General features: G+C 71.9%; 58 protein-coding genes, 1 tRNA gene and 1 pseudogene (2 of these 60 only partly in view). 25 read left to right on the top strand and 35 right to left on the bottom strand.

Annotated features, from left to right (window positions below; genetic code table 11):
• The 5 genes and pseudogenes from H1W00_RS17020 to H1W00_RS06805 all read right to left on the bottom strand — a co-directional run.
• Positions 1–4, bottom strand: the 5' portion of a protein-coding gene (locus tag H1W00_RS17020) for a phospholipid scramblase-related protein (RefSeq protein ID WP_338072846.1). 1,010 nt of this gene lie to the left of the window's left edge; the window shows 4 of its 1,014 coding nt (coding positions 1–4); its start codon is at positions 2–4; the stop codon falls past the left edge of the window.
• Between the two features lie 3 nt (positions 5–7).
• Positions 8–247 (bottom strand): annotated as a pseudogene (locus tag H1W00_RS17155) (DUF2510 domain-containing protein); the annotation flags it as partial.
• Between the two features lie 142 nt (positions 248–389).
• Positions 390–932, bottom strand: a complete 543-nt coding sequence (locus tag H1W00_RS06815) for a GNAT family N-acetyltransferase (protein WP_338072845.1) — start codon at positions 930–932, stop codon at positions 390–392.
• Positions 933–942: 10 nt separating this feature from the next.
• Positions 943–1,386, bottom strand: a complete 444-nt coding sequence (locus H1W00_RS06810; RefSeq protein ID WP_206679980.1) for an ASCH domain-containing protein — start codon at positions 1,384–1,386, stop codon at positions 943–945.
• Entirely contained in the window at positions 1,383–1,601 is a 219-nt protein-coding gene (locus H1W00_RS06805) for a hypothetical protein (protein ID WP_181754847.1), read from the bottom strand. The genes H1W00_RS06810 and H1W00_RS06805 overlap by 4 nt, the downstream gene beginning before the upstream one ends.
• 247 nt (positions 1,602–1,848) lie before the next feature.
• On the opposite strand from H1W00_RS06805, the gene H1W00_RS06800 reads away from it, so the two are divergent.
• Genes H1W00_RS06800 through H1W00_RS06790 form a run of 3 tightly spaced genes read left to right on the top strand, consistent with a single transcriptional unit; the run spans position 1,849 to position 4,762 of the window.
• Complete coding sequence (locus H1W00_RS06800) at positions 1,849–2,295, top strand: SRPBCC family protein (RefSeq protein ID WP_181754845.1); 447 nt, start codon at positions 1,849–1,851, stop codon at positions 2,293–2,295.
• Positions 2,292–3,149 carry an SDR family NAD(P)-dependent oxidoreductase gene (locus H1W00_RS06795; RefSeq protein WP_181754843.1) on the top strand — a complete coding sequence of 286 codons (858 nt, stop codon included), beginning with the start codon at positions 2,292–2,294 and terminating at the stop codon, positions 3,147–3,149. The genes H1W00_RS06800 and H1W00_RS06795 overlap by 4 nt, the downstream gene beginning before the upstream one ends.
• Positions 3,146–4,762 carry a phytoene desaturase family protein gene (locus tag H1W00_RS06790; protein WP_181754841.1) on the top strand — a complete coding sequence of 539 codons (1,617 nt, stop codon included), beginning with the start codon at positions 3,146–3,148 and terminating at the stop codon, positions 4,760–4,762. Before H1W00_RS06795 ends, H1W00_RS06790 begins: the two co-directional genes overlap by 4 nt.
• Positions 4,763–4,769: 7 nt before the next feature.
• Here the strand turns inward: H1W00_RS06790 and mca are convergent, their stop codons facing one another.
• Complete coding sequence (mca, locus tag H1W00_RS06785) at positions 4,770–5,621, bottom strand: mycothiol conjugate amidase Mca (RefSeq protein WP_181756195.1); 852 nt, start codon at positions 5,619–5,621, stop codon at positions 4,770–4,772.
• A gap of 74 nt (positions 5,622–5,695) precedes the next feature.
• Here mca and H1W00_RS06780 point away from each other — a divergent pair, with 74 nt between their 5' ends.
• Positions 5,696–6,079, top strand: coding sequence for a DUF4307 domain-containing protein (locus H1W00_RS06780; RefSeq protein ID WP_181754839.1), 384 nt, complete (start codon positions 5,696–5,698; stop codon positions 6,077–6,079).
• Positions 6,080–6,144: 65 nt separating this feature from the next.
• A complete protein-coding gene (greA, locus tag H1W00_RS06775; protein ID WP_181754837.1) occupies positions 6,145–6,636 on the top strand; it encodes a transcription elongation factor GreA in 492 nt (163 codons plus the stop codon).
• Between the two features lie 88 nt (positions 6,637–6,724).
• Here the strand turns inward: greA and ilvA are convergent, their stop codons facing one another.
• A complete protein-coding gene (gene ilvA, locus H1W00_RS06770; protein WP_181754836.1) occupies positions 6,725–7,915 on the bottom strand; it encodes a threonine ammonia-lyase in 1,191 nt (396 codons plus the stop codon).
• Positions 7,916–7,924: 9 nt separating this feature from the next.
• On the bottom strand, positions 7,925–9,061 hold the full coding sequence (locus H1W00_RS06765; protein ID WP_181754833.1) for an AI-2E family transporter: 1,137 nt from the start codon (positions 9,059–9,061) through the stop codon (positions 7,925–7,927).
• 61 nt (positions 9,062–9,122) lie between these two features.
• Between H1W00_RS06765 and msrA the strand changes: the two genes are divergently transcribed.
• Positions 9,123–9,758, top strand: a complete 636-nt coding sequence (gene msrA, locus H1W00_RS06760; protein ID WP_181754830.1) for a peptide-methionine (S)-S-oxide reductase MsrA — start codon at positions 9,123–9,125, stop codon at positions 9,756–9,758.
• A gap of 4 nt (positions 9,759–9,762) precedes the next feature.
• A complete protein-coding gene (locus H1W00_RS06755; RefSeq protein WP_181754828.1) occupies positions 9,763–10,311 on the top strand; it encodes a mismatch-specific DNA-glycosylase in 549 nt (182 codons plus the stop codon).
• Positions 10,312–10,321: 10 nt separating this feature from the next.
• On the opposite strand, the gene H1W00_RS16805 is transcribed toward H1W00_RS06755, so the two are convergent.
• Positions 10,322–11,665, bottom strand: coding sequence for a phage tail protein (locus H1W00_RS16805; protein ID WP_181754826.1), 1,344 nt, complete (start codon positions 11,663–11,665; stop codon positions 10,322–10,324).
• Positions 11,666–11,835: 170 nt separating this feature from the next.
• Here H1W00_RS16805 and H1W00_RS06745 point away from each other — a divergent pair, with 170 nt between their 5' ends.
• Positions 11,836–12,258, top strand: coding sequence for a VOC family protein (locus tag H1W00_RS06745; protein ID WP_181754824.1), 423 nt, complete (start codon positions 11,836–11,838; stop codon positions 12,256–12,258).
• An 11-nt stretch (positions 12,259–12,269) separates the two neighbouring features.
• Here the strand turns inward: H1W00_RS06745 and H1W00_RS06740 are convergent, their stop codons facing one another.
• From H1W00_RS06740 to H1W00_RS06725, 4 genes are read right to left on the bottom strand one after another with little or no spacing between them, the layout of a single operon-like run.
• Positions 12,270–13,754: a cytochrome P450 gene (locus H1W00_RS06740; protein ID WP_181754822.1), complete on the bottom strand. Its 1,485-nt coding sequence runs from the start codon at positions 13,752–13,754 to the stop codon at positions 12,270–12,272.
• Positions 13,755–13,759: 5 nt separating this feature from the next.
• Entirely contained in the window at positions 13,760–14,578 is an 819-nt protein-coding gene (locus H1W00_RS06735) for an SDR family NAD(P)-dependent oxidoreductase (protein WP_181754814.1), read from the bottom strand.
• A 38-nt stretch (positions 14,579–14,616) separates the two neighbouring features.
• Positions 14,617–15,525: a pirin family protein gene (locus tag H1W00_RS06730; protein ID WP_206679979.1), complete on the bottom strand. Its 909-nt coding sequence runs from the start codon at positions 15,523–15,525 to the stop codon at positions 14,617–14,619.
• The gene (locus H1W00_RS06725; RefSeq protein WP_181754812.1) at positions 15,522–16,205 is read right to left on the bottom strand and encodes a tyrosine-protein phosphatase; all 684 of its coding nucleotides are present in this window, start codon (positions 16,203–16,205) and stop codon (positions 15,522–15,524) included. The genes H1W00_RS06730 and H1W00_RS06725 overlap by 4 nt, the downstream gene beginning before the upstream one ends.
• 56 nt (positions 16,206–16,261) lie before the next feature.
• Here H1W00_RS06725 and H1W00_RS06720 point away from each other — a divergent pair, with 56 nt between their 5' ends.
• Positions 16,262–17,173, top strand: coding sequence for a GDSL-type esterase/lipase family protein (locus H1W00_RS06720; protein WP_181754810.1), 912 nt, complete (start codon positions 16,262–16,264; stop codon positions 17,171–17,173).
• 66 nt (positions 17,174–17,239) lie between these two features.
• Here H1W00_RS06720 and H1W00_RS06715 read toward each other — a convergent pair whose 3' ends face one another.
• The 4 genes from H1W00_RS06715 to H1W00_RS06700 all read right to left on the bottom strand — a co-directional run bounded on the left by H1W00_RS06715 (position 17,240) and on the right by H1W00_RS06700 (position 20,127).
• Complete coding sequence (locus tag H1W00_RS06715) at positions 17,240–18,091, bottom strand: Bax inhibitor-1/YccA family protein (protein ID WP_181754808.1); 852 nt, start codon at positions 18,089–18,091, stop codon at positions 17,240–17,242.
• Positions 18,092–18,172: 81 nt separating this feature from the next.
• Positions 18,173–19,222, bottom strand: coding sequence for a hypothetical protein (locus H1W00_RS06710; protein ID WP_181754806.1), 1,050 nt, complete (start codon positions 19,220–19,222; stop codon positions 18,173–18,175).
• Complete coding sequence (locus H1W00_RS06705) at positions 19,219–19,545, bottom strand: PadR family transcriptional regulator (protein WP_078698918.1); 327 nt, start codon at positions 19,543–19,545, stop codon at positions 19,219–19,221. Before H1W00_RS06705 ends, H1W00_RS06710 begins: the two co-directional genes overlap by 4 nt.
• 75 nt (positions 19,546–19,620) lie before the next feature.
• Positions 19,621–20,127 (bottom strand): DinB family protein, encoded by a 507-nt coding sequence (locus H1W00_RS06700; protein ID WP_181754804.1) that lies wholly within the window; start codon positions 20,125–20,127, stop codon positions 19,621–19,623.
• Between the two features lie 35 nt (positions 20,128–20,162).
• Between H1W00_RS06700 and trmB the strand changes: the two genes are divergently transcribed.
• Positions 20,163–20,906: a tRNA (guanosine(46)-N7)-methyltransferase TrmB gene (gene trmB / locus H1W00_RS06695; RefSeq protein ID WP_181754802.1), complete on the top strand. Its 744-nt coding sequence runs from the start codon at positions 20,163–20,165 to the stop codon at positions 20,904–20,906.
• A complete protein-coding gene (locus H1W00_RS06690) occupies positions 20,903–21,352 on the top strand; it encodes a hypothetical protein (protein WP_181754800.1) in 450 nt (149 codons plus the stop codon). Before trmB ends, H1W00_RS06690 begins: the two co-directional genes overlap by 4 nt.
• Positions 21,353–21,354: 2 nt before the next feature.
• On the opposite strand, the gene H1W00_RS06685 is transcribed toward H1W00_RS06690, so the two are convergent.
• From H1W00_RS06685 to eno, 6 genes are all read right to left on the bottom strand, one after another.
• Positions 21,355–21,427 (bottom strand) — tRNA-Leu (locus tag H1W00_RS06685).
• Between the two features lie 10 nt (positions 21,428–21,437).
• Complete coding sequence (locus tag H1W00_RS06680) at positions 21,438–22,355, bottom strand: NAD(P)-dependent oxidoreductase (RefSeq protein ID WP_181754798.1); 918 nt, start codon at positions 22,353–22,355, stop codon at positions 21,438–21,440.
• The gene (locus H1W00_RS06675) at positions 22,355–23,278 is read right to left on the bottom strand and encodes a Ppx/GppA phosphatase family protein (RefSeq protein ID WP_181754796.1); all 924 of its coding nucleotides are present in this window, start codon (positions 23,276–23,278) and stop codon (positions 22,355–22,357) included. Before H1W00_RS06675 ends, H1W00_RS06680 begins: the two co-directional genes overlap by 1 nt.
• A 56-nt stretch (positions 23,279–23,334) precedes the next feature.
• Entirely contained in the window at positions 23,335–23,829 is a 495-nt protein-coding gene (locus tag H1W00_RS06670; protein WP_181754795.1) for a DUF501 domain-containing protein, read from the bottom strand.
• Entirely contained in the window at positions 23,826–24,377 is a 552-nt protein-coding gene (locus H1W00_RS06665) for an FtsB family cell division protein (protein ID WP_181754792.1), read from the bottom strand. Before H1W00_RS06665 ends, H1W00_RS06670 begins: the two co-directional genes overlap by 4 nt.
• A gap of 3 nt (positions 24,378–24,380) precedes the next feature.
• Positions 24,381–25,655: a phosphopyruvate hydratase gene (gene eno, locus H1W00_RS06660; protein ID WP_181754790.1), complete on the bottom strand. Its 1,275-nt coding sequence runs from the start codon at positions 25,653–25,655 to the stop codon at positions 24,381–24,383.
• A gap of 195 nt (positions 25,656–25,850) precedes the next feature.
• Between eno and H1W00_RS06655 the strand changes: the two genes are divergently transcribed.
• Entirely contained in the window at positions 25,851–27,353 is a 1,503-nt protein-coding gene (locus H1W00_RS06655; RefSeq protein ID WP_181754788.1) for a purine-cytosine permease family protein, read from the top strand.
• Positions 27,350–27,868, top strand: coding sequence for an isochorismatase family protein (locus H1W00_RS16485; RefSeq protein WP_181754787.1), 519 nt, complete (start codon positions 27,350–27,352; stop codon positions 27,866–27,868). The genes H1W00_RS06655 and H1W00_RS16485 overlap by 4 nt, the downstream gene beginning before the upstream one ends.
• Positions 27,869–27,975: 107 nt before the next feature.
• Here H1W00_RS16485 and H1W00_RS06645 read toward each other — a convergent pair whose 3' ends face one another.
• The 6 genes from H1W00_RS06645 to H1W00_RS06620 form a co-directional block, all read right to left on the bottom strand.
• Positions 27,976–28,545 carry a MazG nucleotide pyrophosphohydrolase domain-containing protein gene (locus tag H1W00_RS06645; RefSeq protein WP_181754785.1) on the bottom strand — a complete coding sequence of 190 codons (570 nt, stop codon included), beginning with the start codon at positions 28,543–28,545 and terminating at the stop codon, positions 27,976–27,978.
• A gap of 1 nt (position 28,546) precedes the next feature.
• A complete protein-coding gene (locus H1W00_RS06640) occupies positions 28,547–29,170 on the bottom strand; it encodes a SurA N-terminal domain-containing protein (protein ID WP_181754783.1) in 624 nt (207 codons plus the stop codon).
• 25 nt (positions 29,171–29,195) lie between these two features.
• Positions 29,196–30,215, bottom strand: coding sequence for an LCP family glycopolymer transferase (locus H1W00_RS06635; protein ID WP_181754781.1), 1,020 nt, complete (start codon positions 30,213–30,215; stop codon positions 29,196–29,198).
• A 71-nt stretch (positions 30,216–30,286) separates the two neighbouring features.
• Positions 30,287–33,766 (bottom strand): transcription-repair coupling factor, encoded by a 3,480-nt coding sequence (gene mfd / locus H1W00_RS06630; protein ID WP_181754779.1) that lies wholly within the window; start codon positions 33,764–33,766, stop codon positions 30,287–30,289.
• A 50-nt stretch (positions 33,767–33,816) separates the two neighbouring features.
• Positions 33,817–34,203 (bottom strand): holo-ACP synthase, encoded by a 387-nt coding sequence (gene acpS / locus H1W00_RS06625; RefSeq protein WP_181754777.1) that lies wholly within the window; start codon positions 34,201–34,203, stop codon positions 33,817–33,819.
• Entirely contained in the window at positions 34,200–35,039 is an 840-nt protein-coding gene (locus H1W00_RS06620; protein WP_181754775.1) for an SGNH/GDSL hydrolase family protein, read from the bottom strand. The genes acpS and H1W00_RS06620 overlap by 4 nt, the downstream gene beginning before the upstream one ends.
• Before the next feature lie 202 nt (positions 35,040–35,241).
• On the opposite strand from H1W00_RS06620, the gene H1W00_RS06615 reads away from it, so the two are divergent.
• Genes H1W00_RS06615 through nadE form a run of 3 tightly spaced genes read left to right on the top strand, consistent with a single transcriptional unit; the run spans position 35,242 to position 38,411 of the window.
• On the top strand, positions 35,242–35,490 hold the full coding sequence (locus H1W00_RS06615; RefSeq protein WP_181754773.1) for an acyl carrier protein: 249 nt from the start codon (positions 35,242–35,244) through the stop codon (positions 35,488–35,490).
• 18 nt (positions 35,491–35,508) lie between these two features.
• Positions 35,509–37,449: an asparagine synthase (glutamine-hydrolyzing) gene (gene asnB / locus H1W00_RS06610; protein ID WP_181754771.1), complete on the top strand. Its 1,941-nt coding sequence runs from the start codon at positions 35,509–35,511 to the stop codon at positions 37,447–37,449.
• A complete protein-coding gene (nadE, locus tag H1W00_RS06605; RefSeq protein WP_181754770.1) occupies positions 37,446–38,411 on the top strand; it encodes an NAD(+) synthase in 966 nt (321 codons plus the stop codon). The genes asnB and nadE overlap by 4 nt, the downstream gene beginning before the upstream one ends.
• 3 nt (positions 38,412–38,414) lie before the next feature.
• Here nadE and H1W00_RS06600 read toward each other — a convergent pair whose 3' ends face one another.
• Both H1W00_RS06600 and H1W00_RS06595 read right to left on the bottom strand, forming a co-directional pair.
• Positions 38,415–39,818 carry a class I adenylate-forming enzyme family protein gene (locus H1W00_RS06600; RefSeq protein ID WP_181754768.1) on the bottom strand — a complete coding sequence of 468 codons (1,404 nt, stop codon included), beginning with the start codon at positions 39,816–39,818 and terminating at the stop codon, positions 38,415–38,417.
• On the bottom strand, positions 39,815–40,420 hold the full coding sequence (locus H1W00_RS06595) for a serine O-acetyltransferase (RefSeq protein WP_181754766.1): 606 nt from the start codon (positions 40,418–40,420) through the stop codon (positions 39,815–39,817). The genes H1W00_RS06600 and H1W00_RS06595 overlap by 4 nt, the downstream gene beginning before the upstream one ends.
• A 112-nt stretch (positions 40,421–40,532) precedes the next feature.
• Here H1W00_RS06595 and H1W00_RS06590 point away from each other — a divergent pair, with 112 nt between their 5' ends.
• Together H1W00_RS06590 and H1W00_RS06585 are read left to right on the top strand one after the other, a co-directional pair.
• Complete coding sequence (locus H1W00_RS06590) at positions 40,533–41,846, top strand: glycosyltransferase family 4 protein (protein WP_181754764.1); 1,314 nt, start codon at positions 40,533–40,535, stop codon at positions 41,844–41,846.
• A 195-nt stretch (positions 41,847–42,041) separates the two neighbouring features.
• Positions 42,042–43,580, top strand: coding sequence for a DUF4082 domain-containing protein (locus tag H1W00_RS06585; RefSeq protein WP_181754762.1), 1,539 nt, complete (start codon positions 42,042–42,044; stop codon positions 43,578–43,580).
• Between the two features lie 84 nt (positions 43,581–43,664).
• On the opposite strand, the gene H1W00_RS06580 is transcribed toward H1W00_RS06585, so the two are convergent.
• Entirely contained in the window at positions 43,665–44,348 is a 684-nt protein-coding gene (locus H1W00_RS06580) for a hypothetical protein (protein WP_181754760.1), read from the bottom strand.
• Between the two features lie 199 nt (positions 44,349–44,547).
• Between H1W00_RS06580 and H1W00_RS16800 the strand changes: the two genes are divergently transcribed.
• Entirely contained in the window at positions 44,548–45,384 is an 837-nt protein-coding gene (locus H1W00_RS16800; protein WP_181754759.1) for a YveK family protein, read from the top strand.
• Positions 45,381–46,751, top strand: coding sequence for an O-antigen ligase family protein (locus H1W00_RS06570; protein ID WP_181754757.1), 1,371 nt, complete (start codon positions 45,381–45,383; stop codon positions 46,749–46,751). Before H1W00_RS16800 ends, H1W00_RS06570 begins: the two co-directional genes overlap by 4 nt.
• Positions 46,752–46,755: 4 nt before the next feature.
• On the opposite strand, the gene H1W00_RS06565 is transcribed toward H1W00_RS06570, so the two are convergent.
• Positions 46,756–48,024: a hypothetical protein gene (locus H1W00_RS06565; protein WP_181754755.1), complete on the bottom strand. Its 1,269-nt coding sequence runs from the start codon at positions 48,022–48,024 to the stop codon at positions 46,756–46,758.
• Between the two features lie 140 nt (positions 48,025–48,164).
• Here H1W00_RS06565 and H1W00_RS06560 point away from each other — a divergent pair, with 140 nt between their 5' ends.
• On the top strand, positions 48,165–49,367 hold the full coding sequence (locus H1W00_RS06560) for a glycosyltransferase (RefSeq protein WP_206679978.1): 1,203 nt from the start codon (positions 48,165–48,167) through the stop codon (positions 49,365–49,367).
• A gap of 2 nt (positions 49,368–49,369) precedes the next feature.
• On the opposite strand, the gene H1W00_RS06555 is transcribed toward H1W00_RS06560, so the two are convergent.
• Positions 49,370–50,881, bottom strand: coding sequence for a lipopolysaccharide biosynthesis protein (locus H1W00_RS06555; RefSeq protein WP_181754751.1), 1,512 nt, complete (start codon positions 50,879–50,881; stop codon positions 49,370–49,372).
• Positions 50,882–51,032: 151 nt separating this feature from the next.
• Between H1W00_RS06555 and H1W00_RS06550 the strand changes: the two genes are divergently transcribed.
• From H1W00_RS06550 to H1W00_RS06535, 4 genes are read left to right on the top strand one after another with little or no spacing between them, the layout of a single operon-like run.
• Entirely contained in the window at positions 51,033–51,569 is a 537-nt protein-coding gene (locus tag H1W00_RS06550) for an acyltransferase (protein ID WP_181754749.1), read from the top strand.
• Positions 51,566–52,489 carry a glycosyltransferase gene (locus tag H1W00_RS06545; RefSeq protein ID WP_181754747.1) on the top strand — a complete coding sequence of 308 codons (924 nt, stop codon included), beginning with the start codon at positions 51,566–51,568 and terminating at the stop codon, positions 52,487–52,489. Before H1W00_RS06550 ends, H1W00_RS06545 begins: the two co-directional genes overlap by 4 nt.
• Positions 52,486–53,331, top strand: coding sequence for a glycosyltransferase (locus H1W00_RS06540; protein ID WP_181754745.1), 846 nt, complete (start codon positions 52,486–52,488; stop codon positions 53,329–53,331). Before H1W00_RS06545 ends, H1W00_RS06540 begins: the two co-directional genes overlap by 4 nt.
• Positions 53,331–54,767, top strand: coding sequence for a DUF4082 domain-containing protein (locus H1W00_RS06535; RefSeq protein ID WP_181754743.1), 1,437 nt, complete (start codon positions 53,331–53,333; stop codon positions 54,765–54,767). Before H1W00_RS06540 ends, H1W00_RS06535 begins: the two co-directional genes overlap by 1 nt.
• On the opposite strand, the gene H1W00_RS06530 is transcribed toward H1W00_RS06535, so the two are convergent.
• Positions 54,751–55,074, bottom strand: partial view of a glycosyltransferase family 2 protein gene (locus H1W00_RS06530; protein ID WP_181754741.1) — the final stretch only. The gene runs 741 nt beyond the window's last position; only the last 324 of its 1,065 coding nucleotides appear in the window; its start codon lies beyond the right edge, outside the window — the gene reads right to left on this strand; the stop codon is at positions 54,751–54,753. The genes H1W00_RS06535 and H1W00_RS06530 overlap by 17 nt on opposite strands.

Here is a 55,074-nt window from a genome sequence, read left to right as displayed (position 1 = left end):
CCACGTGGGGGCTCCAACTCTCACCGTCCCAGTATCGGAGTTCGTGTCGGCCGCTCGGGTCGGGATACCAACCGGCCATCGATCGGGACGACGAACTGGACGTAGCGTGCTCGCCTTCGAATGGTGACTCAAACGACTGCCTTCCTTGGGACGCGACATCACCGGTCCACCGCGCACCGTCCCAGTAACGCAACTCATGTCGCGTGAACGGGTCGGGATACCAACCAGCGGGAGATAGCGCGGACACTTTGTGAGGCTAACAGCGACGGGGTCCGCGCCGGCTCGATCAACTCCAGTACGCGACCCCCCCTGACTCCTTGACCGGAGAAGGCTTCTTCTTGCTGGGATCAGTTGTGCTGGACGAGAGCAGGACTACCGAGTCGGCCGCTCTACCGGGCGAGGCGGTAGAGCACGTGCCGGCGCAGGTGACTGTCGACCGGCAGGGCCGGGTGGTCGAAGTCGTCGGCCTCGTCGCGGGTCATGCCGAGGCGCTCCATGACCGCCCGCGAGCGCAGGTTCCCAGTAGCCGTGAACGAGACGATCTCTACCAGCCCCAGCATGTAGAAGCCGTGGCGCACGGCGGCGGTGGCGGCCTCGGTGGCCCAGCCGTGGCCCCAGGCCCAGCGGGCGAAGCGCCAGCCGACCTCGACCGGAGGCGTGCCCCGCAGCAGTGAGCGGACCTCGGGCGGCACCGGGTTCAGTCCGGCGATCCCGGCGAAGCGGCCGTCGGGCGCCTCCACGACCCACAGGCCCCAGCCCTGGTGGGCCATGCGGGTCTCGATGCGGTCGGCGAGGGCGTCGCTGCCCGCGCGGTCGAGCGTGGACGGGAAGTGCTCCATGACCTCGGGGTCGGCGTTGAGCTCGGCGAACGGCTCGCGGTCGGCGGGCGTCCACGGGCGCAACGTCAGGCGCTCGGTCGTCAGCTCGGTCACGGCGCCCCGATCAGTCAGCCAGCGCGGGCGGCCAGACGACGGTGAACCGCTCGAACACGGTGGGCAGCGCGTCGAAGTCGGTCACGTGCGGCAGGCGGCGGCGGAAGTAGCCGCGGTGGGCGTCGAGCCACCAGTCGCGGGTGCGGTCGCCCTCGCCCTCGTCCCAGGCGAACGCGTCGTCCACGGAGTCGAGCCGTCCGATGCGTATCTCGGTGGTGCGGATGACGGCCACGGCCTCGCCGCGACCGTCGAGCAGCACCCAGTGCGCTCCGTCCGGTGGCACGCCCTCCTCGACGGGTCCGGCGGTGGCGCGCTTCGTCCCCTCCAGCACCAGGCGCCCGAGGCGGTCGGCCATCTCGGGGGTGTCGCCGAACGGCTCGACCTCCGGACTCTCGCCGGCGAACTCGGGGAACGCCTCGACGAACTCGTGCCAGAGGCGGGGCAGGTCGGTCACGGCGCCGGCGGGTCGTCCTCAGGACGGCGGGCGTCGGTGTCCTCGCCCTCCCACGGCTCGCGAGCCTTCCGCGCCATCTTGGTGAACGACCACAGCAGCAGGCCGATCACGATGAACAGCCCGAGCGTGTAGAGGCCGGCCAGCCAGCCGATCGACTGGTTGCCCTTGGGGTCGATCTCCTGGGTGGCGAGCACCGCGAGATCCAGCATAGTCACCGGATCAGCCTAGTCCTGCTCGTGACCGCACCACTGGTCGGCCGGGATCGCCGCACGGACCTGGTCGACGTGCTCGCCGCATCCTCGCCACGTCGTCTTGCCGCACTGCCTGCACGGGACCGGAGAGCACATGGGCTCGCATCCTCACTGTCGAAAACTGTAGTCACCACGCAGCGTAGGCGATTCCGGCAACCACGCGGCCACCGCGGCGGGGTGTGCGGCGCGCGTCGGTGGGTACCTGCGAGGCATGAGTACCAACACCCGACTCGTCGAGACCACGCCCGAGCGCGTCTGGGAGGTCCTCTCGGACGGCTGGCTCTACCCGCTCTGGGTCGTCGGCGCCTCACGCATGCGCGACGTCGACAGCCACTGGCCCCAGGTCGGCGCGAAGCTGCACCACTCGGTGGGCGTCTGGCCGGCCCTCATCGACGACAGCACCAGCGTGGTCGAGGCCGACCCCGGTCGCCGGATCAAGCTGCACGCCCGCGGCTGGCCCGCCGGAGCGGCCGAGGTGGTCATCACGCTCTCGCCCCAGGGCGCCGGCACGCTCGTCACGATCGAGGAGGAGCCGGTCAGCGGCCCGGCCACGCTGATCCCGCAGCCGGTGCGCGGCCTGTCCCTGCGCTGGCGCAACTCCGAGTCGCTGCGGCGTCTCGCGTTCATCGCCGAGCGGCGCGAGCTGCCGACTTCATGACCCCTCGCGTCTCCCTCGTCACCGGGGCGTCGAGCGGGATCGGGCTGGCCGTGGTCCGCCGCCTGGCCGCGCGCGGCGACCACCTGACCCTCGTGGCCCGCGGCGTTGAGGCGCTGGAGCGGACCGCCGAGGAGGCGCGGGCCGCGGGCGCCGCCTCGGTGCACATCGCGCCGACGGACGTCGGGGACGACGACGCGGTCGCGGAGTGCGTGCGCGGGACGCTGGCCCGGCACGGACGGATCGACGACGTGGTGTGCAGCGCCGGCGTGGTCTCCTACGGCCGCACCGAGGAGGTCCCGCCCGAGGTGTTCGAGGGCGTCCTGCGCACCAACGTCCTCGGCGTCGTGAACGTCGTCCGCCACGTGCTGCCGCCGATGCGCGCCCGCGGCTTGGGCTCCATCGTCGTGGTGAGCTCGGTCGTGGGGCACCTGACCGTCCCCACGATGACCCCCTACGTCATGAGCAAGTGGGCCGTACGGGCCCTGTGCCGCCAGCTGCAGGTCGAGAACCGCGACGTCGGCGTCAGCGTCTCGTGCGTCTCCCCCGGCGGCGTGGACACGCCGATCTACCCCCACGCCGCGAACTACACGGGGAACGCGGGGACACCGCCGCCTCCGGTGCTGTCGCCCGACGCCGTCGCCCGTGTGATCGTGCGACGCCTCGAGCGCCCGCGGCGCAACACGCAGGTCCCGATGCTGAACCACGTCCTGCGGCTCGGCTTCGTCGCCACACCGCGCGTCTACGATCGACTCATCGGTCCGCTCTTCGCCCGGCTGGCGACCGACGCCGACCGCACCGTCCGGGCCACGGCAGGCAACGTCCTGTCCTCGCTGCAGAAGGTGGACCACCGATGAGCACCCACGACGCGATCGTCATCGGCGCCGGGCCGAACGGCCTGGTCGCCGCCAACCACCTCATCGACGCCGGCTGGTCGGTGCTGGTGCTGGAGGAGCAGGACACGGTCGGCGGCGCGGTACGCAGCGACTCGGCCGTGCAGCCGGGATTCGTGCACGACACGTTCAGCACCTTCTACCCCCTCGCGGCGGCGTCGCGCACCATCCAGGGGTTCCACCTCGAGGAGCACGGCCTGGTCTGGCGCCACGCGCCTGCGGTGCTGGGCCACCCGTTTCCCGACGGCAGCTGGGCCCTGCTGCACCGTGACCGCGCGATCACCGCAGCCCTCATGGAGCAGCAGCAGCCCGGCGACGGCGACGCATGGCTCGAGCTGTGCGCCGCGTGGGACACGATCGGCGACGCCCTCATCACCTCGTTGCTGACTCCCTTCCCGCCGGTGCGCGGAGGCCTGAGCACGGCCGCGAAGCTGCCACGGGTCGGCGGCATGGACTTCGTGAAGACGCTGCTGAGCCCCGTGATCGACCTGGCCGACGCCCGCTTCCGCGGCCCCTCCCCCGCCCTCCTGCTGGCCGGGAACTCCGGACACGCCGACATCCCGCTGGACGCCCCCGGCTCCGGGCTGATGGGCCTCATGCTGACGATGCTGGGGCAGACCGTGGGATTCCCCGTGCCGGAGGGCGGCGCCGGGATGCTGACGCAGGCGATGGCGCGCCGGCTCGAGTCGCTGGGTGGACGCATCGAGACGTCGACCCGCGTCGCCCACATCGACGTCGCCGGCGGCCGGGCCACCGGGGTGCGCACGGCCGACGGGGAGCACCACACCGCCACCCGCGCCGTGATCGCCGACGTGATCGTCACGCAGCTCTACGGCGACCTCCTCGACCCCGCCGACGTGCCTGCCCGCGTGCACCGACGGATCAAGGACTTCCGGCTCGATCCCGGCACGGTCAAGGTGGACTGGGCCCTCGACGGGCCGATCCCGTGGGCCACGCCGCCCCTGTACGCACCGGGCACCTTCCACGTCGCCGACTCGCGCTTCGAGATGAACCAGGCGCTCCAGCAGGTCCACGCCGGGCGCGTGCCGGCGCACCCGTTCCTGCTGGCCGGCCAGATGACCACGACCGATCCCACCCGCTCACCGGCGGGCACCGAGTCCGTCTGGGCCTACACGCACGTGCCGCAGAAGACCGTGGCCGACGCGGGAGACGGCTCCATCCGCGGCACGTGGGACCACGACGACGTCGAGCGGTTCGCCGACCGCATGCAGGCCCGGATCGAGGCGCTGGCGCCCGGCTTCGGATCCCGCATCCTGAAGCGCCGCGTGCTGGGTCCGCGCGAGCTCGAGGCCCGCGACGCGAACCTCGTCGGTGGGGCGATCAACGGCGGGACGGCGCAGCTGCACCAGCAGCTGGTCTTCCGGCCCACCCCCGGCCTGGGCCGCGCCGAGACGCCGATCGGCGGTCTCTACCTCGGCTCCGCGTCGGCCCACCCCGGCGGAGGCGTGCACGGCGCTCCGGGGATGAACGCGGCGCGCGCCGCACTCGCCCACGGACGCGTGGACGCGGCGCTCGCACCACTGCGCGGCCTCGGACGCCGGGCCCTGCGCCGCTGAGCGTGGGTCAGCGCAGTCCGGCGAAGAGGTCGTCCTCGGGAACCTGCGAGTCGACGAACGACGTGACGAGCTCGTAGTCCTCGGTGGGCCACGCCTCGGCCTGCACCTCGCGCGGCACCGCGAACCAGAACCCGTTCGGGTCGATCTGGGTGGCGTGAGCGATCAGCGCGCGATCGCGCACGTCGAAGTACTCGGCGCAGGGCACGCGCGTGGTCATCCGCTTCTCGCGCTCGGGGTCGAGCTCGCGCTCCTGCAGCCAGTCCTTGTAGGGCGACTCGAGGCCGTGGCGCTCCATCGCGGAGTTGATCGCCTCGATCCGCGACCGCGACCAGCCGTGGTGGTAGTAGAGCTTCTTGACCTGCCACGGCTCGCCCAGATCGGGGTAGCGCTCGGGGTCGGCGGCCGCCTCGAAGGCGTAGACGCTGACCTCGTGGCACTTGATGTGGTCGGGGTGCGGGTAGCCGCCGTTCTCGTCGTACGTGGTGAGCACGTGGGGACGGAACGAGCGGATGAGGCGCACGAGCGGGGCGGCTGCCTCCTCGATCGGCACCAGCGCGAAGCAGCCCTCCTCCAGCGGCGGCTTGGGGTTGCCCTCGGGCCAGCCGGAGTCGACGAAGCCGAGCCAGTCCTGGGTGACGCCCAGGATCTCGCGGGCCTTGTCCATCTCCTCGCGGCGGATCTCGGCGATGAGCTCGGGGTTCTCCAGGATCCCCGGATGCTCGAACGCCGGGTTGAGGATCGATCCACGCTCGCCACCGGTGCAGGTGACGACATGGACGTCGACCCCTTCGGCGACGTACTTGGCGGTGGACGCGGCGCCCTTGCTCGACTCGTCGTCGGGATGGGCGTGCACGTGCATCAGACGCAGGGTGCCGGCTTCGGCGTTCTCGACCACGTCCCTTAGTGTTCCACGCCCCTGAGACAATGGATGTCGTGACCGACCTCGACGCACGCTACGGACGCCACCGCCGCACCACTCCGCGCTGGCTGTGGCCCGTCGTCGCCGCCATCGGCATCACCCTCGGCGTGGCGTGGGCCGCGTGGGCGTCGTGGACCGACGTCCCCGTCCACCAGGCGCGCGTCCACTCCTACGAGGTCGTCGACGCAGGGACCACCAAGGTCGATCTGGAGATCTTCCGTGACGACCCCGTGGCCCTGACGTGTCGCGTCTTCGCGCAGAGCCAGGACAAGGTCGTCGTCGGCGAGAAGACGATCGAGGTGCCCGCCTCGGACGCCGCCCAGGTCCGCGTGGTCGCGGAGATCCGCACGGAACGGCGGGCCGTCACCGCCGTCTTGGACTCCTGCGAACCTGTTTGATGCTGTAGACTCGAGGTTTCACCCCGGGAGGTCCCGGGGTGTCGTACGTAGTGAGGAGAACAGCCATGTCGACTGAGACCATCTGGGTCACGCAGGAGGCCTACGACCGACTCGTCGCCGAGCTCAACCGCCTCAAGAACGAGGTCCTGCCCGACATCACCCAGAAGATCGCCAACGCGCGCGAAGAGGGTGACCTGAAGGAGAACGGCGGCTACCACGCCGCCCGCGAGGAGCAGGGCAAGACCGACGCCCAGATCCGCCAGCTCGAGGACCGGCTCCGCCGGGCCGAGGTCGGCGAGGTCCCGGCCGACGACGGTCTCGTCGAGGCGGGCATGAAGGTCACGATCCGCTTCGAGGGCGACACCGACACCGAGACGTTCCTGCTCGGCTCGCGCGAGCTGCTGAGCATGGACTCCAGCGTCGACCTCGACGTCTACTCCCCCACCTCGCCCCTGGGCGAGGCCATCGTGGGCAAGTCCGCCGGCGACCCCGCCACCTACGAGGCGCCCAACGGCAAGAAGCTCACGGTCGAGATCGTCGAGCCCAAGCCCTTCTGACCCCCCAGCGCCCCTCTTCGAGTGGCGCAAGACCGCCCGCCACTCGTCGAGTGGCGGGCGTTTCTGCGCCACTCGCGGGGCGGCGCCGTCAGATCGGGTCGTACCCCAGCTCCTCGAGCCGCTGCCAGACCTCGGCGCGGTGCTCGAGACCGCGGGTGGCGACCTGCAGGGCCACCTCCACCTCGCGCACGCCGAGGGCCTCGGAGCCACGGTCGTGGTGCACGTTGAGGATGTTCACGTCCATCTCGGCCAGTGCGGTCAGCAGGCGCATCAGCTCGCCGGGCCGGTCGGAGATGCGCACGCGGAACATGAGGAACCGACCGCCGGACGCCAGGCCGTGACGGATGACCTCCATCAGCAGCAGGGCGTCGAGGTTGCCTCCCGAGAGCACGGGGACGATCGGGCCCTCGAACCGGTCGGGGTGCTCCAGGAGCGCGGCCACGCCCACGGCCCCCGCGGGCTCCACGAGCAGCTTCGCCCGCTCGAGCAGGCCGATGAGCGCCTGGCTCATCGACTCCTCCGACACGGTGACGACGTCGTCGAGGTGCTCGCGGATCAGCCCGAAGGGCACCTCGCCCGGCCGGGCGACTGCGATGCCGTCGGCCATCGTGGCGCCGAGCTCGGCCTGGACAGGCATGCCCTCGGCGAGCGAGTCGGGGTAGGCCGCGGCGGCCTCGGCCTGCACGCCGATCACCCGGATGTCGGGGCGCTCGGTCTTGACCAGCCCGATGCCGGCGGCCAGTCCCCCGCCGCCGAGCGGCACCAGGATCGTGGCGACCTCGGGCAGCTGCTCGATGATCTCGAGGCCGACGGTGGCTTGGCCGGCGACGATGTCGGGGTGGTCGAACGGGTGGATCAGGGTGGCGCCGGTCTCGGCCGCGAACTCCTCGGCCGCGGTGAGCGACTCGGTGACGCCGTTGCCGTGGAACCGGATGTCGGCGCCGTAACCGCGCGTGGCCGCCACCTTGGGCAGGGCCGCCCCGTGGGGCATGAAGATCGTGGCGTGCGCGCCGAGCTGGGCGGCGGCGAGGGCGACACCCTGGGCGTGGTTGCCGGCGCTGGCCGCCACGACGCCGCGCGAGCGCTCCTCCTCGGAGAGCCGCGCGATCCGCGTGTAGGCGCCACGGATCTTGAACGACCCGGCGCGCTGCAGGTTCTCGCACTTGAGCCGGATGTCGCAGCCGGTGAGGGAGTGCAGCCAGCGCGAGTGGGTCAGCGGGGTGACCTCACTGACCCCGTCCAGCAGTTCACGCGCCGCGCGCGCATCGTCGAGGTCCACGGAACCAGCCTAGGCCGTGGCCGGAGGCGGGTCGCCGAAGTCCCGTGACTCCTCGCCCAGCATGCCGTCGGTGTCGGGTGGCTCCCCCGATGCGAGGTGCCGCACGACGCTGTTGAGGCAGGCCGCGAACGGCACCGAGAGCAGCGCGCCGACGATGCCGGCAACGACGAGTCCGGTGGCGATCGCGAGCAGGATCGCCAGCGGGTGCAGCGCGACGATCGCACCCATGAGGAACGGCTGGAGCACGTGCGACTCGAGCTGCTGCACGGCGATCACGCCGGCCAGCATCAGCAGGGCCGTGACGGGCCCCTGGGCGACGAGGGCCACCAGCACCGCGACCATGCCCGACAGGAGGGCGCCGACGATCGGCACGAACGCGCCGAGGAAGACCAGCACGCCGATCGCCGCTGCGAGCGGGACCTGCAGGATCAGCGCGACGCCGGCGATGCCGATCGCGTCGACGAGTGCCACGAGCACCGTGGCTCGCACGAAGGCGGTCAGGGAGCCCCACGCCGCACGGCCCGAGGAGGTGACGCGCGGACGGGACGCCTTGGGGAAGAGGGTGACCACCCAGGACCAGATCCGGGCGCCCTCGTAGAGGAAGAAGAACAGCGCGAACAGGGCGATGAAGAACCCCGTGACGAAGTGGCCGATCTGGGTGCCGACCTCGGTGGCCTGGTTCACGACGGAGGTGTCGCTGCCGGAGATGGCCTTCTCGACCCGGTCGATCCAGTCGGCCAGCTGGCGGTCGGAGAGGTTGAGCGGGCCCGTGCGCGCCCAGTCCTGCAACTGCGAGATTCCCTTGACCACGCTGTCGCGCAGGTCGTCGAACTGCGTGGAGAGCTGCTGCCCGACGAGCCCGAGCATGCCCACGAGGGCGAGGACGAGCCCCAGCACGACCGCGAGCGCCGCCAGCAGCCGCGGCACCCCGTGGCGTTGCAGCCAGTCGACGCCGCCGACCGTGAGCGCCGCGAGCAGGATGGCCACGGCGACGGGGATGGTGACCTCGGAGAAGTGGCCCAGGGCGAGCGCGAGGACGTAGAGCGCCGCGCCGATCACCACGACCCGCCAGGCCCACGCCGCGGCGATCTCGACGCCGATGGGAACCTCGTATCGCCCGGACCCGCGTGGCGTCTCGTCACTCACGGTTCGAGGCTACGGGAACACCCCGACGCCGCACGGTGTTGACGACGACACAGGAGGTTCCATGAGATTCGGATTCGACAAGACCACGCTGCCCACGGCCGACTCGGCCCTGCCCGGCCGCGACACCCGCCCCTTCGAGGTCGGCGACCGCCACCTCGTGACGGGCAACCCGATCGAGACCGACGGACCCGAGGGCTTCGGCGTCGCCGTCTTCGGCCTCGGCTGCTTCTGGGGCGAGGAGAAGACGTTCTGGGAGCAGCCCGGCGTCTGGTCCACCTCGGTGGGCTACGCCGGCGGCCACACGCCGCACCCCACGTACGAGGAGGTGTGCACCGGTCGCACGGGTCACGCCGAGGTCGTCAAGGTCATCTTCGACCCCTCGGTCACCAGCTACGCCGACCTGCTGAAGGTGTTCTGGGAGAACCACGACCCGACGCAGGGCATGCGCCAGGGCAACGACCGCGGCTCGCAGTACCGCTCGATCCTGCTCACCACGAGCCCCGAGCAGCAGGCCGAGGCCGAGGCGTCGCGCGACGCGTACCAGAAGCAGATGACCGACCACGGGTACGGACAGATCACCACGCAGATCCGGCCCCTCGACGCGTACTACTACGCCGAGGCGCCGCACCAGCAGTACCTGGTGAAGAACCCGTACGGCTACTGCCCGCTGCACGCCACCGGCGTCAGCTACGCCTGATCGCGTGGGCTGGAGCCGCGCCGAGCTGGAGTCGTTCGCCGGGAGCACGATCCCGGACCTGATGCCCGACGACCTGCGACTGCTGTTCGTCGGCATCAACCCCGGCCTGGTGAGTGCAGCGACGGGCCTGCACTTCGCCCGGCGCGGCAACCGCTTCTACCCGGCGCTCGTGCGCGCCGGACTGGTGGACACCGACGACCCCGCGGCCGCGGCCGACCAGCTGCGGGCCCGGGGCGTCGGGATCACCAACCTCGTGGCGCGGGCCTCGGCGCGCGCCGACGAGCTCGACCCGGCTGAGCTGGTCGAGGGACGCGCCCGCCTGGCCGAGCTCGTTCTCGAACGCCGGCCTCGCGTGGTCGCGATCGCCGGGATCACGTCGTACCGCACCGCGTTCGGTGAGCGGGGTGCGCGCCCCGGACGCCAGCCCGAGGACCTCGCCGGCGCGCAGGTCTGGGTCGTGCCGAACCCCAGCGGACTGAACGCCCACGAGACCGTCGAGTCGCTGGCCCGCGCCTACCGTGAGGCGGCGCAGGCCGCGGGCCTGCTCGCGTGAGGCGCTTCCGTCACTCCGACGACGGATAGATGCCGATCGAGCAGACGCTGTAGCGCAGTCCGTTCGGGGTCACGGCCCGCAGATCCGGAACCGCGAAGGTGTTGACGCCGTCCCCGCCGAACGTGGTGCCCATGAGGGAGAACAGCGCCGAGTTCTGCTGGATCGCCATCAGGCGGCCGTCGGCCGGGATGCCGCGCGAACCGACGCCGAGGACGATGCTGCCCATCGTGCAGTCGTAGTCATCGCGGAACGCGCGACCGGAGCCCTGCCACTGGTTGAACTGCCCGGAGAGCAGGGAGTTGCCGGCGGGGCCCTGCGGTCCGGCGGGTCCCATCGGACCGGTCGGTCCGGCAGGACCGGTATCGCCCGCAGGGCCGACCGGGCCAGCGGGTCCGGTCTCTCCCGCGGCGCCGGTCGCGCCGGTCGCGCCGGTCGCGCCCGCCGCGCCATCGGCACCCTGGTCGCCCTTGTCGCCCTTCGCGCCGGCTGCCGCGACGAGGATCCAGTCCGCGGGCGAGGCGGCCGGGTCGGCCGCGATCGAGGAACGGGCGGCCACGTAGGTGTTGCCGCCGCGGGTCACGACCGAGGCCGGCGGGCCTGCGCTGTAGGTGGTCGAGGCACTCCACGTGGACACGGCACTCCACGGGACGACTCCGTCGTCGCCCTTGTCGCCCTTGGCACCTGCGGCGCCGTCGTCGCCCTTGTCGCCCTTGGCACCTGCGGCGCCGTCGTCGCCCTTGTCGCCCTTGTCTCCCTTGGCACCCGCGGCACCCGCGGCACCTGTCGCGCCGTCGTCACCCTTGGCGCCGGCCGCACCGGCAGCGCCCTCGTCGCCCTTGTCGCCCTTGTCTCCCTTGGCACCTGCCGCGCCGGTCGCGCCGTCGTCACCCTTGGCGCCGGTCGCACCCGCAGCGCCGGGGTCACCCTTGTCGCCCTTCGCACCGGTAGCGCCGTCGTCACCCTTCGCGCCCTTGTCGCCCGCGGCGCCGTCCTGGCCATCGGCGCCCTTCGCACCGGAGCCGCCGTCGGCGCCCGCCGCACCATCGGCGCCATCGAGGCCGTCCGAGCCGTCCTCACCGTCGGAGCCGTCCTCGCCATCGGAACCGTCCTCGCCATCGGAACCGTCGGCGGCCTCCTCCGAGCCCTGCCACGTGACAGGCACCAGATCGTCCGCGCACGAGGCCGACGCGTCCGACAGGTAGAGCGATCCCTCAGCGACGTCCATGCAGCCGTACATCGGCGAGCTGACCCGCACCGCATCATCGCCCGAGGCCGTCGTCACCACCAGGGCCGATCCGGCACCGATCACCGCCGACACCGCGCCGCACGCCAACACCATCCGCAAGGAGCTCATCCTCGCCCTCCACTCGTTCCGGGCACAGCGCCGTGGCCGATCCGAACGGCGCCCGGGACGCAGGTTACCGACGATGTGTCGAGCGCGAGGCAAGTTGCGGGAGTTGCTCCTGTGACGAAGTCGATCGCGGCTTCCCTCGCGTGTCCGAGGCCGCGCCTATCGTGGCGCTCATGGACCAACGACTCAGCCTCGTCACCCTCGGCGTCGCCGACCTCGGGCGCGCGCGTGCCTTCTACGAGGAGGGCCTCGGGTTCACGAAGGACAACGACGAGGACGGCATCGCCTTCTACCAGCTGCCCGGCCTGATCCTGGCCCTGTGGACACGCGAGGGCCTGGCCGCCGACGCCGCCGTGGAGGACACCGGCGCCACCTTCAGTGGCATCACCCTCGCCCAGAACGTGGGCTCACCCGATGAGGTCGATGCCGTCATCGAGCAGGCGCGCGCAGCCGGTGCGCGCGTGCTGAAGCCCGCCACGGCGACGGAGTGGGGCGGATACTCCGGCTACGTCGCCGACCCCGACGGCCACCCGTGGGAGATCGCGCACAACCCGTTCTGGACGGTGCACGATGACGGGCGCACCACGCTGCGTTGAGGTGATGGTGCCTAGTGGGCCACCGGGCAGCCGGAGGCGACCTCCGCAGGACCCTCGTCGACCGGCTCGGGCTCGGGACGCGCGCCCGGCGTGCGCCGGGTCAGCGTCACCTCGAAGCCCTTGGGCACGATCGTGAGGCGCTCGTCGATCCGCAGCTCGTAGTCCGGGTCGCCGGTGATGTCGTACCGGTGCAGCAGCCGGGCCAGCACGAGGATCGCCTCATGGAGGGCGAACTGGCGCCCGATGCAGGCGCGGTCGCCGGTCCCGAACGGCTTGTAGACGTTCTTCATCCGGCCCTTGGAGTTCTCGGGCAGGAAGCGGTCGGGGTCGAACTCCTCGGCCGTCGGGCCCCAGGCCGCCGGGTCGCGCTGCATCATCGGGAGCACGACGATCGCCCAGTCATCGGGCGTCATGACGGCCTCGTGGTCGGTCCCTGCCGCGATGGTCGTGGTCTCGCGGGGCGAGCGGGCGAACGCGGGGGCCGTCGGCCACAGCCGCAGCCCCTCGTCGAGACAGCGGCGCAGGTAGCGGAACCGCGGCACCTGCTCGAACGTGGGCTCGACGTCGGGGTCGTCGCCCAGCATCGCGTCCGTCTCCGCCTGCGCCTTCGCCAGCAGCTCGGGATTGCGCGACAGGTAGTACAGCACGAAGCTCAGCGCGCCCGAGGTGGTCTCGTGACCCGCCACCAGGAACGTGAGGATCTGCTCGCGGATGTTCTGGTCGTCGAGCCGGACCCCCGTCTCGGGGTTGGCCTCGTAGAGCATGCGGTCGAGCAGGTCGTCGCGCCGCTCTCCCGAGGCGCGTCGCTCGCGCACCATCGCGTCGACCAGCTCGTCGACGTACGCGCGGTGCTCGGCGTTCTGCTCGTCGATCCGCCGCGCGATCCGCTTCCCGCCAGGGATCGAGTCCAGCGACGACTTCTGCATCCCGGTCATCAGCGCTGCGATCATGGCGTCGACGAACGGGTGCCGCTCGCGCGAGGTGAACGAGCCGAAGTCGCGGCTGAACGCGCACCGGCTGATCGTCTCCATCGTCAGCTTCGTCATGTCGGCCGTGACGTCGATCGGACCCTCGAGGTCGTCCCACACGGCGAACATCTCGGCCGCGGTCTCGAGCATCGTGCCGTGGTAGCCGCGCATCGCGGCCTTGGAGAACGCCGGCATCAGCACGCCGTGCGCCGTCTGCCAGTTCGGCTCGTGGTCGAAGGCCGTGAACAGCGCGTCGCCCACGAACTCGCGCAGCGCCACCAGCGCCGGCGGCAGGTTCTTGTGGAAGCGCGTCTCGTCGCACAGCTCGGCAGCCAGCTCGGCGCCCGTGACGAAGACGAACTTCTGCGAGAACACCCGCACCTCGAAGAGCGGGCCGAGGTCCTGGCCCACGCGCATGACGTTGGCCAGCGGCGTGCCGGTGCGCATCGTGAGTGCGTCGTACGCGATCGGCCGGCGACCGGGCGGGTGCGGGAACCGCTGGCCGCCCCAGCTGTTCTTGACGGTCATCAGGCTCACAGTCCGGCCTTCCCGGCGAAGCGCGCCACGAGGCGCTGGTAGTGCGGGCCGGTCACGCGGGCCAGCAGGTCGATCACGCGGGCGTCGGCGCCGATGAGCACGCGCGCCTTGCCCTTCTCCACGCCGCGCAGGATCACCTCGGCGGCCTGGTCGGGGGTGGTGCGCGCGATCCGGTCGAAGGACGAGGCCAGCGAGTCGTGGTCGAGCCCGTCCACCTGGCCGGCGTTGCGCGCCACGTTCGTCTTGATGCCGCCGGGGTGCACGCACGTCACCTTCACCGGGCGTCCGCGCGCCACCATCTCCATGCGCAGCGCCTCGGTGAAGCCGCGCACGGCGAACTTGGCGGCGTTGTAGGCGCCCTGCGTGGGCACCGAGATGATCCCGAAGACGCTCGAGATGTTGACGACGTGCCCGTCGCCCGACGCGATCAGGTGCGGCAGGAAGGCCTTCGAGCCGTTGACCACGCCCCAGTAGTCGACGTCCATCACCTGCTCGAGGTGCTTGAAGTCCATCGCCTCGATGTCGCCGGTGAAAGCGATGCCGGCGTTGTTGTAGACCTGGTGGACGACGCCGAAGTGCCCGGCGATCTCGTCGGCGTACGCCAGGACCCGCTCACGCTCGGAGACGTCGAGGTGGTCGGCCCGGACGGTGGCTCCGAGGGCCTCGAGCGCCTGGGCCGTCTCGGCCAGACCCGTGGCGTCCACGTCGCTGATCGCCACGCGGGCGCCCCGTCGCGCCAGACCCATCGCGAGGGCCCTGCCGATGCCCGATCCCGCGCCCGTGACGACGGCGACCTTGCCTGTGAAGTACGTCATACCCACCTCCGGATACCGAGAGTATCCGAAAAGTGGGCTCAGGCGCGACGAACTCGCGGACGCAGCTTCACGTGTGGCATCGGAGGTGCCGGGATGACCTGTCCGTCGTGCCCGTCGACGTGGCCGTAGCGAGGCTCGTGGGCCTCCCAGTCCTCGCGCGCGGCGGCGATCTCGTCGTGACTGCGGCCGATGAAGTTCCACCACATGACGATCTGCTCCTCGAACGGCTCGCCGCCGATCAGCAAGATGATCGTGGGTCGCTCGACCTCCAGCGCCAGCCGGGCGCGCCCCGGCGCCAGGTACTGCAGCGACCGGTGCGGCACGGGCCGGCCCGCGACGGTGACGGCGTCGTCGACGGCCAGCACGCCGTGCTCGAACGCCGGGTCGAGGTCGAACTCGTGACGGCCGGGCTCGAGCCGCAGCTCGACCCCCACCAGCGGCGTGTGGACCGTGGCCTTGGAGGTGGCTCCGGCGAACGTGCCCGCGAGGACGACGCCCGTCCAGCCCGCACCCTCGACCTGGGGCAGGTCGGGATGGTGCTCGAACGCGGCCGGCCCGGTGCGGCGGTGGTCGGGCAGCGCCACCCACAGCTGGAGGCCGTGCATCGGACCGGGCTCGCCCTCGCTGAACTCCGAGTGCGATACCCCGTCCCCGGACGTCATCAGGTTGAGCTCGCCCGGCTCCAGCACGAGGTCGCTGCCGAGGCTGTCGCGGTGGCGGATCCGCCCGACGAGCGGCCAGGTGACGGTCTGGAGCCCGGTGTGCGGGTGCGGCAGCACCTGCATCCGGTGGTCGGTGGGACCGAAGTGGTCGAGGAAGCACCACGCTCCGATGAGCGGGATCTCCTTGCTCGGCAGGGTGCGGTGGACGAGCAGTCCGCGCAGGCCGCCGAGGGGCACCTCGCGCGGCTCGATCGTCCGGTCGGGGCTCATCGCACCAGCGCTCATCCCACCAGCGTAGTGCGGAGCCGGTCGACCGTCTCCGGCCTGCCGCCCCAGTGGTGGAACCACCCGAGCGCCCCGCCCGGGTGCTCGTCCCAGGTGTCGAGGACGCCGCTGATCGCCTCGACCGGGGTGGCGATGTAGGCCGCCGGCAGCTCGGCGCTGCGCTGCCCGAAGAGCCGGCGGAAGCGCGCCTGGATCTGCTCCTCGTGCTGGGCGGTGGCGAGGTAGTCCTCGACGATGTCGTCGCGCTTGGCGCCGAGCAGCGCCAGCACCATCGCGATGCTGACGCCAGTGCGGTCCTTCCCCGCCGCGCAGTGGACCAGGGTGGTGGCGTCCTCCGCCGAGGCGACCGCGTCGACCACCTCGACCAGGTGATCGGCCGTCGTGCGCAGCATCAGCTGGTAGAGCTCGGCGAGCGACTCCGGCGGCGCCACCCCCGGGCGCAGCGCGCTGAGCAGCGGGAAGTTGAGCACCGTCACGCCCGGCGCGGACAGGGGGTGCTCGGGCTCGGTCTCGGCGAGCGAGCGCAGGTCGATCACCACCGTCGGCGGCCACTCGATCTCGGGCGGGGCGACGTCGTCGGGCAGGGGCAGGGCGCTGCGCAGCAGGCGACCCGTGCGGATCACGCCACCCTCGACGGGGGTGCCACCGAGGTCGCGGAGGTTGGGGACGGTCTCGTTCACTCCCCCATCCTAGGAACCGGGTCCGACCCTCTGGCGCGAGTTCCTACACTGGATGCGTGCCCAGCCCCGCGAGGACCACCGCCAAGGCCGCCGCGAGGACGGCGGGCGTCAGCCTCGGCACCTACGCGATCCTGGTCGCCCAGGCACTCCTGGCACGCAAGCGGATCGGCACCACCACCGACCGTCCGCCCTCGGGCAACGGGCTCTACGGCGACGACCTGCCCGGCGAGCCGCTTCACTGCCTGCTGCTGGGTGACTCCACGATGGTGGGCTACGGCGTGAAGGACGTCGCGCACACGCCCTCGGCCCTCATCGGCAATGGACTGTCGCACCTGCTGGACCGTCCGGTGAGGATCCGCAACGAGTCCACCGTCGGAGCGCGATCGCGCGACCTCATGCACCAGATCACCGCCTCCGACGAGCAGCGGCCCGACCTGGCGATCATCCTCATCGGCGCCAACGACATCACCCACCAGGTGCCCGCGAAGCGCTCGGCCCGCCGGCTCGCCGGGGCCGTCTCGCGCCTGCGCTCCCTGGGCGCTGAGGTCGTCGTGGGATCGGTGCCGGACTTCGGCACGATCAAGCCGCTGCCCGACCCGCTGCGCACCGTGTGCCGCTACTGGAGCCGTCACCTCGCGCGGCGCCAGACCGTGGCGGCCGTCGAGGCCGGGGCGCGCGTGGTGTCGCTGGCCGACGTGCTGGAGCCGCTGCTGCTGGTGAAGGGCGACGCCCTCTTCGGCGACGACCGGTTCCACCCCAGCGCCGACGGCTACTCCACCGTGTGCGGCTTCCTGGTGGCGGCCGGCGTGGCCCAGTGGCGCTCCCGCGAGGAGCAGCCGGTCGAGGTCGGCGCCGTCGAGCAGATGCCGCTGGGCGAGGCGGCCGAATGGGCCTCCGAGCACGGCGGCACCGAGGTGGCACCCGCGCCGCGCGGCCGCCGCTGGGCCGCCGTCCTGCGTCGCCGCTGAGCCCTCACCCTCCCGGCACGACGAAGGCCCGCCACCTCACGGTGACGGGCCTTCGTGCGGAGTGGATCAGCCGTCCCCGCGCAAGATGGCGAGGAGGCGCAGGATCTCGAGGTAGAGCCAGACCAGCGTGACGGTCAGGCCGAACGCCGCGCGCCAGGACTCGCGCTCGGGCAGGCCCGCCGCGACACCGCGCTCGACGAAGTCGAAGTCCATGATCAGGCACAGGACGCCCAGCACGATGGCCACGCCGCCGACGAGGACCGCCAGCATCGGGTTGTCCATGCTGCGCAGGCCGCCGTTGGGGAACACGCCGAACAGGCTCAGCACCAGGTTGAGCAGCATGACGCCCATGAACGCGAAGAGCGAGATCATGACGACGCGGCGGAACTTCGGGGTGACCTGGATGTTGAAGAACTTGTAGGCGGCCAGGGTGGCACCGGCGGCCACGAAGGTGGCGAGGACGGCCTGGAAGACGATCCCGGCGTCGCCGACCCACGTGGAGACGATCTTGGAGAAGGCGCCGACGAAGACACCCTCGACGAGGGCGTAGACCATGACCAGCGCGGGGCTGATGACCTTCTTGAACGAGTTCACCATCGCCAGCACGAAGCCGATGAGGGCGCCGCCCATGGAGAACGTCCAGGCGGTGGCCAGCGCGGCGTCGGAGTCGATGTCGCCGATCAGGAACCACGCGACGGCGGCACCGAGCACGACGAGGCCGAGCGTGATGGCGGTCTTCTCCACGACGGTGTCGAGGGTCATGCGTCCGGGGGACGTGGGAGCCTGCAGACCCGCGGACTGCGAGCCGTCACCCGATCCGGACAGGTCGATCTTCCACTGCGACGGATCGGCGTACTGGGTCGTGTTGCGTCCGTTGAACTCTTCGCTTCTGGCGAAGACGGGGTTGCTGCTCCTCATGATCTCCTCCGGAGAATCTGGCCCCGCGCGCCGGTGGTGGCGGGGTCGGTGTTCCTACACTATCCAACGCATCCACCGCGTTCACTGTTCCCGGGCGGGTGACTTCTCCTCGGTTGCTGGCGCCTTCTCCTCGGGGGTGACCGTCATCAGGGCCGGGACCTTCACGAAGGGTGCCGGGCGTTCCTGCGGCACGGCGCCGGCGAGCGGCGCCGTGGGGTCCTCGAAGCTGGACTCGGCCATGCGCATCGGGTAGACGTTCCAGGCGGTCGCGCCGGTCTCGAGCTGCGTGGGCACCCACGCCCCCGGGGTCGTGCACTCATCCCACTCGTCCTTGGCGAGGCAGCCGTTGCCGCCCGGGACCGACGTGGCCAGCGGCTTGCCGTCCTGATCGAAGAGCTGGACGCCGTCGAGCACCTGGCCCTTCGCGTCGTAGGCGAAGATGTTCGTCACCTGGGTGCCGTTGAGCCAGATGCCGGTGCCGTCGGGGCCCACCATCGCGCTGTCGTTCTCGTAGGCGGAGTCGGCGTAGGACCAGGCGCGGCCCACGTCCTCGCTCGACGGCACCTGCGCGACCGCCACCACCGTGGCCACGACGGCGATCGCGTTGCCGACGGCGATCAGCACCCGGACCCAGCCGGGCCACCGGCGCAGACCGACGAACACGCTGCCGGCGACCAGCACGGCGAGGACGAGCCAGTAGGAACCCGACGGCAGCAGGTCGCCCTCGAACCCGAAGAAGGCGCCGACGACCTGGTAGGCCGCCCAGCCGCGCACGATCCACCACGCCGGACGCAGGGTCACCAGGAAGTCGAGCACGGCCGCCATCGCCGGGCTGCGGCGCAGGTTGCGGTCGAGGTCGCGGACCATCTCGGAGAAGGGCTCCACGACGGCGCGCAGGCGGCTGCCGCGCTCGATGACGGGGGTCGGCAGGCCGGCGGCGCCGCGCAGCTCGTTGGCGTACGCGGCCGGATCGGGCAGCTCGCGCGCCAGGTCCTCGGCGTAGGCCTCGGCCAGGTCGGCCTCGAGCCCGTCGGTGAGCTCCTCGACCTCGTCGGCCGGCAGGTCGGCGAGCGCGGTGCGGACTGCGGCCGCGAACGCGATGATCTCGGCGGGCAGGGTGGTGGCGTTCATGCGGCGTTCCCTTCGAGCATGCGGTCCATGGTGCGGGCGAACTCGGCCCACGTCTTGCGTTGCGCGGCGAGCATCGACCGGCCCTGGTCGGTGATGCCGTAGTACTTGCGGTGCGGGCCCTCTTCGCTGGGCACCACGTACGAGGTCAGGGCTCCGGCGGAGTACAGCCGTCGCAGCGTGCCGTACACCGAGGCGTCGCCGACCTCCTCGAGTCCGGCGGCGCGCAGTCGTCGGACCACGTCGTAGCCGTACCCGTCCTCGCCCTCGACGACGGCCAGCACGGCCACGTCGAGCACTCCCTTGAGCAGCTGGGTCGCATCCATGCGTCGGACAGTACCACGCAATCCGCATTAGTGTGCACGACGCGACACCGCCCCGGCGTGTCGTGACTGGTGGTCCTAGGCCCGGACGTCCTCCAGGTGGTGCACCAGGTCGTGCAGCGCGTAGCGGGTCAGGGTGTCGGTGGTGAAGGCCGAGCCGTTGGAGCGGTATCCGGGGCGTGCCCAGTCGGTGACCGCCTCGATCTGCGCCGCGAAGGCGTCGGCGGCCGGGGCGAGCTCGGCGGCGACGGCGGCCGGCGACTCACGGGCGTACCCCACGGCGCTCGCGTCCTGGTCCCAGTTCGCGAACTCCGGGCCGTCGTGCTCGCGCATCAGCTGGAGGCGCTCGGCGAACAGCAGCAGCACGTCGCGGACGTGGCACGCGTACTCCAGCACCGACCACGTCGCGTCGTCGGGCCGCTCGCGCACGTCGGGCCGCTCGAGCGCCGCGCGCCACCGCGGCACCATCGCCGCGACCTCCTCCCCCGCCCGCGGCGGGTCGACGGCGGCCGGGTCGAAGCCGCACTCCTCGCAGGTGCGCTCCAGCACCCACGTCCAGTCCTTCGTGTCAGGGATGATCGCCATGCCGGCCACGATGGCAGGCTCGATAGGTTCGGACCATGCCCGAAACCGCCGAAGACCGCACGGATCGAGACGAAGAGCCCTTCCGCCGCGAGATCGTGTCGTTCACCCGGCGGGGAGGCCGCCTCTCCGACCGCCAGCAGGACGCGTGGGACGACGTCGCCGAGCGGTTCGTCGTCGACGTTCCGCGCGGCCGCACCAGCACCTCGGCCGCCGAGGGCTTCACGCTGGACCCGGCCGAGCTCTTCGGCCGCAGCGCTCCGCTCGTGCTCGAGATCGGCAGCGGACGCGGCGAGTCCCTCGTGCACGCGGCGAAGGAGAACCCCGGCACCGACTTCCTCGGCCTCGAGGTCTACGTGCCGGGCGTCGCCCAGACCCTCATCGGACTTCGCCACGCGGGCGTGGAGAACGTGCGACTCGCGGTGGTGGACGCCGTCCCCACGCTCACCCGCGTGCTGCCCGAGGAGAGCCTCGACGAGCTGCGGGTCTGGTTCCCCGATCCCTGGCACAAGACGCGCCACCACAAGCGCCGCATGGTCACCGACGACTTCGTCCCCCTCGTGCGCCGCGTCCTGAAGCCGGGAGGCACTTGGCGCCTGGCCACCGACTGGCAGGACTACGCCGACCAGATGCTCGAGGTGCTGGGCCGCGCCGAGGGCTTCACCACCTCCGGCGACTGGGACGAGCGCTTCGCGGGTCGCCCGGTCACGCGCTTCGAGGCCAAGGGCACGGCGAAGGGACGCACGATCCGGGATCTGAGCGCCACTAGGATGAGCGCATGACGCAGGAGCAGACGACGGCCGACCTGCTGGGGATCGAGCCGGGCACCCTCGTCTGGATCGTGGGCGACTCCATCGAGGAGACCGCGCTGCTCGATCCTCTTCCCGACGGCGTCGAGACGTACCAGGACGAGGAGCCCGAGCAGAGCGAGCGCTGGTTCGACGACACCTGGACGGGCGCGGAGAACCATCCCGAGCCGGCCGAGCGCGACAAGCCCTCGGGAATCGACACCGCCCTCATCGCCGTGTCGAACACGCAGGAGTTCCACATGCGGCTCGACGACGTCCTGCCGCGGCTCGGCTCGATCGGCCGGGTCTGGGTGCTCTACCCCACGGACGCGCTGCCGCTGCCGATCCTGCGCACCGGCGTGGACGAGTACGGCTGGACCACGACGGATCCCACCGCACTGGACGAGACGTGGTCCGCGGTGCAGCTCACCCAGTCCTGAGGTGCTCCCGGCGGGATTCGAACCCGCACTGAAACGGGTTTAAGCCGTCTGCCTCTGCCGTTGGGCTACGGGAGCCTGGCCCAGCCTACGATCCGGGCGCGTCCCTGTGGTCCACCACGACGTCGGCCGGCTCCTGCCCGGCGAGCAGACGCTCCACCTGACCGCGCACGACGGCCTGGATCCGCGGTGCCATCGCCGACGTCATGCCGCCGATGTGAGGGGTGATGATGACGCCGGGCGCCGACCACAGCGGATGACCGTCGGGCAGCGGCTCGGGGTCGAACACGTCGGAGGCGTAGCGGACACGGCCCGCCTCGGCCGGGACCGCCTCGGTGACGGCGGTGCGTCCGCGCGCCACGTTGACGACGATGGCGCCGTCGCGCAGCCGCGCGAGGAACTCGGCATCGACGATGCCCTCGGTGTCGGGCGTCAGCGGCACCGCCACGACGACGGCGTCCACGGTGGTCAGGAGGTCGGCGAGCTCGTCGGTGCCGTGCACGTGCCCGTGCTCGTCGTCGCGGGCCCGGGAGCCGACGCGGACGATCTCGCAGCCGAAGCCGTCGAGGCGGGCCGCGACTCGACGGCCGATGCCGCCCACACCGAGCAGCATCACTCGGCGGTCGAGCAGGCTGGTGGTCCAGCTCTTGCGCCACAGACCCTGCGCCTGCTGCGCCCCGAAGACGTCAAGGTCGCGGACCGCGGCCAGGAGCAGCGCGACCGCCAGCTCGGCGGTGGAGTCCTCGTGCACGTCGACGGCGTTGGCGTAGCGGCCACCGGCCGACAGCACCGCCGCGACCCCGTCGTAGCCGAGCGACTGCCCCTGGATGAGGCCGATGCGCGACGCGTCGACGGCCGCCATGTCGGAGGGGTCGAGCGTGTAGGGCCAGACGGCGAGGTCGATGCGGCCCTCGGGCTGGGGCGCGCGTCCGTCCCACACGATCACGTCGACGGGGAGGTCGGCCAGGACGTTCTGCCAGGACTCGTCGGGAACCGAGACGCGCATCAGGCGATCTCCCTCGCTGCGGCCCAGGCGATGCCGTCGAGGATGTCCTGCTCGCTGACGACCAGCTCGTCGGTGTTTCGCGGCAGGTGCTCGAGGACGCGGTCGAGGATCAGCGCTCCCCCGGCAATCACATCGGCACGTCCGGGATGCATGTACGGCAGTGCACGCCGGTCGGCCACGGGCATCTGCATGAGGTTGCCGCAGGCCGCACGGACGTCGTCGACGTGGATGCGCGCCTGGTGGATCAGCTCGCTGTCGTAGGACGGCAGCGCCAGGGAGTGGGCGGCGATCGTGGTGATCGTGCCGGCGACCCCGACGATCTCGTCCGAGGCCGGCAGCGAGCCCAGCACCGGGGCGAGCACGGCGTCGAGGTGGCTCATGCAGGCGGTGACCTCGCCCACCGAGGGCGGGTCGGTGAAGAGGAACCGCTCGGTCATGCGCACCGAGCCGAGGTCGAAGGAGTGCGAGAACGACGGCGCTCCGAGGCCCTGCACGACCTCGGTCGATCCGCCGCCGAGGTCGATCACGGCCGTGAGCGCCTCGGCGATGTCGCCGGTGGCGCCCTCGAAGGAGGCGCGGGCCTCCTCCTGCCCGCTCAGCACGCGGGGCCGCACGCCGAGGATCTCGGCGACCTTGTCGGAGAACTCGGTGGCGTTGTCGGCGTCGCGCACCGCCGAGGTGGCCGCGAACGAGACGACGTCGACGCCCATGGCCTCGATGACCCGCCCGTACTCGCGGCAGGCCTCGAGCGTGCGCTCGACGGCCTCCGGGGCGAGGGTGCCCGACTGGTCGACGCCCTGCCCCAGCCGCACCACGCGCATCTCGCGCAGCAGGTCGGTCTTGGTGCCGCCGTCGACCTGCGCGACGAGCAGACGGATGGAGTTGGTCCCGCAGTCGATCGCCGCCACCGTGCTCCCAGCCATGCCGTCAGGCTATCGGGGCGCCGTGGCCCGGCTCCGCGCCGGTGCGAGGGCCTCGGTCAGGCGGGGTCGGCGGGCGCGCACGCCGAGTGGCCCCAGTAGTCGCCCAGCAGGCGGACCGCCTCGTCGCCGAGGGGGTTCACGCCCGGGCCCTTCGCCAGCGAGTGGCCGACCAGCACGTGGAGGCACTTGACGCGGTCGGGCATGCCGCCGGCGCTGATGCCGTCGATCTCCTCGACGTGCCCGATCGCCTCGCGCTCGGCCAGGTACGACTCGTGGGCCGCGCGGTAGGCCGCGGCCAGCTCGGCGTCCTCGCCGAGTCGCTGGGTCATCTCGGCCATCAGGCCCGAGGCCTCGAGCGTGCCGATCGCGCCGGTCAGGCGGGGGCACGTCAGGTAGTACAGCGTGGGGAAGGGCGTGCCGTCGGGCAGCCGCGGCTCGGTCTTCACGCCGTTCGGGTGCCCGGAAGGGCAGCGCGAGGAGATCTCGATCATCCCGCGGGGCGGCCGGCCGAGCTGCTCGGTGATCGCGGCGATGTCGGCGGGGTCGATCATTCGTCGGTCTCCAGTTCGGGGTCGCCCTGCGGCGCGGACTCCTGCTCGGGGGTCCCGGCGGCCTCGACCGAGCCCCAGAGCCGCTCCACCCACGGCTGGCGCGGTGCGACCTCGGGCTCCTCGAGGCGCGAGGACTGGCCCTTCAGCTCGCCGTCCACGCCGATGACGCGGTAGCCGATCTCGCCGGGCATGACCCAGCCGAAGCGCTCGCGCGCCTGCTGGCGGATGTAGGCCGGGTCGCTCCACCTGCGCTGCTGGTCCTCGAGGTCCTCGATCTCGGCGCTGGTCTGTCGGTTCTGCGCCTCGAGCGCGGCGATCTCGGAGCGCTGCTGCCACCACGCGTGCACCGAGGCCGTGTAGGAGGCGATCAGCATGACCGCCACGCCCAGCAGGATCAGGGCGCGGGTGGTGAACCGGGTACCGGAGCCGCCCGGCGCCGCCGCGACGACGGGTGCGGTGGTGGGGCGTGACGTGGTGCGGGGGGTCGACCGGCCGTCGCGCCGACCCGTGGGTCGGCGCGACGACGGGGACGATCCGCGTCCTGCCATGGCTCAGGCGAACCTCGGGAAGGCCTGCGCGCCCGCGTAGCTGGCGGCGGGGCCGAGCAGCTCCTCGATGCGCAGCAGCTGGTTGTACTTGGCGACGCGGTCCGAGCGGGCCGGGGCGCCGGTCTTGATCTGGCCGCAGTTCGTGGCGACCGCGAGGTCGGCGATCGTGACGTCCTCGGTCTCGCCCGAGCGGTGGCTCATCATGTTGTGGAACCCGGCGCGGTGCGCGAGGTCGACGGCGTCGAGGGTCTCCGACAGCGAGCCGATCTGGTTGACCTTGACCAGCATCGCGTTGCCGGCCTTCTCGGCGATGCCGCGGCCCAGGCGCTCGACGTTGGTGACGAACAGGTCGTCGCCGACGAGCTGCGTCTTGTCGCCCAGCGCCGCGGTGATCGCGGTCCAGCCGGCCCAATCCTCCTCGTCGAGCGGGTCCTCGATCGACACGATCGGGTAGGAGGCGACGAGCTCGCTGTAGTACGTGATCATCTCGTCGGTCGACTTGGCCACGCCCTCGAACGTGTAGCCGGCATCGCCGTGGAACTCGCTCGCCGCGACGTCCATCGCCAGCGCGATGTCGGAGCCCAGCGTGAACCCGGCCTTCTCCACCGCGACCGCGATGAGGTCGAGCGCGGCGCGGTTGCTCTCGAGGTTGGGCGCGAAGCCGCCCTCGTCGCCCAGACCCGTGGACAGGCCGCGGTCGTGCAGGACGCCCTTGAGCGCGTGGTAGACCTCGGCGCCCCAGCGCAGCGACTCGGCGAAGCTCTCGGCGCCGATCGGCGCGACCATGAACTCCTGCACGTCGACGTTGGAGTCGGCGTGGGCACCGCCGTTGAGGATGTTCATCATCGGCACGGGAAGCACGTGGGCGTTGGGGCCGCCGACGTAGCGGAACAGCGGCAGGCCGGCCGACTCAGCGGCCGCGTGGGCGACGGCGAGCGAGATGCCCAGGATCGCGTTGGCGCCGTACTGGCCCTTGTTGGGCGTGCCGTCGAGGTCGAGCATCGCCTCGTCGATCGCGCGCTGGTCGTCGGCGTCGAACCCGACGAGGAGCTCGGCCAGGGGGCCGTTGACGGCCTCGACGGCCTTGAGCACGCCCTTGCCGAGGTAGCGGTCGCCGCCGTCACGCAGCTCGACGGCCTCAAACTGACCGGTGGAGGCACCCGAGGGGACCGCGGCGCGGCCCAGCGTGCCGTCGTCCAGGACGACCTCGACCTCGACGGTCGGGTTGCCCCGGGAGTCCAGGATCTCTCGGGCGGCGACGTCATGAATGATGGCCACGGCAGGCTCCTCGGTGGGTGGCGGAAGGTGTGGGAGTCGAGCAGCCCCAGCGTAGCGCCGTGGGCCCCTGTGCCGGGGTGACCCCGCGCCCGCCGGACGAACGATGATGCATTCGGGTACCGCAGCGGGGCCGAATGCCTCATCCTTCGTCGCCTGCGTGGGACAGTGAGCCCAGGCATCGGCAGGAGGACGGACATGACGATTCACAGCGAGGGGCCCGGCAGGGGCCTCGAGGCGGTCCGCCGCGCGGGCATCGAGACCACCGGCATCGAGATCATCGACGAGGGCGAGCGCACCGCCAAGCCCTCCGACCTGTTCTGGCCGTGGTTCGCGGCCAACGTGTCGGTCTTCGGCATCTCGTACGGCAGCTACGTGCTCGGCTTCGGCATCTCGCTGTGGCAGGCCGTGCTCGTCGCCGTCCTGGGCATCGTCGTGTCGTTCGCCGCGTGCGGACTCGTGGCCATCGCCGGCAAGCGCGGCTCCGCGCCCACGATGATCCTGTCCCGCGCGCCGTTCGGCGTCGTCGGCCAGAAGCTGCCGGGCGTCTTCAGCTGGATCATCTCGATCGGCTGGGAGACCTTCCTGGCGATCATGGCGACCCTCGCGACCGCGACGGTGTTCCGCGAGCTCGGCTGGAGCAGCGGCGACGCGGTGAAGGTCATCGCGATGCTCGTGGTGGCCGCGCTCATCGTGGCCGCCTCCGTGGCGGGCTACCACATCATCATGCGGATGCAGTCGGTCCTGACGTGGCTCACCGGCCTGGCCACGATCGGCTACATCCTCCTCACGCTGGACGAGATCGACCTCGACGCCGTCACCGCGCTGCCGAACGGCTCGGGCCAAGCCACCATCGGCGCCTTCGTGATGGTGATGACGGGCTTCGGCTTCGGCTGGATCAACATCGCCGCCGACTGGTCGCGGTACCAGCGCCGCTCCACTCCGGGTGCCCAGATCGTCCTGTGGAACACCGTCGGCGGCGCGCTGGCCCCCGTGGTGCTCGTCCTCTACGGCATCCTGCTCGCCGGGTCGTCGCCCGAGCTCAGCGCCGGCATCGTCAACGACCCGATCGGCACCCTCGCCACGGTGCTGCCGACCTGGTACCTCGTGCCCTTCCTGGTCGCCTCCGTGCTGGCCCTGGTCAGCGGCGCCGTCCTCGGTATCTACTCCTCCGGCCTCACGCTGCTGAGCCTCGGCGTGAAGATCCCCCGGCCCACCGCCGCGTTCGTCGACGGCGTGATCCTGACGCTCGGCACGATCTACGTGGTCTTCTTCGCCGAGAGCTTCCTGGCGCCCTTCCAGAGCTTCCTCATCACGCTCGGCGTCCCGATCGCGGCGTGGGCGGGCATCGTGATCGCCGACATCGCCTTGCGCCGCAGCGACTACGACGAGGCAGCGCTGTTCGACTCCGGCGGGCGGTACGGCGCGGTGAACTGGGGTGCGATCGCCGCGATGGTGGTCGCGTCGGTCATCGGCTGGGGCCTGGTCGTGAACAACTTCGCGCAGGACGCCTCCTGGAACAACTGGCAGGGCTACCTGCTCGAGCCGCTCGGCCTCGCCACGTGGGTCGAGGACGGGGCGTACTGGGACGGCAACTGGGCCTACGCCAACCTCGGCGTCCTGCTGGCCTTCGCGATCGGATTCCTCGCGACCCTGCTGCTGCAGCGCGGGCGGGTGGCCCGCCAGGAGGAGCGCGCGTGAGCGAGCCCTGGCTCGTCGTGATCGACCCGCAGCGGGTCTTCGCGGCGCCAAACTCGCCGTGGGGGTCGCCCATGTTCGAGGCGATCGTCGAGCCGGTGCGTGAGCTCGCGGCGCGGCACCGCACGATCGTCACGCGATGGGTGCCGGCTGTGGGTGACGAGCGGGTGGGCGCTTGGAACGCTTACTTCGAGGCGTGGCCCTTCGCCGACCGTCCGCCCGGGGACGCGCTGTTCGACCTCGTGCCCGAGGTGGCCGACCTGGCCGCCGGTGGCACCGTCGACGCCACCACGTTCGGCAAGTGGCCGGCGCTCGAGGCCGTGACGGGGCCGGCGCCCGAGCTGGTGCTGGCCGGGGTGGCCACCGACTGCTGTGTCATCTCTACCGCCCTGGCGGCCGCGGACGCGGGTGCGACGGTGCGCGTCGTCGCGCGGGCCTGCGCCGGGTCGACGCCGGAGAACCACGCCAAGGCGCTCGACGTGATGGCGCTCTACGGTCCGCAGATCACCGTCGTCTGAGGCCGGGCCTGGTCTCGATACGCCCGCTCGTGCCTCGCGGAGCTACTCGACCACCGGGCGGCCCGGTGATCGAGTGCCGGCGAGCGCAGCGAGACGGTGTATCGAGATCAGCCGTCGGCGTGGCGGCGGGTGGCTCGCCGCAGCTCGGCCTCCGGGTCGAGGCCGGCGGCACGGGCCTTCTCGACCAGTCTCAGCAGGTCCGCGCCGAGGCCGTCGCCCTCGACGGGGCGGTCGACCCGGCCCAGCACCTTGTCGGCGGCCATGAGGGCCGGCAGGTCGGCCGGGATGCCCTCCGTGGGGTGGGTGCGCTGCTTGCGCTCGGCCTTGAGGCGCTGCCAGTTGGCGTCGACCTCGGCCGCTGACGTCACGGTCACGTCGCCGAAGACGTGGGGGTTCCGGTGCACCAGCTTGTCCGCGATCTCGCGCACCACGTCGTCGGTGGTCCAGCCCTCGTCGTCGGACTCGGCGATGGCGGCGTGGATGACGACCTGCATCAGCAGGTCGCCCAGCTCCTCGCGCAGGTGCCCCGAGTCGGCGAGGTCGATCGCCTCGGCGGTCTCGTAGGCCTCCTCGATGACGTAGCGGCGCAGCGACGCGTGGGTCTGCTCATGGGTCCACGGGCACTCGGCGCGCAGCCGCCGCATCACCTCGACGAGGCGGTCGAACTCCCGGCTCACGTCAGGAGCACTGGAGCGCCGCGGGCCGGTCCTCGGTGGCCGTGGCGTCCAGCTCGCCGCCGAACACCGACAGCGATCCGGTCTCGGCGATCTGCTGGATGGTCTCGTCGAGGCCGAACCGCGGGTCGACCGAGATGTCGGCCTCGGCGGTGGCCTCGGCCAGCAGCTGCTGGCCGGCCTGGAGCAGCTGCTCGCCCTCCTGGATCGAGGCGCCGGCCTCGCGCGCCATCTCCTGGGCGATGACGCCGGTGCGCTGGTTGCGCTCGATCAGCCTCAGCGCCGCGTCGAGGTCGTCACCGAACATCTGCACCAGCTGCTCCTGGTCGGCCGTGGCCAGCGCCGGCACCGTGACGTCGTAGCCGCGGTCCTTCGCGACCTGGTCGGCGACCTCGCCCGAGACCAGGTCGGCGACCGACTGGCGGCGCAGGGCGGCCGAGTCGATGCCGGCGGCGCTGCCGCTCTGGCCCGAGAGGGAGGCGGTGCAGTACACGTCGGCGACTTCCTCGACGTCGGACATGGGGATCCGGGTGCCGTCCACGACGGCCGCGGCACCGGGATTGACGGGGCCACAGCCCGCCATCAGCAGCGCGGCGAGCCCGAGGACGGCCAGGCGGGTCTTCGACATGGCGTCAGCGTACCGGGAGCGTGATTCAGTTCACGTCAGCCGGCAGGCCCGTGCCGGTCTCGGCGACCCACTCGGCCACCGCGTCCTCGCGGACGGCCTTCCACATCTCCTCGCCGGCCTGGCGGTCGAGGTAGACGACGCTCTGGTCGCCCTCCATACCCGTGCCCTTAACCGGCACGGTCGTGAACGCCACGTCCTCGGAGCGGATCGACCGCAGCGACCAGGCGAAGTCGCGCAGGTCCCCGGTGCTCCAGCCCGCGTCCACCGTCAGGTTCGCGGTGACCGCGTCGAGGGCGTCGTACATGCGGAAGGGATTGGCGAAAGTCCGCGTGGAGAGCACCTGGGCCATCAGCGCGCGCAGGAAGTTCTGCTGGCGCTTGATGCGGTCGAAGTCACCGCCGGCGAGCCCGGCCCGCTGACGCACGTAGTCCAGCGCGGTCGCGCCGTCCATGCGCTGCGTGCCGGCCTGCCACGTGCGGCCGGAGTACCCGTCGGTGACGGTGGCCGGCACCGTGATCTCGACACCGCCCATCGCGTCGGTGAGGGCCTTGAAGCCCTCCCAGTCGATGACCGCCACGTGGTCGACGCGGACGTCGGTGAGGTTCTCGACCGTCTCGACGGCGAGCGCCGGGCCGCCCCAGGCGAACGCGGCGTTGATCTTGGCCGGCCCGCGGCCGGGCACCTGGACCCAGGAGTCGCGCGGGATGCCGACGACACCGAGCCCGCTGCGGTCGGAGGGGACGTGCACCACCATCATCGTGTCGCTGCGCTGGCCGGCGACGGAGCCGTCGACGCGCTTGTCGCTGCCCATCAGCAGGATGTTCATCGAGTCCCCGGCGGACTCCGCGGGGCGCTTCCCCTGCGGCATCGCCGACGGCAGGTGCTCGACCTGGCCGCCCAGCCGGCTCTGGACCCACACGCCGGTGCCCACGGCCGCGAGCACCGCGACCGTGACGACGATCGTCGTGACGATCACCAGGCTCCGCAGCACGCGCCGCCACCGCGGCTTGGGCGCCGCGGCGACGGGGGCTTCGGTGTCGGTCACCGCCTGACAGTAACCGAGATTCCGCCGGTGTTTCCGCGGATTCAGCAACCTCTCAGGAGGCTGCGCCGGAGTCAGCCGACGATGGTGTCGACGACGCGCCCGACCCAGTCGAGCAGCTCGCGCCCACGCAGCGGCTTGCCGCCGATCCCGGGCTCGCGCGGAGCCGGCACGAGCAGGACCTTGACGGCCTCCTTGTACAGGCTCTTGGGGTAGATGCGGTTGATGCGCAGCTTCGCCGACTCCGGCAGCGTGACGGGGTTGAACCGGATGTTGGACCCGGCCGAGGTCACCTCGGTGAGGCCCGCGGCCCGCACCTTGACCCGCAGCGCCGCCACGTCGAGCAGGGCCTCCACGGAGTCGGGCAGCTTGCCGTAACGGTCCTGCAGCTCGGTGCGCAGCTCGTCGATGTCGGAGGTGGCCCGCACGTCGGCGAGCCGCTTGTACATCTCCAGGCGCAGTCGCTCGCTGGGCACGTAGTCGTGCGGCAGGTGCGCCTCGACGGGGAGCTCGAGCTTGACCTCCTTCTCGGGCGCCGCGTCGCCGCGGAACTCCGCGACCGCCTCGCCGACGAGCCGGATGTAGAGGTCGAAGCCGACGTCGGCGATGTGCCCGGACTGCTCGCCGCCGAGCAGGTTGCCCGCACCGCGGATCTCGAGGTCCTTCATCGCCACGGCCATGCCGCCGCCGAGCTCGGAGTGCTGGGCGATCGTGACGAGCCGGTCGTGCGCCGTCTCGGTGAGCGGCTTGTCGGGCGGGTAGAGGAAGTAGGCGTACGCGCGCTCGCGGCCACGGCCGACGCGGCCGCGCAGCTGGTGCAGCTGCGAGAGGCCGAGGGTGTCGGCGCGCTCGATGAGCATCGTGTTGGCGTTCGACACGTCGAGGCCCGACTCAACGATCGTGGTGCAGACCAGGACGTCGAAGCGCTTCTCCCAGAAGGCGACCATGACCTCCTCGAGCTGGTGCTCGCCCATCTTGCCGTGGGCCACGGCCACGCGGGCCTCGGGCACGAGCTCGCGGATGTGGGCGGCGGTCTTGTCCATGCTCTGCACGCGGTTGTGCAGGTAGAAGACCTGGCCCTCGCGCAGCAGCTCGCGACGGATCGCTGCCGTCACCTGCTTGTCCTCGTACGGACCGACGAAGGAGAGCACCGGGTGGCGCTCCTCCGGTGGGGTGGCGATGGTGCTCATCTCACGGATGCCGGTGACGGCCATCTCGAGCGTGCGCGGGATCGGGGTGGCCGACATGCTCAGCACGTCCACGGCGGCGCGCAGGTGCTTGAGCGCCTCCTTGTGCTCGACACCGAAGCGCTGCTCCTCGTCGACGATGACGAGCCCGAGGTCCTTGATCCGCACGCCGGGCTGGAGCAGCCGGTGGGTGCCGATGACGAGGTCGACGGAGCCGTCGGCCAGCCCCTCGAGGGTGGCCTTGGACTCCTTGTCGCTCTGGAACCGCGACAGCGGCCGGATCGTGACCGGGAACTGGCCGAAGCGCTCGGCGAACGTGGCGTAGTGCTGCTGCACGAGCAGCGTCGTGGGCACCAGCAGGATGACCTGCTTGCCGTCCTGGATCGCCTTGAACGCCGCGCGGACGGCGATCTCGGTCTTGCCGTAGCCGACGTCGCCGCACACGAGGCGGTCCATCGGGACGGTGCGCTCCATGTCGCGCTTGACCTCGTCGATCGTGGCGAGCTGGTCGGGGGTCTCGACATGCGCGAACGCGTCCTCGAGCTCGGCCTGCCACGGGGTGTCGGGGCCGAAGGCGTGACCCTTCGTGGACTGGCGCGCGGCGTAGAGCTTGATCAGCTCGTCGGCGATCTGGCGCACCGCCTTGCGGGCCCTGGACTTGCGGTTCGACCAGTCGCCACCGCCGAGTCGGTCGAGCGACGGCGACTCGCCGCCGATGTAGCGGCTGACCTGGTCGAGCTGGTCCATCGGGACGAACAGCCGGTCGGCGGGCTGGCCGCGCTTGCTGGGCGCGTACTCGAGCACGAGGTACTCGCGGGCCGCGCCGTGGACGACGCGGTTGACCAGCTCGACGTAGCGGGCGACGCCGTGCTGCTCGTGGACGACGGCGTCGCCGGGCTTGAGCTCGAGGGGGTCGATCTGCCGCCGGCGCCTCGCGGGCATCGACTTCGTCGTGCGCTCGACGGCGCGCTGGCCCACGAGGTCGTCGCGCGTCAGCAGGACGAGGCCGAGCGAGTCCGAGACGAACCCGTGCCCGATCTCGGCGCAGATCACCTGGACGACGCCGCGCTCGATGCCGTCGGACCCGTCGGCACGGTCGACGATGGCGCCGGGGACGTCGTGCTCGGCGAGCCACTCCACGGTGCGCTGGGCCTGCCCGTGCGCCGGGGCCACGAGGACGAGGTGGCGGCCCTCGGCCCGCCACTTCACGATGTCGGCGAACGCCGCCTCGGTGTCACCGCGGTACTGCGGGGCCGGCTCGGCCTGCACGACGTGCGACTCGTCGAGGGCGAAGGAGGAGACCTCGCCCCAGCCCAGGCCGAGCTTCGCGGCGTGCTCGCGGACGTCGTCGAGCTCGTGGAAGCCCGCCGAGCCGAGGTCGATCGGGCTCTCGCCGCCGCCGGCAGCCGTGGCCCACGACGCGGCGAGGAACTCCTCGCTGGTGGCGAACAGGTCGGCGGCGCGCGCCTTGATCCGCTCGGGCTCGGACGTCACGATCGTCGACCCCGGCGGCAGCAGGTCGACGAACAGCTCCATCTCCCCCGCCAGCACGGGGGCCAGCGACTCCATGCCCTCGACCGCGTGACCCTCCGACAGCTTCGTGAAGAGCTCGGCCAGCGAGGGGTGGCTCACGGCGTACCGCGCGGCGGCGGCGCGGACCTCGTCGGTGAGCAGCAGCTCGCGGCACGGCGCCGCCCACAGCCGGTCGACCGGCTCGAGGGTGCGCTGGTCGGCCACGGCGAAGCGCCGGATCTCGTCGACCGTGTCGCCCCAGAACTCCACGCGCAGCGGGTGGTCCTCGGTGGGCGGGAAGACGTCGACGATGCCACCGCGGACGGCGAACTCGCCGCGCCGCTCGACCAGGTCGACGCGGGTGTAGGCGGCTGCGGCCAGGCGGGCGACGATGTCGTCGAGCTCGACGTCCTGGCCGGCGCGCAGCTCGACCGGCTCGAGGTCGGCCAGCCCCTTGACCTGCGGCTGCAGCATCGACCGGATCGGCGCCACCACGACGCGCGGGCGCTCGTCGCCGCCGTGGACGACGCGGCGCAGCACGGCGAGCCGCCGGCCCACGGTGTCCGAGCGCGGCGACAGCCGCTCGTGGGGCAGCGTCTCCCACGCGGGGAACGACGCGACCAGCTCGGGGCCGATCAGGGCGCCGACCGCGGCAGCCAGGTCGTCGGCCTCGCGCTCGGTGGCGGTCACGGCCACGACGACGGACTCGTCGCCGGACAGGGCCGCGGCGACGAACGGGTGGAACGCGGGAGGAGCCGTCAGCTGCGCCGTCGCGGCACCTCCGCGCAGGGCGGAGGCGAACTCGAGGAGATGGGGTTCAGCGGCGACCGCCGCGGTCAGTTCAGGTTGTGCCATGGCCTGTCAAGCCTACGGGCTGGGACCGCGCGGGACCCGCCGGGCGAGCCTCAGGACGACGGGGGCCAGCGCAGTGCCGTGACCATCGCGATCGCGTGCTCCTGCTCGTGCGAGAGCGAGAGGGACCACGATGCGAGGCCGACCTCGCGCGCGTGGTCGGCGGCGGCAGCCGCGAGCTCGAGCCGCGGGACTCCCCCGACGTCGCGGCGCACCTCGATCGAGAGCGGGTCGAACCGGTCGAAGCCGCCCTCCAGGACCTTCATCACGGCCTCCTTCGCCGCCCACCGGGCTGCCAGTCGCTCGGGCCGCCCCGCGCAGTAGGCCAGCTCGTCCTCGGTCCAGTACTTCTGCAGGAACCGGGGGCCCGAGCGCTCCACGGCGGCCCGGATGCGGGCGACCGACACGATGTCGACCCCGCAGGCGACGCCGGGGGTCACGACCGGTTCGCCGCCGCCACCGTGGCCAGGAAGCTGTGGGCGGCGACGATGCTGCCGGCCTCGTTCAGGTGGCCGGGATCGCGGGCGTACCCGTCGTAGAGGGAGTAGAAGGTCTGGCCGTCCTCGGAGGCCGCGACCCGCTCGCCCGAGGGTGTCGTGGACTGCATCGCGGCGACGTCCCACAGCCCGCCCGGCTCGGAGAACTCCGCGCGGATCATCTGGTTGTAGCGCTCGCGGGCGACGTTGTTCTCGTTCGCGAGGCCGTCGTCGCGCCCGATCGCCTTCTTGACCCAGCCCTTCCAGCTGCGTCGCGTGGTGACCGGCTCGGTCGTGGCGACGAACGTGGTGTCCGGGTAGGCCTCCTGCAGCGAGCGCAGCGTGTCGCGGTAGGCCGTGAAGACCTCGTCGAGGTCGGAGGACGCCCACAGGTCGACGTAGCAGAGCTTGAACACGACGACGTCGGCCTGGTCGCCGACCCCGGCACGGACCACGGAGTCGAACTCCTTGATCTTGCCGAGCGGATCGCCGTTGGTGCCGACGTGCATGTGGGTGATGCCCGGACCCGCGACGGACGTGGCCTCGGTGACCTCGGGAGCGGGCAGGCCCTCCTGCTCGTGGATCAGCCCAATCCCGCGCAGGACGTCGTCGCCCACCGACTGGTGCGCGAAGAAGACCTTGGTGTCGCCCAGTGATTCCATGTCGGCCTCGCTCGCCTCGACGGGGGTGAAGGGTTCGCCGGCGACCTCGTCGACGTCGGCCGCGACGGCGATCCCGATGCCCGCGGCGAGGGCGACGGCGGCCAGCAGCGCCACCAGGATGACCCAGGCCTTGCGCATCGTCGAACTCCTCTCGTCGCGGTGGTATCACCAAGGAGCCGCGGGACTCGTGGGAGATACGTGATCCGGTGCCCCGATCGTACCGTCCGACCGTTGCCGGAAACCCATGAATTCCCCGTAATTCGACTGGTAGTGTCCGGACACCGGGACGGTCGACCCCGGGCTGGCACCGGCAGGTGTGACAGAAGGTAAAGGAGTGCCCATGGCCACGCGAGAAGAGCTCGTGACCGAGCTGCGCGAGTTGATCCTCGGAGAGCTCATTCCCCTCGATCCGGACGAGCTGAAGGACGACTCCCCCCTCGTGGACGACGTCCTGGACTCCCTCGGCATCGCCGAGGTCGCCGTGTTCGTCGAGGACCGCATCGGGCGGCCCCTCGCCGCCGAGGAGGAGACCCGGGCCACCTTCGCGTCCGTGGACTCCGTCGTCGACTTCATCGTGCAGCACAGCTGATTCGCCACCGGACCGGCCATGTGCGGAATTGCGGGGATCGTCGCACCGGCGTCCCACGACGACGCCCACCGACTCCGGTCGGTGGAGCGGATGCTGGCCAGCATCGCGCACCGCGGCCCGGACGAGAGCCTCTCCACCAGCTCGGGCGCCGCGCACTTCGGCACGGTCCGGCTCGCGCTGGTCGACAAGCCCACGTCGCGCCAGCCGATGGCCGACGACGCCGGGCGCTACCTCCTGTCGTTCAACGGCGAGGTCTACAACTTCGCCGAGCTGCGGTCCGCGCTGGAGGGCGTCGGGCACACGTTCCGCACCTCCGGTGACACCGAGGTCGTGCTGCACGCCCTGATGGAGTGGGGCTCCGACGCGTTCGCCCGCTTCCGCGGCCAGTTCGCGATCGCGTTCTGGGACGCCGACCGGCGCCGGCTGCTGCTGGCGCGCGACCGGCTCGGCATCGTCCCGCTGTTCTGGACGCGGACGCCCGCCGACGAGCTGGTCTTCGCCTCCGAGGTCAAGGCGTTCGCCGACGCGGGACTGCGCACCCCCATGTCGCTGCCCGACATCGTCGACGCCGGGGTGCTGTGGGGACTGCACCCCGGGCGCACGGCGTTCCACGGCGTCTCCTCCGTCCCGGCCGGCGGCTTCGTCGAGTCCCACGACGGCCACGAGACCGCCTCGCGCTACTGGCGCTTCGAGTTCGCCGAGCAGCGCGACGACCGCAGCGTCGACGACCAGGCCAAGGAGCTGCTCGGGCTGCTCACGGCCGCGGTCGAGCGCCGGGTCCCCCAGTACGGCGACCCCGCCGTGCTGCTGTCGGGTGGGCTGGACTCCAGCGCGGTGCTCGCGGCCCTGCGCTCGATCCGGCCCGACCAGACGATCGACAGCTTCTCGATCCAGTTCGCCCAGGAGGGACTCAACGAGGCTCCCTACCAAGCACTCGTCTCGGAGCACTTCGGCACGAACCACGACGCGATCGTGTGTGACGACGAGTCCGTCGCCTCGGCCCTCGAGCTGATCACGCGCCACGCCGAGCTGCCGCTCATGCGCACGGCGCCGGGGTCCTCGATCGCGCTGGCCGAGCGGATCAAGCACAGCGGCTCGCGCGCCGTGCTGAGCGGCGAGGGCGCCGACGAGCTGTTCTGCGGCTACGACGTGTTCAAGGTGGCGTCCATCCGCGACGCCTGGGCCGCCGACCCCGACTCCCCCGCCTTCGGCCGGCTGCTCGAGAAGGCGCTGGCCCACCAGGAGCAGCTGGGTCGCGGAGCGAGCGCCGCGTTCTACGAGCGCGGACTCGAGCAGCGCGACGACCCCGTCTTCTCCCACCTGCACCGCTGGTCGGCGGCCTTCCGGATCACCCAGTACCTCGCCGAGCCGCTACGCGAGCAGACCTCGCTCGAGGGCACCCTCGGGCGCGTCCGCGATCGGCTGCCCGACGCCTTCCACGGGTGGTCCACGGTCGAGCGGGCGCAGTACCTCGAGGCCACCTACTTCCTGGGCACCTCACTGCTGGCCACCCAGTGCGACCGCCCGTTCATGGCCCAGAGCGTGGAGTGCCGGTACCCGTTCCTCGACGAGGACGTCATCGACTTCGCCCTGACGCTGCCCGAGGCCTCGAAGCTGCACGACCTCAACGAGAAGCTCGTGCTCAAGGAGGCGGTGCGCGCCCACCTCCCCGCCGCGGTCACCGAGCGCGTCAAGCAGCCGTACACCGCGCCCGAGGGCGGCGTCTTCCGCTCGCCCACCGGCCGCGCCCTGCTCGACCGGTACCTCTCGCCCGACGCCGTGGCCGACACCGGGGTCTTCGACCCCCGTCGGGTGGCGTGGCTCATCGACAAGACCCATCGCAGCCGCACGAGCTTCCACGACGACCTCGCGCTCGTGTGGATCCTCAGCACCACGATGCTCGTCCAGACCTACGGCTTCGCGGACGCGGACGCCGACCTTCGAAGGGGAACCGCATGACCGACATCCAGGAACTGAGCCGCCGGATCGACCTCGAGGACGTGGGCGCCACCACCGACCTGCTCGTCGCGTCCATCCGCGACACCGCGCGGCACTTCCGCCGCACGGGGGCGATCGTCGCGCTCAGCGGCGGCATCGACTCCTCCGCCTGCCTGGGCCTGGCCGTGCGCGCGCTGGGCGCGAAGCGGGTCGTGGCCCTGACGCTGCCCGACAAGGAGAGCTCGGGCGAGACCGTCGGCTACGCGCAGGAGGTCGCCGACGCGTTCGGTGTCGAGCTGCTGCACCGCGACATCACCGCCCCGCTGGACGCCCTCGGCTGCTACGACGACCGGCTCGCGGTGGTCCGCAAGATCGTGCCCGAGTTCGACGCGGACGCCGGCGACCGCTACTCGGTCGAGTTCGATCCGGCGCTGGGCAACGACGAGCAGCTCCAGTCCTTCCGGCTGAACGTGATCCGCGGCGGCGAGCAGACGATGCACCGCCTCGGCGGCCGCGACTTCCTGACGATCATGGCCGCGACCAACCAGAAGCAGCGCATCCGCATGCTCTCGACCTACCGCATCGCCGACGAGCGCAACCAGATCGTGGTGGGCACCTCCAACCGCCTCGAGCTCGACCAGGGCTTCTACGTCAAGCACGGCGACGGCTGCGGCGAGGTCTTCCCGCTGCGCCACCTGCTCAAGTCGCACGTCTACGAGGTCGCGGCGCACATCGGCGTGCCCGAGTCGGTGCAGAAGCGGCCGCCCACGACCGACACGTTCAGCGCGCCGCAGAGCCAGGAGGAGTACTTCTACGGCACGTCGGTGCGCATGAACGACGAGCTGTGGCTGGCCTGGGACCAGCAGGAGGACCCGGCGGCCACCGCCGAGCGCCTCGGCCTGGGCACCTCGGACGTGGAGAAGTTCTTCGAGCTCTACACGCGCCGGGCGCTGTACGCCGAGTACCTGCTCACGTCGCTGTGAGCCTCAGGCGCCGGCCGGGCGGCGCCTGACCAGCTTGCCGGTGCGCGTGGTCTCGAGGCGGTCGACCACCACCACCTCGCGCACGAGGCCGCGCGGGTCGACCGCGGCGAGCACGCGCCGCGTGAGTCCCTCGCGATCGGCATCGGGCGTCAGCTCGACGAACAGCGAGCACTGCGCGTCCTCGACCGTGTCGTCGGCCAGCAGCAGCGCACCAGCCACGCCGTCGACGCGGGCGACCTCGGCCTCGACCGCCACGGCCGAGACGCGGTTGCCGCGGAAGTTGATCATCTCCGCGAGCCGTCCGGTCACGGTGAGGTGGCCGTGCGCGTCCATCCGGCCGAGATCGGTGGTGACCAGCGGCGTGCCGGGCTCGCGCACCGGGTCGCCGAGGTAGCCCATGAAGACCGAGGGGCCGTTCACGCGGATGCGTCCCTCCTCGTGCATCGCGACCCGACCGTCGGCGTCGACGAGGTCGACCGTGGTGCCCGGCAGGGGCAGGCCCACGGAGTCGGCCGGCGCGGTGCTGCCCGGCGGCCGCACGGCCACCCGGGCGGTGGCCTCGGTGAGCCCGTACATGAGGTGCGTGCCGCCACCGAACCCCGGCGTCAGCTCGGCGAGCGAGGCGTCGGACACCCCGCCGCCGGCCAGCAGCAGCATGCGCAGGGCCGGGGCGAAGTCCTCGCCGAGCGTGAAGCGGCGCGCAACGAGGCGCAGGTAGTAGGGGACGCACGGCAGGATCGTCACGCCGTGATGGTCGAGCAGCTCGGCGAGCGGTCGCGACGGCAGGGTGCCCGACGTCATCAGCAGGGGCACCGAGCGCATCAGCGCCAGCAGCACCATCGAGAACCCGTAGGAGTGCGTCGGGTCGAGGATGAAGCCGAGGACGTCCCGATCGGGGTCCCACGGCTGCACCACCTGGTTCACCGCGGTGACGTTGCACGCCACGTTCCGCGCCGAGAGCCGCACGCCCTTCGGCTCGCTCGTCGTGCCGGAGGTGAACAGGAGCAGCGCCTCGGGCGAGCCGACGACGTCGACGCCGTCGGCGGGGAGGTGGCGCGGATCGGTCGAGGGCTCGACGCCGAACGGCTCGAGGGTGCCGGCCGCCAGGTCGAACCGGCACCGCGACCGCGCCGCGAGCTCGCGGGTGCGCTCGGGGGTGGGTCGCGGCAGCATGACGAGCGACCGGCCCGAGAGGAGCACCGCGACGATGTCGACGACGGCCTCGTGCCCCGCACCCGACAGGGCGACGCGCTCGTCGGCCGGCACGGTGGCCGCGATGTGCTCGGCGCGCTCGAGGGCCCGCGTGAACAGGTCGCCGCGCGTGAGGACGGTCTCCCCGTCGATCACCGCGACGCGCTGCGGGTCGTCGGTCCACCTCAGCAGGTCGGCGAACGAGGCACCCGTCATCGCAGCCTCAGCGACCGGGCGGGGGGCGACACCACGCTGCCGCCGGCCGGGACGTCGGTGACGACGACCGCGTTGGGACCGACCTTGGCGCCGTCGCCGACGCGCACCGCTCCGATGACGACGCTGCCCACGCCGAGGTGGACGCCGCGGCCGATCCGGGGCGGCGCGTAGTACGACTCCGCGTGGTCGGGCTCCCACCGGCGGCCGAGGGTGACGCCGTGGTAGATCATGCAGTCGTCGCCGATGACGGCGCCCGGCTGGAGCACCACGCCGTTCTGGTGGACGAAGACCACGCGGTGACCGATCGCCGTGTCGTGGCTGACCTCGAACCCCAGCACGTTCCGGACGTACGCGGCGTTGACGAACTTGTAGAGCACCCGGCCCAGGCGGCGGACGAGGAAGCCGCGCCCGGGAGCGTGGACCCACTCGCCGAAGCGGTGCACCGCGAGCATGTGCTTGGCGGGCACGAGCCAGCCGGGAGCGTGCGAGGCCATGTCCTCGCGGACGATGTCGAGCAGGCCCTGCCACGTCGACATGTCCCATTCGGTGGGGTCGGTGACGACCGGCGCGGTCGGCTTCGCGGGCTCCTGGTCTGTCGTCATGGCAGGAGTATGGCACCGGACGTGGGCCGCCGGTCGAGCCACGAAACGCGGCACTCGGGACAGACTCGCGGTTTCGCCACGACGGCCCGGCGGACTGCCTACGCTGGTGCCCATGTCGAACGCGCCCGCATCCCGGCCGCACGTCCTCGTGATCGTCCAGAACCTGCCGGTTCCGCTGGACCGCCGCGTGTGGCTCGAGTGCCGGGCGCTGATCGCCGCCGGGTTCGACGTCAGCGTGATCTGCCCCAAGGGCCCGGGCGACCCGTCCGCGGAGACCCTCGACGGGGTCCGCATCCACAAGTACCGTCCGGCGCCGCAGGCCTCGGGCGCTCTCGGGTACCTCGTGGAGTTCGTCTACTCGTGGCTGCGCACCGCCTGGCTCTCGCTGCGCGTGTGGCGCGAGCGCCCCTTCCAGGCGATCCAGGCCTGCAACCCGCCCGACACCTACTGGGCGCTGGCCCGGCTGTGGCGCCGGCGCGGCGTGGCATTCGTCTTCGACCAGCACGACCTCAATCCCGAGCTCTTCCTCTCGCGCTTCGGCGAGCCCTCCTCGCTCATGCAGCGCCTGCAGTTCTCCTTCCTGAAGTGGCTCGAGCGCCGCACGTACGCCACGGCGGACCACGTCATCTCAACGAACGAGTCGTACAAGCGGATCGCCCTCGAGCGCGGCGGGTTCCGTCCGGAGGACGTCACCGTGGTGCGCAGCGGCCCGGACACCTCGACGATGCGGCCGATCCACGATCCGGGTGCCCCCACGCCCACCCGCCACACGCTGGCCTACCTCGGGATCATGGGCCCGCAGGACGGCGTGGAGACCGTGCTCGACGTCATGGACGAGCTCGTGCACCGGCGCGGACGCACCGATGTCGACGCCGTCCTCATGGGCTTCGGCGACTGCTACGAGGACCTGCGCCGGCGCTCCACCGAGCTGGGCCTGGATCACCTCGTCAGCTTCACCGGTCGGGTCGGTCCGGCCGAGATCGCGCGCCACCTCAGCGCCGCCACGGTGGGGCTGTGCCCCGACCTCAAGACGCCGCTCAACGACGTCTCCACGATGAACAAGACGATGGAGTACATGGCCTACGCGCTGCCCACCGTCTCGTTCGACCTCGTGGAGACCCGGGTCTCGGCAGGTGAGACATGTCTGTTCGTCGAATCGGGTGACATCGGCGCCTTCACCGATGCCGTCGAGCGCCTGCTCGACGACCCGGAACTGCGCGTCAGGCTGGCGCGAGAGGCCCGCGAACGCGTTTCGACCCACTTGGACTGGAAACCGCAGTCGGCGGCTTACGTCGGCGTCTGGAGGGCCCTGCTGGGTACCACGGACGAGGCCGGACCAGTCAGAAAGAACTATGTGGACTTGGTCACACAGGAGGAGTTCGAGCGCTTCGTGCTCTCGCGGGGCCCAGTCCCACCCGCATCCTGAGTCACTCCACTCTCGCCCGAGCGCCGGTTCTGCCTGCCATTTCGCTTGCATCGCCGTGTCGGGGCGTGCGAGGGTTGGCGGGTTCACGCCTCTACTTCAAGGCCTATCTCCATGCCGTTGACCCCCCAGTCCCCCCGAAAGCACCGCAGGATCTCGGCCAAGCGGAAACTCTCCTTCTCGCGACGCAGCCTCGTCATGGCACTGCTCGCCGTCACACTCACCACCCCAGCCCTGTTCGCCGCCACGGAGCGCACCTCCGCCGCCGCGGAGACGCAGAGCCTCCTCCCCGACGACCTGCGCCCCCGCGCGCTGGGCGACTCCCGCCCCTGGGAGGTCGGGCTGAAGTTCCAGGTCACCCGTCCGGCCTACGCCGAGTCGATCCAGGTGTACCGGAGCCAGACCCTCAGCAGCGGCACGATCGCGACCCTGTGGTCGCCCACCGGCTCGCCGCTGTCGACCGCGCCCTCCCCCGCCTCGGGCCAGACCGGCCTGCAGACGGTGGACCTCGACTCCCCCGTGCTGCTCGAGCCCGGTGAGAACTACGTCGTCTCCTACTCCGCACCCCAGGGCCGCCAGCCCCAGGACCAGCGCCAGTTCACCCGTGCGGTGAGCAACGGCGTGCTGCGGGCCGCCCCGGAGGCGGGTGTCTACAGCGGACGCCTCGGCAACTTCCCGACGCGGACGTACCGCGCCTCGAACTACCACGTCGACGTGGTGGTCTCCACCGGCGACGCCGGGCCCACGACGCCCCCGCCCACCACGACGCCCACCACGGCCCCGACCTCGGCACCCACCACGGCTCCGACCTCGGCACCCACCACGGCTCCGACGACAGCGCCGACCAGTGCTCCGACCACGGCACCGACGAGCCAGCCCACCACGAGCCCGACGACCGCGCCGACGAGCCCGCCGGCGGGAGGCTCCAACTTCCCGACCCGAGCCAACACCGGAACGCCGGCCGGCTGGACCCCCACCCGCACGATCAACGGTGACCACAACGTCACCACGGCCGGCGCGGTGGTCCAGGACCTGCGGATCGTGAACGGCAACCTCAACATCCGCGCGGCGAACGTCACCGTCCGGCGGGTCGAGATCAGCAGCGGGCAGATCAGCAACGTCTTCAACCGCCAGTGCTCCAACGGGCTGGTCGTCGAGGACACGACGATCCTGCGCGGGTCGACCGACATCGGCCAGCCGGCCATCCAGTTCGGCGGCTACACCGCTCGCCGGGTCAAGGTGGACGGTCCGTCCGAGGGCCTGCGCGTCGGTGGCCGCGACTACGGCTGCGGCGAGGTCTCCGTCGTCGACTCGTTCGTCAGCGTGAACGCCTACGCCGGCTGCGAGCGTGCCGGCAGTGGCATCGACTGGCACGGCGACGCGCTGCAGGGCTACAACGGCGCCAAGGTCACGGTGCGGCACTCGGTGCTGAAGCTGAACCCGACGCCGTACTGCATCGGCAACTCGGCGTTCTTCTACCCCACCCAGGGCAACACCAGTGCCGTGATCGACAACGTGCTCGTGTCCGGCGGCGGCTTCGTCTTCCGCCTTGACACCCCGGGTCAGGTCACCAACCTCAAGGTGGCCGAGGACTCCTGGATCTACGGGCCGAGCCACAACCAGGCCTGCGGCGCCGGGATCACCTGGGGCTCGGGGAACGAGTACGTCAACTACAACGAGAGCACCGGAGCCTGGTCGTCCAGTCGCCCGCTCTCGTGCCTGGGCTTCCGCGGCTGACCCCGCACCGCCCGTTGCGATCGTGACGACGGAGCCCCGCGCACCTGAGGGTGCGCGGGGCTTCGTCGTGCAGGCAGGAGGAGGTCAGACCCGAGCGAGCTCACGGTCGTCGTCCGCAGCCGCGGGCTTGCGGTCGCGGCGGCGCTGGGCGCTCCGCTCCAGGGCCGCCACGCACAGCAGGGTGGCGCCGCCGCCGAGAACGAGCACCATCAGCTGGGCGAGCCTGGGCTGGCCGCGGAACTGGACCACGGCCGGCGACTCGGGCGAGGGCGCGATCGTCACGCGCTCGTCGGCGGCGACGTCCTGCTCGTCCTGGAGGGTCTGGAGGTCGGCCGAGATCTGGCGCAGCGCCTCGCGGTGCCGCGCTCGCGCGATCTCGGGATCGGGGGCGGCGACCTCGATGTAGAGGGCGCGGGTGTCGAAGTACGGCGCCCACTGGACCCCGTTGTCGGGCAGCGTGATCAGCACGCCGTCGCGCACCCCGCGACCCACCATGGTCGCGGCGGACGACGCCGTCTTGGGCAGCGCGTCCATGCCGTTGATCCGCTTGCCGACGATTCCGGCCACGGTGATCAGGTCGGCAGCGTTGACCCGCAGCTTGTTCGGGTAGACCTCGCTGGCCGGGGAGACGAAGACGGCCTGCCCCCGCAGGTAGTAGACGTCCTGCCCGGAGTCGACCGCCGCGACGGCGACATAGGTGATCGCGAGCCCCAGGACGACGACGTACCAGCGCCGGAAGGCGGCGACGAGCACGTCCCAGAAGACCACGTCACTCCTCCTCCGGCGGACCGAGCGTCCGCGTCGCCCTCCAGTCTGGCACGCACTCCCGTCGTTCCGGGCCGATCGCGGTGTTCCACCGCCGGGCGGAAAGCCCCCCGCATCGCGATCCCCTCGTTACGATGGGACCACGGCGGCCGGCACAGGGTCATCGCGCGGGAGTCGGGGAACGAGATCCACTGGGGAATCCATGCTGGTAGAAGTCATCAAGACGGTGCTGCGACGCTGGTACGTCGTCGTGGCGGGCCTGCTCCTCACCGGAGTCCTGGGCTACGCCGCGTACTCGTCCACTCCCCCGGTCTACGAGGCCAGCGGCACGGTGCTGCTGCTGCCTCCCGAGGACCAGGTCAGCGGCGAGGGCATCAAGAACCCGTTCCTCCAGCTGAACAACCTCGACGTGCCGACGTCGCTCGTGGTGGCCCGCCTCAACGGCGACGAGGTCCGCGAGCAGATCCTCGAGCAGCAGCCGGGCGCCCTCTACGAGGTCACCACCGACCCGACGATGCGCGGCCCCGTGGTTCTGGTCCAGGTGTCGGCGCAGAGCGCCAAGGCCACCGTCGACACCCTCGAGGCGGTCCTGGCCGCGGCGCCCACCGCGCTCACCGACCTGCAGGCCCAGCAGGACGTGCCGAAGGGTGACTCCATCACCTCCATGCAGCTCGCCGCCGACCTCGAGGCCACCGCCGTCACCCGCGCCACCACGCGAGCCGTCGTCGCAGCGGTCGCCGTGGGCCTGGCGCTGACCGCCGGCGCCACCGCAGGCATCGATGCGATCGCGCGCCGCCGTCGTGCGCGCCGCCGTCGCGAGGCCGACGCCGCACCGGTCCCCGCGACGGACGGCACGGTCACCTCCGACTCCACCGACACGGACGACGCCGTGGCCACCGAGCCGGCCGACGAGCAGTCCGTGAAGGACGCCACCTCCGACACCGACGGGGGCACCGACACCCCCGGCGACGAGCAGACGTGGGAGCCCGCGGAGGGGGAGCCCGCCCGCCGGAGCCCCCGGAGCCTCCCCCCGCCATGAGCTCGTCCGTCCGGACTCCGGCGCGGATGGACTCGGTCACCTGGCTCCTGCTCTACCTGACCATCCTCTACGCGATCCCGTCCCGGCTGGTCGTCCCCGCGCTCGGCAGCGCCGGCTCGCCCTCGATGCTGGTCGGCCTGATCAGCCTCGGCGGCTGGGCGCTCTACCAGGTGGGGCGCACCACCAGCCAGAGTCACGCGCGCGAGGTGCTGCCCGTCCGGCGCGCCCTGTTCGGCTTCGTGGGCTGTGTCGCGATCCCCTACGTCGTGGCGATGTCCCGGCCGATCGACTTCGACGAGATCAGCCCCGTGAACGTCGCGATGGCGGTCGTCCTCTCGTGGTCGGGCACGCTGCTGGTCGCGCACGACGGCATCTCCTCCATGGAGCGCGCCCGCACGCTGGCAACGGGCCTGGCGTGGGCCGGTGGCCTGATGGCGTTCCTGGGCATCATGCAGGTCGTCACGAGCGACCCGATCATCAACCGGATCTCCATCCCGGGGCTGTCCGCCGCGCAGTTCGAGGTGTTCACGCGCGGCGACACGATCCGGCCATCGGCCACCGCGACGCACCCGATCGAGTTCGGCGTGATCATGGCGATGATGCTGCCGTTCACGCTGCACGCGGCGTTCCACACCACGCACGGGCGACGGCTGCTGCAGTGGATCCCCACGCTCATGGTGGGTGTCACGATCGCCCTGACCTTCTCGCGCTCGGCCTACGTCAGCGCCGCGGTCGCCGCGGCGGTGCTGGTGATCGGCTGGCCGCGCGAGCGTCGTCGGCTCTTCCTCGCCGGCGCCTTCGCGATGGCGGTGGTGCTGTTCGCCGCCGTGCCCCGGCTGTTCGGCACGATCCAGTCGCTGTTCCGCAACGTCGGCACCGACCCGAGCATCACGTCGCGCACCGACAGCTACGAGATCGCCTGGGCGTACATCGCGCAGTCGCCCTTCTTCGGCCGCGGCCTGGGCTCGTTCCTGCCCAAGTACCGGATCTTCGACAACCAGTACCTGCTGCTCATGGTCAGCATCGGCCTGGTCGGCACGGCGGCCTTCCTGCTGCTCGCCGTGGCGGGCCTGTGGGTGTCGCTGCGGGTGCGCCTGCTGGCCGAGGACGAGGACACGCGCGACCTGGGCCTGTCGCTGCTGGCCGCCATCGCCGCCGGCGCCACGGGCATGGCCCTGTTCGACGCGTTCGCGTTCCCGATGACGATGGGCACGTACTTCCTCCTGCTCGGCATGGCAGGGGCGGTGCACCGGATCGTCGTGCTCGAGCCACGCCGTCCCGCGGCGCTGGCGCAGACGAAGCCGGCCGTCCCGCACCCGCGGCGCTGGGTCGGCGCGGTGCGCCGCCGCCTCCGCCGCGCGCGCTGAGGCGTCAGACCATCGCGTCGAGCACGCCCACCGGATCGGTGAACATGAGCGTGGCGGCACGGTCCACCAGGGCGGGGTCGAACACGTCGGCACGGAAGGACACCGAGACGCGGAACTGTCCCGCGTCGGTCGAGCTGATCCAGCCGATCGCGTTCGGCGCGATGCCGTCGGTGCCGTGCACGACCCGGCGCTCGGCCGGCGGCACCTTCCACGGCAGCGCCTCGTAGATCCGCAGGACGCCGGGGTTGCTGACCGACGTCCGGGCGCGCACCGGCCGCGGCACGGTGTCGGCCTCGGTCGGGGCCGTGGGCGGGCGCCGCCGCGCTCGCAGCAGTCGCGCGGCCACCGCCGCCAGCGGCCGGCCCGAGTCGAGCATCGTGCTGAGGCGCTCGCCCACCATCGGCGGCTCGAACCCCTCGCCCCACACCGGGACGGACACCCCGGTGATGAAGTTCCCGCCCGTGGTCACGCCCTTCGGCAGGTAGCGGCGCAGGTCGACCACCAGGTCGCCCTGCGGCTCGATGGGGATGCCGGCCTGCTGCGTGGCGGCGGCCGCCAGCAGCATCATGGTGGGACTGATCCCGAGACCGTGCGCCGCACCCCATTCGCGGACCCCGGCCATCTGCTCGACGTCGCACGAGCGGTGCAGGCGGTGGGTCAGGTGCCCGGGATCGACGAGGGGCACGCGATCGTCCTCGCGCTCGACCGCACCGGCCGGGAGGGCGGCCACCTCGGGAGCAGCGCCGCGGCTGCGCAGGAGGGTCAGCAGGGTGCCGGGGTGACGGCCGAAGGTGTTCCACAGGGCGCGCGTCACGGGCCGCTCGGTGACCGTGTCGAACAGCGACGGGACCGGCGCTCCCCCGGCCATCGTCACGATGATGGTCGGCATGCTCGAGGCCAGAGGTGCGTCGAGCAGCACGTGGTCGAAGGCCGAGGCGAGCTCGTCGCCCTTCACGGCGAACTGCAGCGGGAGGTCCTCGACGAGGTGCGCCGCGAGCCAGTCCTGGGCCGACTCGGCCGTGCCCTCGGGTACGACGCGGAAGATCTCGGGCAGCCGCTCGGCGATGCCGGCGCCGACGTAGCGCCAGTGTTCGTCGTCGGCCTTCACGAACCCGGCCCGGGTGTGGGGGCCGTGGGCGGCGAGCCGCACGAGCGCGTCACCCAGCAGCTCCAGCGGCGGCAGGTCGAGTGGGCTGAAGGACTGGCGGATCCGCGAGCCGCCCAGGAGCCGGTCGATCCCGGCGATCGGCACCAGCCGAGATGGATCTGCCATGGCCCGAGCCTAGTCGCGGAATCGCCCGCCCGAGGGCGTCTCGCCGATACGATGTGCCCGACCGTCCCCGACGCCGAGGTGAGCGCTGCGATGTCCGATCCCGAGGTCCTCCTCGCCCCCGTCCACGCGGGACCCGGCGCGTGAGGCTCCTGCTGGTCGTCTCGACGGCGCACCCGGAGTCCGTCGGCGAGGCGTGGATCGCGCACCAGTGGATCCGCCGGCTCGCGGAGCGCCACGACGTCACGGTCCTGTGCTACCGCCAGAGGGCCGGGCTGCCGCTGACCGGGACGGTCGAGGGCGCCCGCGTCATCGAGTGGGACGAGCCTCCGCTGATCGGGCGCCACGAGCGCTTCAAGGCCATGCTGAACCCCGGCTACTACCCCTTCGCGTGGCGGGCCCGCCGCTGGATCCGCCGGGCGCTCGCCCGCGGCGAGCGCTTCGACCTCGCCCACCAGATCACCCCGGTGTCCCTGCGCTTCGCCTCGCCGCTGCGGGACGACCGCATCCCGTACGTGATCGGACCCGTCGGGGGCAGCCTCGAGTCGCCGCCCGCCTTCGCCGACCAGGAGGGCGGCGCCCCGTGGTTCACCGGGCTGCGCCGGCTCGACCGGTTCCGCCTGCGGCGCAGCCCCGCCCTGCGCGCCACGTTCGCGAACGCCTCGCTCGTCGTGGGCATCGCCGACTACGTGCGCGACCAGCTGGGCGACATCCCCGTGCGGGACTTCACCACGATGAGCGACACCGGCATCGAGGTCCTGCCGCCGGCCGCCCCAGGATCCGACCGCACCCGGGACGTGCGACTGCTCTACGTGGGCCGCGTCATCCGCAACAAGGGCGTCCGCGACGCCGTCCGCGCCCTGCACCTGCTTCCCCGCGGCACCGCCACCCTCGACGTCGTCGGCGACGGGTACGACCGGGCCGCGTGCGAGGCGTTGGCCGCCGAGCTCGGCATCGCCGACCTCGTCCGCTTCCACGGTCGCGTGGACCACGAGGCGGTCGACGACTTCTACGCGGCCGCCGACGTCTTCGTCTTTCCCAGCTACCGCGAGGCCGGCGGCATCGTCGTGATCGAGGCGCTCTCGCACGGTCTGCCGGTGGTGGCGTGCGACCGCGGGGGTCCGTCGAGCACCGTCACCGACGACTGCGGCATCCGGGTGCCCGTCACCGATCCCGAGCAGCTGGCGCGCGACCTCGCCGACGCCCTCACCCGGCTGTGCGCCGATCCGGGCCTGAGGGCCCGCCTCGCCGCGGGAGCGCGGGAGCGCAGTGCGGAGGTCTCGCTCTGGGACAGCCGCGTCGAGCACCTGGAGACGCTCTACCGCCGCGCCCTCGAGGGTCGCTGACCTCAGGCGCCCGGGGACTCGTCCCCGACGCGGAGGCGACGGCCGAGCACGGCGCGCACCGGACCCGCGATGCGACCGGGGAGCACCGACAGCACCGTGGCCGTCGTCGCGGGCTTGAGCAGGGCCATCGCCACGAGGTAGGTGACGAGAACCGCCGTCCCGCCCAGGAAGATCTCGACGAGGAGCGGCAGCGGGTCGGCCAGCCAGAGCACGCCCCAGCCGGCCGCCCCCGCCAGCACCGCGGTGGGCACGACGCTGACGAACGGTGCCATGACCTGCCACCGCGTCGCGCCGATGACCGGCGCCACGGGGATCGAGCGCAGCAGCGCCTCGGCGACCGCGATGGCGGCCCAGCCCGTGACGACCGCGATCAGCCCGAACTGGACGAGGTACAGCGAGACGAGCAGCGCGAGGCTGTAGATCACCGCGATGAAGGCGAACCAGCGGCCCGGGTGACCCGTGCCCACCAGGAGCGCCTGGTCGACGGCCCAGCCCACTCCCGCGATCGCCATGATCGCCAGCGCCGGGACCACGAGCGCGCTCTCGGCCTTGTCGGCGCCGAAGAGCAGCTCCACGACCTCGGGCGCCGCGACCGCGAGGAACACCATGAGCGGCGTGATCACGGCGTACGCGACCGCCGAGGCGCGCAGGTAGAAGCCGCGTAGCCGGTCGACGGAGTCGCGGATCTTCGCGAACGCGGCCATGGAGACCGGGAGCAGCGCCGAGATCGAGAGGTCCTGGGCCGTCTGCACCAGCCGCTGGGCGATCGAGAGGAAGCCCATCTCGCGCACGCCGAGCCCGGCGACGACGATCGCCGTCTCGGCCCAGACACGCAGCGCGTACACGAGCCCGCTGCCGACGACGTGCGAGCCGAACGCGACCATCACCTTGAACCGCGCGAGCGAGAAGCCGGGATGGGGCCGCCAGCGCGCCACGATCCACACCGAGACCAGCACGATCGTCTGGCCGCACAGGACCTGCAGCACCAGCGCCCAGGCGCCCCCGCCGGTGACCGCGACGGTGATCGCCACGACCTGGGCGATGATGGCCGCGTTGGCCTCGATCAGGGCCAGCTTGCGGAACTCCATCGCGCGCCGCAGCAGCGCCATCGGCACGGAGCCGACCGCGACGGCGAGCACGGACAGGCCCATGACCTGCAGGAGCGGAGCGGCCTCGGGCACGTCGAGCGCCGCGCCGATGAACGGCGCCGCGAGCGCGATCACCCCGGCGAGGGCCGCACCGGACACGAGCGAGAACCAGAACGCGGTGGCCAGCGTGCGCTCGTCGACCTCGTCGGCCTGGACGAGGTATGCCGAGAAGCCCGCGTCGGCCAGGACGTAGATCAGCGGGAGCAGCGTCGTGGCCGTGGCGGCGACGCCGAAGTCCTCGGGCGACAGGATCCGGGTGAGGATGATGATCGTCAGGAAGCCGCCGAGCCGGGTGATCCAGCGCTGCGCGGTCATCCACAGGACGCTGATCGAGGTGTGCCGGGCGAGTCCGGTGTCTTCGCTCATTCCCACCCCATCGCACGGACCTCGGTCCATCGCCCCAAACCCCGGAAAGGCAGCGCCCGACCGCAATACACTGTACTGCGCGGCACTGTCCGTCAGAGGCCGAATGCGCAGACCGCCCGCACCTCGCGGGCGACGTCGAGAGGACCGATTCATGAGCGACGGTCGACCGGGTTCGAGTGCGGCGCGACGCGTCCTGCGCCCCCGCACGTGGCGTCGCTGGGCGCGGATGGCGAACTTCGCCGGGTACGACGGCGCCTCGATCGACGACGCCACGATCGGCGCGGGCGTGCGCCTCTCCCCCACCGTCTCGGTGCGCAACGGCAGCCGCGTCACGATCGGCGACGGCTCGCACATCGGTCAGGGCAGCTGCCTGTGGGCCGGCGACTCCAACGGCCGCATCACCCTGGGCGACCACGCCCTCCTGGGCCCCGACGTCTTCATCACCGCCTCGAACTACGACTTCGACGCGGGGCCGGGACCCGTCATGGACCTGCCCAAGCGCGAGGCCGACGTCGTCATCGGCGCGAACACCTGGCTGGGCACGCGGGTCGTCGTGCTGCCGGGCGTCACGATCGGCGACGGCACGATCGTGGCCGCCGGCGCCGTGGTCACCCGCGACCTGCCGCCCGACTCGGTGGCCGCCGGCGTCCCCGCCAAGGTCGTGCGCCGCCGCGGTGCCGCCACGTGAGCGCCGCCGACCTGGCGATCGTCATCGTCACCTACAACAGCGCCGACTGGGTGGGCCGCTGCCTGGACTCGCTCCCGGCCGCCCTCGGCGACCTGTCCGCCGAGCTCGTCGTCGTGGACAACGCGTCGGTCGATGACAGCGCCGAGGTCGTGCAGCGCCACGCTCCGCACGCCCGGCTGCTGCGCAACGACGCCAACGTGGGCTTCGCCCGCGCCGTGAACCAGGGTGCCGCCGCCAGCTCCGCGCCGTGGGTGCTGATGCTCAACCCGGACATGGACGCCCGTCCCGGCTCGCTCGCCGAGCTCGTCGACTTCGCCCGCCGCCACCCGGGCCACGGCATGTACGGCGGTCGCACGCTCACCACCGAGGGCGATCTCGAGCCCTCGTCGTGCTGGGGGCTGCCGAGCCTGTGGAGCACGTTCTGCTTCGCGTCGGGCCTGTCCACCGTCTTCCGCCACTCCACCGTCTTCGATCCCGAGTCGCTCGGCCGCTGGCCGCGCGACACGGTGCGCGAGGTCGGCATGATCACCGGATGCCTGCTGCTCGTCGAGCGCGACCTGTGGAACCGCCTCGGCGGCTTCGACGAGCGCTACTTCGTCTACGGCGAGGACGCCGACCTCAGCGCCCGCGCGCGCTCGCTCGGCGCCCGGCCCGTCATCGATCCCGCGGTCGAGGTCGTCCACGCCGTCGGCCGCTCGTCGGAGGGCACGGCAGGCAGCAAGCCGCTGCTGCTGGCCGGCAAGATCACCTACGCCCGCACCCACCACGGTCGAGGCGCCCCACTGGGCGTCGCGCTGCTGCGGGCCGGAGTCGGTCTGCGCGCCCTCGGCTCTCGGCTCACCGGCCGCGGCGCGAAGTGGCTCGCCACCTGGCGTCGTCGCGGCGAGTGGTGGGATGGCTTCCCCGGCGAGGCGCGATGAACCGGGCCCGCGCGAGCATCGTGATTCCGGCCCACGACGAGGAGCGCGTCATCGGCCGCACGATCGAGGCGGCGCTCGACGGCCTCGACCCGGCCGACTTCGAGACCGTCGTGGTCTGCAACGCCACCACCGACGCCACCGCCCGGGTCGCCGCGGCGTACGACGGCGTCCGGGTCGTGGAGATCCCCACCGCCTCCAAGACCGCTGCCCTGAACGCCGGCGACGCGGCTGTCTCGGCCTTCCCGCGCATCTACCTGGACGCCGACGTCGTGCTGTCGCCCGGCGCCCTCGAGGCGGTCGTCGGCGCGCTCGAGTCGGGACACCTCGCGGCGGCACCCCGGCCGATGTTCGACATGACGGGCCTCTCGCTCCCGTGCCGGGCCTACTACGCGATCCGCTCGCGGCTGGGCTACGTCAGGCACCACGTGATCGGCGCGGGGGTCTACGCCCTGTCGGAGCAGGGCCGCGCCCGCTTCGGCGCCTTCCCCGATGTCATCGCCGACGACGGCTTCGTCTACGCCCACTTCGAGCACGCCGAGCGCCACAACCCCGACGGTGCCACCTTCACGGTGCATCCCCCGCGCACCCTGCGCTCGCTCTACCGCCGCCAGGTGCGCATCGTCGCCGGCAACCAGGAGCTGGCCGCGCTCGGCCACCGGGTGCAGGCGCCGCGGCCCACGTGGCGCGACATCGTCCGCGAGGAGCCGCGCCTGCTGCCCGCCGCCGTCGTCTACCTGACGGTCACCGTCGCGGCCCGCCTGCACGCGCGGGTGCGCTCGACGCGTGCGTGGAACCGCGACGAGACCTCGCGCGGGCCGGTCGACGCGGGAGCGGGTCGCTGATGCGCAAGCTCCTGCTGATCAGCCTCGGGGTCATCGTCGCCCTCGTCGCCCTCGCCGTCGTCGCGTTCCTCGTGATCGACCCGCTCGACGACGGTGCCCCCTCGGGCGACGTCGTCTCGCTGTGGCCCGAAGTCCCCCCGGCGCACGTCGGCGTGGTGAACGACGAAGGTCCCGTGGAGCTCGGCACGGCGTTCACGAGCAAGGTCGAGGGCGCGGTCGCCGGCGTGCGCTTCTGGTGGACACCCCGCAACGAGGGGCCCCACGTGGCCAGCCTGTGGTCGTCCGACGGCGAGCGGCTCGCCACCGTCGACTTCGGGGAGACCGGGGGCCAGGAGGGGTGGCGCACCGCGTGGTTCGACCAGCCCGTCGAGATCGAGCAGGGCGAGCGCCACGTCGTGTCGTACCACGCACCGCAGGGCAATTTCGCCCAGACGGTCGGCTACTCGGGCCAGTCGTACTCCGGGGCGCTCGAGATCGAGCCCGGCAAGAGCGGCGTCTACGCCGAGGGCGCCGAGAGCAACTTCCCGACGAAGTCGTGGGAGTCCAGCCAGTACTGGGTCGACCCGCTGTTCATGCCGCGTGGCAAGGTGCCCGAGGCCGCGGCCCCCGCCGACCCGAAGATCGTCGACACCGACGACTTCAAGGCCTCCGGCTACCCCACGTCGGCCGACACCGGCGTGCCCGAGGACTGGGAGCCGGAGCAGACGTACACGGGCGACCTCGACGTCGACGAGCCCGGCACCGTGCTCGAGGACGTGAGGATCGTCAACGGCGTGCTGCACGTCCGCGCCCCCGACGTCACGATCCGACGCGTCGAGTTCGTCGGCTCGCGCATCGACAACCTGCAGGCGAACGCCTGCAACAACGACCTCGTGATCGAGGACTCCAGCTTCGTCCGCGGCGACACCGAGCTGTTCCAGCCGGCCGTGCAGTTCGGCGGCTACACAGCCACCCGGGTCAAGGTCATCGGCCTGTCCGAGGGGCTGCGGGCCGGTGGCGCCGAGCACGGCTGCGGCCCCGTCGTGGTGGAGGACTCCTACCTCAGCATCGCCCCGGCGGACGGCTGCCCCGACGTCGACTGGCACGGCGACGGCTTCCAGGCCAACAGCGCCGCCCCCGCCACGATCCGCGACACCACGATCCTGCTCAACCACGACGAGGGGTGCCTGGGCAACGGCGCGATCTTCCACCCCGAGAACTCGGGCAACGAGCGTCTGACGGTGGAGAACGTGCTGGTCGGCGGCGGTGGCTTCTCGTTCCGGCTCGGCACCCCGGGCCGGGTCTCGGGCCTCAAGGTCGTCGCCGACTCCTGGCAGTACGGACCCTCGAACGTCACCACGTGCGACCGGACCACCTGGGGCGCGGGCAACGAAATCGTGTCGGTGTCGCCGGACGGCGACATCAGCGCCCTCGGGCCGCTCAGCTGCGAGCGGTGAGCGACGCGGCGTGGGCCGCGCGCTCGGCGTCGGCGACCTGCCCGTAGAGCACGGGGAGCGAGGACTGGTCGGCCGCCATGATCTCGTCGAACCGGGCGTACGCCGCCTTCGCGCCCTGGTGCACCTCGCGACCGTACTGGTCGCGGCGCTTGGCCGCGTAGAGGAACAGCTTGTAGCGCAGGTACCGCCGCAGCCGGCGCCGCGCGAGCGACCGCTCGGGCATCACCTTCGCGCAGATGTACAGGTAGTTCAGGACGTGGAAGAAGCCGTAGTCGAACCCGGCCGCCCGCGCGCCGGGGGCGACGCA

Origin of the sequence: Aeromicrobium phoceense (assembly GCF_013868155.1) — a bacterium.
In the GTDB taxonomy this organism is placed as follows: domain Bacteria; phylum Actinomycetota; class Actinomycetes; order Propionibacteriales; family Nocardioidaceae; genus Aeromicrobium; species Aeromicrobium phoceense.
The sequence above is the reverse complement of the archived record's forward strand: the minus strand, read 5'-3'. Positions and strand labels throughout refer to the sequence as shown.

Bases quoted from the DNA above. Each gene is read 5' to 3' on its own strand.
- H1W00_RS06800 (WP_181754845.1), top strand. From the start codon at position 1,849: ATGAGTACCAACACCCGACTCGTCGAGACCACGCCCGAGCGCGTCTGG.
- H1W00_RS06795 (WP_181754843.1), top strand. From the start codon at position 2,292: ATGACCCCTCGCGTCTCCCTCGTCACCGGGGCGTCGAGCGGGATCGGG.
- H1W00_RS06790 (WP_181754841.1), top strand. From the start codon at position 3,146: ATGAGCACCCACGACGCGATCGTCATCGGCGCCGGGCCGAACGGCCTG.
- mca (WP_181756195.1), bottom strand. From the start codon at position 5,621: ATGCACGTGCACGCCCATCCCGACGACGAGTCGAGCAAGGGCGCCGCG.
- greA (WP_181754837.1), top strand. From the start codon at position 6,145: ATGTCGACTGAGACCATCTGGGTCACGCAGGAGGCCTACGACCGACTC.
- msrA (WP_181754830.1), top strand. From the start codon at position 9,123: ATGAGATTCGGATTCGACAAGACCACGCTGCCCACGGCCGACTCGGCC.
- H1W00_RS16805 (WP_181754826.1), bottom strand. From the start codon at position 11,665: ATGAGCTCCTTGCGGATGGTGTTGGCGTGCGGCGCGGTGTCGGCGGTG.
- H1W00_RS06745 (WP_181754824.1), top strand. From the start codon at position 11,836: ATGGACCAACGACTCAGCCTCGTCACCCTCGGCGTCGCCGACCTCGGG.
- H1W00_RS06740 (WP_181754822.1), bottom strand. From the start codon at position 13,754: ATGACCGTCAAGAACAGCTGGGGCGGCCAGCGGTTCCCGCACCCGCCC.
- H1W00_RS06735 (WP_181754814.1), bottom strand. From the start codon at position 14,578: ATGACGTACTTCACAGGCAAGGTCGCCGTCGTCACGGGCGCGGGATCG.
- H1W00_RS06730 (WP_206679979.1), bottom strand. From the start codon at position 15,525: ATGAGCGCTGGTGCGATGAGCCCCGACCGGACGATCGAGCCGCGCGAG.
- H1W00_RS06715 (WP_181754808.1), bottom strand. From the start codon at position 18,091: ATGAGGAGCAGCAACCCCGTCTTCGCCAGAAGCGAAGAGTTCAACGGA.
- H1W00_RS06710 (WP_181754806.1), bottom strand. From the start codon at position 19,222: ATGAACGCCACCACCCTGCCCGCCGAGATCATCGCGTTCGCGGCCGCA.
- H1W00_RS06705 (WP_078698918.1), bottom strand. From the start codon at position 19,545: ATGGATGCGACCCAGCTGCTCAAGGGAGTGCTCGACGTGGCCGTGCTG.
- H1W00_RS06700 (WP_181754804.1), bottom strand. From the start codon at position 20,127: ATGGCGATCATCCCTGACACGAAGGACTGGACGTGGGTGCTGGAGCGC.
- trmB (WP_181754802.1), top strand. From the start codon at position 20,163: ATGCCCGAAACCGCCGAAGACCGCACGGATCGAGACGAAGAGCCCTTC.
- H1W00_RS06690 (WP_181754800.1), top strand. From the start codon at position 20,903: ATGACGCAGGAGCAGACGACGGCCGACCTGCTGGGGATCGAGCCGGGC.
- H1W00_RS06680 (WP_181754798.1), bottom strand. From the start codon at position 22,355: ATGCGCGTCTCGGTTCCCGACGAGTCCTGGCAGAACGTCCTGGCCGAC.
- H1W00_RS06675 (WP_181754796.1), bottom strand. From the start codon at position 23,278: ATGGCTGGGAGCACGGTGGCGGCGATCGACTGCGGGACCAACTCCATC.
- H1W00_RS06670 (WP_181754795.1), bottom strand. From the start codon at position 23,829: ATGATCGACCCCGCCGACATCGCCGCGATCACCGAGCAGCTCGGCCGG.
- H1W00_RS06665 (WP_181754792.1), bottom strand. From the start codon at position 24,377: ATGGCAGGACGCGGATCGTCCCCGTCGTCGCGCCGACCCACGGGTCGG.
- H1W00_RS06655 (WP_181754788.1), top strand. From the start codon at position 25,851: ATGACGATTCACAGCGAGGGGCCCGGCAGGGGCCTCGAGGCGGTCCGC.
- H1W00_RS06640 (WP_181754783.1), bottom strand. From the start codon at position 29,170: ATGTCGAAGACCCGCCTGGCCGTCCTCGGGCTCGCCGCGCTGCTGATG.
- mfd (WP_181754779.1), bottom strand. From the start codon at position 33,766: ATGGCACAACCTGAACTGACCGCGGCGGTCGCCGCTGAACCCCATCTC.
- H1W00_RS06620 (WP_181754775.1), bottom strand. From the start codon at position 35,039: ATGCGCAAGGCCTGGGTCATCCTGGTGGCGCTGCTGGCCGCCGTCGCC.
- H1W00_RS06615 (WP_181754773.1), top strand. From the start codon at position 35,242: ATGGCCACGCGAGAAGAGCTCGTGACCGAGCTGCGCGAGTTGATCCTC.
- asnB (WP_181754771.1), top strand. From the start codon at position 35,509: ATGTGCGGAATTGCGGGGATCGTCGCACCGGCGTCCCACGACGACGCC.
- nadE (WP_181754770.1), top strand. From the start codon at position 37,446: ATGACCGACATCCAGGAACTGAGCCGCCGGATCGACCTCGAGGACGTG.
- H1W00_RS06600 (WP_181754768.1), bottom strand. From the start codon at position 39,818: ATGACGGGTGCCTCGTTCGCCGACCTGCTGAGGTGGACCGACGACCCG.
- H1W00_RS06595 (WP_181754766.1), bottom strand. From the start codon at position 40,420: ATGACGACAGACCAGGAGCCCGCGAAGCCGACCGCGCCGGTCGTCACC.
- H1W00_RS06590 (WP_181754764.1), top strand. From the start codon at position 40,533: ATGTCGAACGCGCCCGCATCCCGGCCGCACGTCCTCGTGATCGTCCAG.
- H1W00_RS06585 (WP_181754762.1), top strand. From the start codon at position 42,042: ATGGCACTGCTCGCCGTCACACTCACCACCCCAGCCCTGTTCGCCGCC.
- H1W00_RS16800 (WP_181754759.1), top strand. From the start codon at position 44,548: ATGCTGGTAGAAGTCATCAAGACGGTGCTGCGACGCTGGTACGTCGTC.
- H1W00_RS06570 (WP_181754757.1), top strand. From the start codon at position 45,381: ATGAGCTCGTCCGTCCGGACTCCGGCGCGGATGGACTCGGTCACCTGG.
- H1W00_RS06565 (WP_181754755.1), bottom strand. From the start codon at position 48,024: ATGGCAGATCCATCTCGGCTGGTGCCGATCGCCGGGATCGACCGGCTC.
- H1W00_RS06555 (WP_181754751.1), bottom strand. From the start codon at position 50,881: ATGAGCGAAGACACCGGACTCGCCCGGCACACCTCGATCAGCGTCCTG.
- H1W00_RS06550 (WP_181754749.1), top strand. From the start codon at position 51,033: ATGAGCGACGGTCGACCGGGTTCGAGTGCGGCGCGACGCGTCCTGCGC.
- H1W00_RS06540 (WP_181754745.1), top strand. From the start codon at position 52,486: ATGAACCGGGCCCGCGCGAGCATCGTGATTCCGGCCCACGACGAGGAG.
- H1W00_RS06535 (WP_181754743.1), top strand. From the start codon at position 53,331: ATGCGCAAGCTCCTGCTGATCAGCCTCGGGGTCATCGTCGCCCTCGTC.